The organism is Streptomyces sp. NPDC058576 (assembly GCF_042718715.1).
Lineage (GTDB): Bacteria > Actinomycetota > Actinomycetes > Streptomycetales > Streptomycetaceae > Streptomyces.
Genome location: NZ_JBHXPF010000047.1, coordinates 1 through 54,704 on the forward strand (window position 1 = coordinate 1; position 54,704 = coordinate 54,704).

Below are 54,704 nucleotides of genomic sequence, written 5' to 3' on the forward strand. Positions count from 1 at the left end.
CCCCCTGGGGGAGGCGTCGCACCGGCGGGCCGCGGCCTTGTGGGCGCTGCGGGCTGGGAGGTGGTCTTCACGGCTGTCAGCCTCGGGCCAGAATTCCGTCGATCTTGGACTGGGCGTCCTTCAGCAGGGCGTCGATGTCCGCGTCCTTCTTCGTCAGGACCGCCGAGACGGCGCCGTCGAGCACCGCGTAGATCTGCTGGCCGTGCTTGGGCTCCAGCTTCATGTCGAGCTGCTGGCCGCCGTCGATGAAGGCCTGGTAGTTCTCGACCGGGACGTTGGCGGAGGCCTTCTTCAGCTCCTGGTCCTTGGCGTCGGTGGCGCCGGTGAACAGCCGCGGCTCGGGCAGGCCGACCGGGGACTTGTCCGAGGCCGCACGGGCGTAGTTGTTCATGTAGCCCTGGCCCGGGGTGAGGAAGGTCCACTCCAGCCACTTGAGGCCGGCCTTGATCTGCTCGGGGGTGGCCTTATTGTTGAACATGTAGCCGTCGCCGCCCATGAGGGTGCCCTTGCCGCCGGGCATCGGGGCGAAGGCGAGGTCCTCGTACTTTCCGCCGGCCTCCTTGACGATGCGCGGGACGTTGTCGGGGGCGGCGAGGTACATGCCGAGCTTGCCGGAGCCCATCATCTGGAGCGTGTCGTTGATGATGAGGAGCTGCTTGGCGCCCATGGAGTTGTCGCGCCAGCGCATGTCCTTGAGGTTCTGCAGGACGGCCTTGCCCTCGGGGGTGTCGACCGTGGCCTTCTTGCCGTCCTCGCTGACGACCGCGCCGCCCTGGGAGTAGATCGAGGCGGTGAAGTGCCAGCCGCCCTGGTTCTGGGCGCTGTACTCGGCGAAGCCGACGGTGCCGTCGCCGAGCGCGGCGATCTTCTTGGCCGCCGTCTGGACCTCGGCCCAGGTGGCCGGCGGCTTGTTCGGGTCGAGCCCGGCCTTGGTGAAGAGCGGCTTGCTGTAGAGCAGGCCCATGGAGTAGTTGGTGCGCGGGATGCCGTAGATCTTGCCGTCGACGGTGTAGGCGTCGCGCAGGGGCTGGGCTATGTCCTTGTACGCCTTGAGGTCCTTGACGTACGCGGTGATGTCCGCGGCCTGGTTGATGGAGACGACGCGCTCGGTGTCGGTGAAGTACGTGTAGAAGACGTCCTCCATCTGACCGCCGGCAAGCTTCGCGTCGAAGGTCTTGGGGTCCTGGCACGGGAAGGCGTCGTGCGCGGTGACGTCGATGCCGGGGTTCTGCTTCTCGAACGTCTTGACGTCCTCGTCGAACCGCTTGTGGTCGATCTTCGCACTCGGCTGGGGCCAGCAGTTGACCGTGATGCCCGTCTTGCCGTCCGCGGCGCTGTCGCCCTCGGAGTTGCAGGCGGCCAGGCCGGTGAGGGCCAGGGCGGTGGCGACGGCGGCGGTGCAGGTACGACGGAGAACAGAACTTCTCATCGGTGGACCCCTCTAGGGCAGGAGTGCGGGAAGCCCACAGCCCCGAGCTGTGCGGCGACCCACACTCAACCACCGCCGACGAATGTCCGCAAGATGTCGCGTTGGTTTCGTAAATCTTTGACAGAGCCTGCCCGTTGCCTGCTGTGGCGGCTGACGGAAGCGGTCGGATCGACGGCGCTCGCGGGGCGGTCGTGAGGCGATCACAGGGGCGCCCCCGGGGCGATCACGGGGGCGGCAGGCGCGGCAGCCGTCGGGGGTGGCGCGGCACGGGGGCGCACGCTGCCCGCAAGCGCGGTGGGAGCAGCGTCACGGGCTGATTTCCACGCCTCGGCGGCCGGCTGGGAGCGCTCTCCACGCGGCTGCGTGGACCGCTCACCGAAGCACGGCCGCCGGGCGATCGCCGCGGGTGGCCGGGGGGCCGCAGTGGCATCGGGTCCGTTGTCGGACGCCCGGCCTACCGCGGCCGCACCCACTTCCACCGGCGACGGCTCTTCAGCAAACCATCGCGTCGCGAACGCAAGAATATGGCAATAGTTGCAGGACGTTTATCGTCCCGTGATGGACATGGCCGCGCCGAGGCGGCCGCGACCGGGGTTGCGGCTCGCGGCTAGCGGACTGCGGCGCCCGTCCGTACGGCTCCGAAGTCGATGGCGCGGTCGGCCTCGCGCAGGACTTCCTCGGCCACCCGGCGCACTTCGGCGAGCACGTCGCCGTGCTCCTCCACGAGGCCGGCGTAGATCGGTGCTTCGATGCTGTCTGCGGAACTCATACGGTTCATTTCCCCGTCGGTCTGGTGCGGAAAGCCCCTGCCGGTCGGCGGAGGCGGGGGCGAGTGTACGTGGTGGGCGGCGGCGGTCGCGATTCCATTCCGGCGCGCGGACCCCGCCGCACCTGCTGGAACGGCTCCCCGAGCCGCCCCGGAGGCCGCGGCCGACGGCTCCGTCACCGGCTGCGGCGGCCCGTGCCGAGGTGTTCCACGGGAAAGCCCGCCCGGGCGGCGAGCGCGGTCAGCTCGTCGGCCCGGGCCGCCCGGGGACCCACCGCCGGGCAGCAGTCGGAGTCGATGTCGAGGACGGCCGGGGCTCTGCGCACCGGGTCGGCGCCCCGCGGGTCGGACATCGGGCTCCGCTCCAGCGGCCGGGCGGCCGTCTGGTGTCGGTCGTGGTTCGGCTGTGCGCGCGGCGGACGGCAGTTTGACGACAGGCCCTAGGGCCGCCGTCGCAGGGCCCCGGGCAGGGGACGGTGGCCCTCGGTCCATTCGTTGACCCAGCCGCAGCCCGAGCAGGCGTACCGCCCGTCGAGGCCAGCGATCAGGGTGCCGCACCGCGCGCAACCGATGTAGGTGATGTCCGGGTGCTCCGTGGCCGCTTCGCCATCGGCCGGGGGGCGCCGCTCCTGGCGGGATGAGGGCCTCACCGTCAGGCGTCCGTTCCCGCAGCGTCCAGAAGGATCCGCGCGAGCTCGCGGGGCTGCGAGAACATCGGCCAGTGACCGGTGTCCATCGTGACCAGCCGCCATCGCTCGCCTGTCAGCAGCTCGGCCACCTCGGGGCCCGGCTCGGGCCAGTCGAGCAGGCACTTGACGTACGTCGCGGGCAGCAGGCTCAGCGGTCGTGCCAGGACGGCGGGCTCCGTGAGGGTGGCGCCGGGGTGGGGCGTCGAGCCGCCGACGAACCGGGCGATCTGCTCCTCGGTGAGGCCCTGGCCCGCGCAGTCGGCGGCGGTCGGCGACGGCCAGAAGCCCCCGCTCGCGGCGATGGCGGCCTCCACGCCGGCCCGGCCGTCCGGCCAGCCGGAGACGAAGGACTCGCCGTCGGCCGGAACGCTGGAGTCCACGAACACGACGTGGGCGAGCCGGTCGCCGATCCGCTCGGCCGCCTGCCCGACCGGAATGCCGGAGTAGCTGTGCCCGACCAGCACCACATCGCGCAGACCCCGGCGCTCCACCTCGTCGACGACGTCCTGGACGTGGGTCTGCTGACCCGCTGCCACCCCTCGCTTGTCGGAGAGGCCCGACAGGGTCAGCGGGTGGACCCCGTGACCGGCCGCGCGCAGGTCGGGCTCCACGTCGCGCCACGCCCACGAACCGAGCCAGGCCCCTGCCACGAGTACGAATTGCGTCATGCCAGCAACGTAGCGCAGGGGCATCAGAGAGCCTCCGCGCACGACGCCCCGCCGACCCCGACCCGCCGGCCCCGACGCGCTCGCCGTCCCCCGGCTCGCGGGCCCCGGCGCGCCCGCGCCCCCGGGCCCGTCGGCCGTCGGCGCTTCGCTATCTTCGCAGGGCCGGAACGGGGTGGCGGGCGGAACGATCGCCGCCGCCCGGCCGCCGATCGAAGGAGAGCACCTGTGCGTTCCCCCGCCACCGACCGGACCGTGGGCGTCCTGCTGCCGCGCGATCTGCCCGCCGACCGGATCCTCCCGTACGCGCGGCGGGCCGAGGAGCTGGGGTTCGGCGCCGTCTGGGTGGTCGAGGACCTCGGCTTCCGCGGGGGGATCGCCCAGGCGGCCGCGGTGCTGGCGTCCACGGGCCGCATCCGGGTCGGCATCGGGCTGCTGCCCGCCGGGGCCCGCAACGTGGCGTTCGCGGCGCTGGAGATCGCGTCCCTGGCTCAGCTCTTCCCCGGCCGGGTCGACGTCGCCGTGGGGCACGGCATGCCGCACTGGATGCGCAGCGTCGGCCAGTGGCCCTCCAGCCCGCTCACCTTGCTCCGCGAGTACGTCGACGCCCTGCGGGCGCTGCTGCGCGGCGAGCTCACGCGGCGGCGCGGGCAGTACGTGCACCTCGACGGCGTACAGCTCGACCCCAGCGCGCTGCCCGAGGTCGTGCCCGACATCCTGGCGGGCGTCCGGGGTCCCAAGTCCCTGGCGCTCTCCGGCGAGGTGGCGGACGGGACGGTTCTGGCGGAGCCGGTCGCTCCCGAATACGCGCGGGCCGCGCTCGGGCACATCGCAGCCGACGGCCCCCACCGGCTCGTCGCGTACAACGTCGCGTCCGTCCACGCCGACCCGCTCACCGCGCTGGCCGCCGCCCGCCCTGGGCTGGAGTGGATCGGCGAGCCCGACTGGCACGCGCACATCGCCCCGCTCCCGTTCGCCGACGAACTGGTCGCGCTGCGGGCCGGGTGCGCGACCCGCGACGCGTTCGTCCGGCGCATGCCCGACGACTGGGTCGCCCGACTCGCCGTGGCCGGGACTCCGGCACAGGCCCGTGCGCGCCTCGACGGACTGCGGGCGGCGGGTGTCACCGACACCGTCCTCGCCCCGGTCGGTCCCGACCCGCTGGGGGCCCTGGAGTCACTGGCCTCGGTTCTCGACGCCTAGGACGCCACCGCGGTCACACCGAGCCCCACCACCACGGCAGGCACCGGCGAACCGCCGACCCCATCCACACCCCACGCACCACCGGCCCCCGGGACGTCACTGCGCGGACACACCGGCACCTTCCGATCCATGCCACTCGCCGATCGAACGGGATGCGTTGTCGGCCGTTTCTGACTGCTTTTCGCTATGAACGGAGGCAGTGGACCACGGCGAGGCAGGATGTCCCCGTGATGGGCAACCTCCCCGTCGTGACGACCAGTTTCGTCGGCCGCAACAGCGAACTGGTCAGCGTCGAACGGGCACTTCGAGATCATCGGCTGGTCACGCTCACCGGCAGCGGCGGGGTCGGCAAGAGCCGACTGGCCCTGCGCACCGCCGAGCGTGCCAAGAACCACTACACCGACGGCGTCTGGTGGGCCGACCTGTCCCATCTGCACGACGAGCAGCTGCTCGCCACCACCGTCTGCGACGGCGTGGGGCTCCTGGACCACAGCCCTCGTCGGCCGGTGGCCGCGCTCGGTGAATGGCTGTCCGGCAAGAGCCTGCTCCTCGTCCTCGACTGCTGCGAGCGGATCGTCGGCCCCTGCGGTCAGCTCGTCGCCGAAGTGCTCGCCGCGGCCCCGGGGCTGACGATCCTGGCCACCAGCCGGGAACCGCTGGGCGTGACGGGCGAGATGCGCGTCGAGGTGCCGCCGCTGTCCGCGGGCGACGACGGCGACGAGGCCGTCCGGCTCTTCCGCGAGCGCGCGGCCGCCGTCGCCCCGGACCTCTCGCTCGACGATCCCGGCAGCGCGGCCGCCGTCGCCGAGATCTGCCGCCGCCTCGACGGCATACCGCTCGCCGTCGAACTGGCCTGCGCCCAGCTCCGCGAGAGCAGCGCGCAGGAGATCACCGGGCGGCTGGCATCGCGGATGGACGACCTCACCGACGGCACCGCCTGGCCCCGCCGCCACCAGGCCCTGCGCACCACGATCGGCTGGAGCCACGAGCTCTGCGCACCGCTGGAGCGGCTGCTGTGGGCGCGGCTCTCCGTCTTCCGCGGTGTCATCACGACTGCGGACTCGGAGGCGGTGTGCGCGGGCGGGCCGCTGGACGCCGAGGCCGTCGCCCCCGCCCTGGAGCGCCTGGCCGACCAGTCCGTGCTCCGGCGGACCGGGGACGGCTACCGGATGCTGGACACGCTGCGCGAGTACGGGGCGATGTGGCTGGCCGAGCTGGCGGAGGACGCGCTCCTCGCCGACCGGCACGCCCGGCACTTCGCCCATGCCGCCGTCCAGGCGTACGCGGGCTGGCTCGGGCCCTCGCAGGTCCTCTGGTACCACCGGATCGCCGACACCCACGCGGACCTGTGCGCGGCCCTGGACCATCTGCTGGCGGAGGACCCGGAGATGGCGATGGAGATGGCCGGGTGCGCCGGTCTCTTCTGGAGCTGTTGCGGCCATCTGCACCAGGCCCGTACGTATCTGGAACGGGTGCTCGCCCTGCCGCTCTCCACCGGTCCGCACCGCACCCGGGCGCTCTGGGCCCTGGGGATCACCCTGACCCTCCAAGGGGACCACGAGGCGGCCCGCCGCACGGGCGAGGAGTGCGAGCAGGCGGCCCGCCGCGACCAGGAGCCGGAGGTGGCGCTCCTCGCGGCCCACTCCGTGAGCTTCACGTATCTGATGATGGGCGAGCCGCTCACCGCGTACTCCGTCAGCGACCGCGCGCTGCGCGAGCACCCGGGCGACCCCGCCGGCGCGCCCTCGCAGTTGCGCTGCCGGGTGATACGCCTGTTCGCCCTGTCCGCGCTCGGCCGGCTCGACGAGGCGTACGAGGAGGCCATGCGGCTCCAGCGGATCAGCCTGAGTTTCGGCGAGCACTGGGCGCGGGCGTACGCCGATCATCAACTCGCCCTCATCCACCTCCTCCAGGGCCGTCCCCGTCATGCCGAGAGCCACGCGCGCGCGATGCTCGCGAGCAAGCACGAGCTCCACGACAGCCTCGGCATAGCGCTCGGGCTCGATCTGCTCGCGGGAGCCATCGCCGCCCAGGGGAACGGGGTGGCGGCGGCCCGTGCCTCCGGTACGGGGCACACGTTCTGGCGCATGATCGGCCACCCGCACCGGGGTACCCCGGAGCTCGGGGCGATCCGCGAGCAGTGGGAGCTGAGGGCCCGGCAGGCCGCGGGCGACTCGGCGTACGAGCGGGCCTACCGGCGCGCCTCGGCCGACGACGCCGAACGCGGCCTGGCCCACGCGCTGGAACGCGGGAACCCCGGCTAGGGCCTGTCCGGCCCTTCCCCTCGTCGCCCGCGGGGCGGCCGCGCGGCATCACGTGCGTGCTCTCGGTGTGCCGGCCCCAGGCCCTCGTACCGGACGTACGTGGCTCCGGGGTCGGTGCGGCGCGCGTGCGGGCATGGCGTCGTGAGGCAGACGGGAAGGGCCGGACAGGCCCTGGGCCGCGCGAACCTCCGCCGGGGGCACGGGCTTAGCATCCTGGTATGACGTCCATCAGCCGGCTCCGTCCCGACCACGCCGAGGCCCTGCTCGCCTTCGAGCGGAAGAACCGGACCTATTTCGCCGCGTCCATCTCCGACCGGGGCGACGACTACTTCGCCGAGTTCGCCGAACGCCATCGCGTCCTGCTCGCCGAGCAGGACGCGGGCCTGCACCACCTGCACCTCATCGAGGACCCCGACGGGGGCGTCCTCGGCCGGATCAACCTCGTCGAGGTGCGGGACGGTTCGGCCGAGCTGGGCTACCGGATAGCGGAGGGGGCCTCGGGTCAGGGGCTGGCCACCTGGGCGGTCCAGCGGATCTGCGTGCTGGCGGTCAAGGACTACGGGCTCACCGCTCTGCGCGCGGAGACGACGCTCGACAACACGGGCTCCCGCGCGGTGCTGGCACGTACGGGGTTCGAGCCGCTGGAGGACGTCATGTTCGGCGACCGCCCCGGGCGGCGGTACGTCCTGGATCTGAGCGGGGGCACTCCCTTGGCCCACTGACCGGCGCCGCCGGGGGAACCGGCGGGTGTGGAGGGGCGGGCGCGGTCCGGCGCCGACGGTGTGGCGGTGATCGCCCGGATGGTCCACCTCGGGGGCAGGCACCGTCCGGCCGCCCGATGCTGGGGCTCGTGGGAGCGGAGCCAACCGCTCCGCCCGCCCCTTCGCCCACCGCCTTCAGGAGGCCCCCGTGCCCGCACGTTCCCATCCGGACGCCCCGCTCCCCCGCCCTCGGCCCCGGCGGCGCGGACCCGTGGTCGCCGCCCTTGCCGTCGCATCGCTCGCCGGGCTGATGAGCGGCCCGGCGCACGCGGGAGACGACAGGGGCGGGGACGGCGGCCCGCACGAGCCGGTCGACCGCCGGCTGCAGCGCGGTCTCCAGGCATTGGTGGACACTCCGGGAGGACCGCCCGGCGCCATCGCCGTCCTCACGGCCGACGGCCGGAACGAGGTGTACCGGGCGGGTACGTCGCAGCTCGGCACCGGGCGTCCGCCCAGGACCACCGACCACATGCGGATCGCCAGCACGGCGAAGGCCTTCAGCGGCTCGGTCGCCCTGCAGTTGGCCGAGCGGGGCGCGCTCGGCCTGGACGACACGATCGGGCGGCGGCTGCCCCGGCTGCCCGCCGCCTGGCACCGGGTGACGCTCCGCCAGCTCCTGAACCACACCAGCGGGCTCCCCGACTACACCGAGGACCCGACGTTCATCGCCGAGCTGACGGCCGATCCCCGCAGGCACTTCGACTCCCGCCGGCTGCTGGACTACGTCGCCGGGGACCCGCTGCGGTTCCGGCCCGGGTCCGCGTACCGCTACTCCAACTCCGACAACATCGCCGTGGCGCTGATGGCCGAGGCGGCGACGGGCCGGCGGTACGAGAAGCTCCTCGCCGAGCTGGTCTACCGGCCGCTCGGCCTGCGCGACACCAGCCTCCCGCAGGGCTACCGGCTGCCCGAGCCCTATCTGCACGGCTACGCGGTGGACCCGCCCGAGGCGCCGGAGGACGTCAGCACGGCGCTCAGCGCCTCGGGCGTGTGGGCGTCCGGCGGCATCGTCTCCACGCCCCGGGACCTGGGGGCCTTCATCCGCGGCTACGCCGGCGGGCTGGGTCTCGGCCCGGCGGTCCGCCGGCAGCAGCTGTCCTTCGTGGCGGGCAGCTCCGAGCCCGCCGGTCCCGGACGCAACAGGGCCGGTCTCGCGGTCTTCTCGTACGCGACGCGCTGCGGCACCGTGTACGGCCACACCGGCAACTTCCCCGGCTACACGCAGTTGGCCGCGGCGACCAAGGACGGCAAGCGGTCACTGACCGTCTCCCTCACCTCCCAGGTGAACAGCGCGACGAACCCCCGGCTGCTGGCCACGCTCCGCAAGCTCCAGGAGGACTTCGTCTGCCGGCTGCTCGACCGCCGGAAGCCGGGCGGCTCGCGCTAGAAGGCGGAAGGGGTACGCCGGGTGTCCGGCGTACCCCTTCGCGGGTCGGGCAGGGCGGCGGTCAGTCCTCGTCGGTCTCCTCGCGGAGGATGGTGTCGTTCTTGGCGTCCACGTCGAAGGTCGTCTTCTTCCAGTCGGAGCCGACCACGTCGACCTGCCAGATGACGGCGTTGCCGTCGTTGTCGTCGAGGCTGACGGAGGTGACGGTCCCCTTCTTCTTCTCGGTGGCGACCTTGGCCGCCTGCTGCGGGGTCTGGGTGGCCTGGGCGAGCCGGTCGGCCGTCTCCTTCTTGTCGTCCGCGTCCTGATCCGCGTCGACGCGGGCCTCGATCACCTTGCCGTCGACCGCGTTGATCCGGACGGTGTGGAGCGTGCCGTCCTTCTCCGCGACCTCCGCGACCCAGACCGGGCCGTCGGCGCCCGGGCTCGCGCTCGGGCTGGACGTGCCGGTTCCGGTCGGGCTCGGAGAGCCGGTCGGGCTGGGCGATCCCGTGGGGCTGCTGGTTCCGGTCGGGCTGGGGCTCTGGTCGTCGTCGTCCACACCCTCCAGGTCGAGGTCGACGAGCTTGCTCCCGGCGACCTCGCCGGTGGCGGTGGTGGCCGCGTCGTCGAAGGTGACCTTCGTGGCGTCGAGCACCTCCTTGCGCTCCTGCTGGTCCTCGGTCAGCTGGGCGGTGGCCGAAGGCGACGTCGTCTGCTGCTGCGGGACGACCTTCGCGGCAGCGGAGGTGGCCGCGCTCGTCGCGCTGCCCGAGCTCTGACCGCATCCGGTCATCAGAACGGCCGCGGCGGCGGCCATGCCGAGGGCGCCGACCGCCTGGAGAGTGCGGGATCGGGAGGAGGCACTGTTCATTCGTCGAGGCTCAAGTCTCATGCACGCATGCCTAGCCCCCCGGAACTCCGGTCATGTTGTCCTATCGGGCGGAGTCACCCGATCGACCGGGCGGGTCCGCCCGTTGGCCGTCGCTCCCCGGGCGGCGGACGCCGGGGTGCGAAACAATGGCGGCAGGGCCGTATTCTCCGCGCCCGGCCGGGAGGCCTTCATGGATCACATGGTGCACACCGAGCGTTACGAGTTGATCTTCCAGATGTCCGGCGCCGCGGACGACGTGGTCTCCGTACGGCTGACCGACCGGCTGGGGGCCGGCGGGTTCCCGGTGTACGAGGACGAGACGGGGATCGTCCGGGCCGAGATCAGCGACCGGGGCGAGGTCCGCATGCTCGCCAGCGGCGGCCACCAGGTCCCGGGGGCTCCCCTGCTGGCCCGCCCCCTGAGCGAGGACGCACCCGGCACACGGTGACCGGACCCGTCGGGCGGGGCGCACCGGTGCACGGTGCGCCCCGCCCGCTCGTGTGCGCCCGCCTCCGGCAGAGAGACCTGCGGGAACCCGCCCCGTCCGTTCATGCCCACACGTCGCCCGAATGTGTTTACATTCCCGCACCCCGGACGTAACCTGGGCGCGAAACCACAGACCCGGGCATGAAACGGAAACGAAACCACATGTACGCACCGGAGCGTCAGCAGGAGATCCTCCGCCTCGCCCAGGAGAGCGGCCGGGTCGATGTGCTGTCCCTGGCCGAGGAGTTCCAGGTGACGGCCGAGACCGTCCGGCGGGACCTCAAGGCCCTGGACCGGGCGGGGCTGCTGCGCCGGGTGCACGGCGGGGCGATCCCGGTGGGGCGGCTCGACTTCGAGCCCGACCTCGCCGAGCGCGACGCCCTCTCCGCCGACGAGAAGGACCGCATCGCGCAGGCCGCCCTCGCCGAGCTGCCCGCCGACGGCAATGTGATCGTCGACGCCGGGACCACGACCGCTCGGCTGGCCGCCGCCGTACCCGTCGACGCGACGCTGACCGTCGTGACGCACGCGCTGCCGGTGGCCGCCCGTCTCGCCGACCACCCCGGCATCGCGCTGCATCTGGTGGGCGGCCGGGTCCGGCACCGTACGCGCGCCGCGGTCGACGCCTGGGCGCTGGGTTCGTACGCGGAGATCAACGCCGACGTGGTCTTCCTCGCCACCAACGGCTTCGCCCCCGACAGCGGTCTGACCACGCCCGACCTCGCCGAGGCCGCGGTGAAGCGGGCCGTCATCAAGGCGGCCCGCCGGGTCGTCCTGCTCGCCGACTCCGGCAAGTTCGGGCAGGAGCAGTTCGCCCGCTTCGGCGATCTCACCGACGTGGACCTGCTCATCACCGACACGGGCCTCAGCCCCGACGACGCCCGCTCCATCGAGAGCCGGGGCACGGAAGTAGTACGCGCATGATCCTCACCGTCACCCCCAACCCCAGCCTGGACCGGACCTACGAGCTGCCCGGCCTGACCCGCGGCACCGTGCTGCGCGCCACGGCGGACCGCGTCGACCCGGGCGGCAAGGGCGTCAACGTCTCCCGCGCGGTCGCGGCGGCCGGGCACCGCACCGTCGCCGTCGCGCCGGTGGGCGGACCGGAGGGCGCCCTGCTCACCCGGCTGCTCGGCGAACTGGGCATCGAGTCCGCCGGTGTGCCGATCGCCGGGAACACCCGGATCAACGTCACGCTCGTCGAACCCGACGGCACCCTGACCAAGGTCAACGCGGCGGGTCCCGAACTGAGTCCGGCCGAGGCGGAGGACGTCCTCGAAGCGGTGCGGGTCCATTCGGCCGCCGCGGACTGGATCGCCTGCTGCGGGAGCCTCCCGCGCGGTCTGCCGCCGCAGTGGTACGCGGAGCTGGTCGAGCGGAGCCACCGGGCCGGGGCCCGGATCGCGCTGGACACCTCCGGAGCGGCGCTGACCGCCGCCCTGGACCGGGGACCCGACGTGATCAAGCCCAACGCCCAGGAGCTCGCCGAGGCCGTCGGCAGGCCGCTCGCCACGGTCGGCGACGCGCTGAAGGCCGCCGAGGAGCTGCGCGAGCGCGGCGCCCGGTCGGTGCTGGCGAGTCTGGGCGCCGACGGGCAGCTGCTGGTCGAGGCGTCGGGCGCGTATTTCGCCACCGCCCCGGTGGCCGCCGTGCGCAGCAATGTCGGCGCCGGGGACGCCTCCCTGGCCGGCTTTTTGGCGGCGGGCGGGCAGGGCCCCAAAGCGCTCACCTCGGCCGTCGCCCACGGGGCCGCGGCCGTGCAGCTGGCCGGAAGCCTCATGCCCACCCCGGCCGACCTCGATCTCGCGTCGGTCGTGACCACCTCCGACGTACCGCTGGACCGCGCGCTGAACGAGCCCGCCCCATGACCCCCGTCACCACGAGCACCCCGCCGTCCCCGCACCTCCCGTACGGACCCCACCCGTACGCGAGCTCCGCCCCGTCCCCCCGAGCCGCCGCACGGCGGTCCCCGAGCAAGGAGCACCGCGATGAGTGAGCTGATCACCGCGGAACTGGTCGACCTCGATCTGTCCGCCGCAACGAAGGACGCCGCCGCGAGGTCGCTCGCCGAGCGGATGGTGGCCGCGCACCGCGTCACCGATCTCGACGGCTTCCTGGCCGACGTCGCCGCCCGCGAGGCGCAGATGCCGACCGGCCTCGACGGCGGCATCGGCATCCCGCACTGCCGCAGCGAGCACGTGAGCGCCCCGACGCTGGCCTTCGGGCGCAGCGCGGCGGGCATCGACTTCGGCGCGGCCGACGGCCCGGCCGACCTGATCTTCCTCATCGCCGCCCCGGCCGGCGCGGACGACGATCACCTCACCATCCTCTCGGGGCTGGCCCGCAGGCTGATGGACCCGGAGTTCACCGCCGCGCTGCGCGCCGGAACGGATCCGGCGGCGGTGGCCGCGCTGATCCGGGGCGAGGAGCCGACGGCGCAGGCGGAGGCACCAGCGACCGAGGCGGAAGCCGAGGCCGGGGCCTCCGAAGCGGCCGGGAGCGCCCCTTTCCGGATCGTCGCCGTCACCTCCTGCCCCACCGGCATCGCCCACACCTACATGGCAGCCGAGTCGCTGGCCGCGGCGGGCCGCGCCGAGGGTGTGGAGGTGACGGTGGAGACCCAGGGCTCGGCCGGCTTCAAGAAGCTGGACCCGAGCGTCGTCGCGGCGGCGGACGCCGTGATCTGGGCGCATGACGTAGAGGTCCGGGAGAAGGCCCGCTTCCGCGGCAAGCCGCTGGTCGACGTCGGGGTGAAGGCGGGCATCAACCGTCCCGCCGAGCTGATCGCCGAGGCCCGCCGCAAGGCGGAGCGCGGGGAGATCGCCGCCGTGTCCGAGGCCGACGGCAGCACGGACTCCGGCGACGGGGACGGATCCGGTGCGGACCACGCGCACTTCGGCGTCCGACTCCGTACGTATCTGATGTCCGGCGTGAGCTACATGGTGCCGTTCGTCGCGGCGGGCGGTCTGCTGATCGCCCTGTCGTTCGCCATCGGCGGCTACGAGATAGCGAGCGCCAAGTCGGTGGCCGACCACTTCGTCTGGGGCGAGGCGGACAGCTGGGCCGCGCTGCTCAACCAGATCGGCTCGGCGGCCTTCGCGTTCCTGGTGCCGGTGCTGGCCGGGTACATCGCGTACGGGATGGCCGACCGGCCGGCGCTGGTGCCCGGATTCGTCGGCGGGGCCATCGCGCTCACGGTGAACGCCGGGTTCCTCGGCGGTCTGGTCGCCGGTCTGCTGGCCGGTGCGGTGGTGATGGCGATCCAGCGGGTCCCGGTCCACGCCACGCTGCGCGGGATCATGCCGGTCCTGGTGATCCCCTTGATCGCGTCGGCGGTCGTGGGCTTCCTGATGTTCATCGTGGTCGGCAAGCCCATCGCCTCGTTGCAGAGCGCGCTCACGGACTGGTTGAACGGCCTGTCGGGCTCCAACGCGGTGATCCTCGGCGTCGTCCTCGGCCTGATGATGTGCTTCGACATGGGCGGCCCGCTGAACAAGGTGGCGTACGCCTTCGCGGTCGGCGGTCTCGCCGACCCGACCGACGGCAGCCTCAAGGTGATGGCCGCGGTCATGGCGGCCGGGATGGTGCCGCCGCTGGCGCTGGCGCTCGCCACCACCGTGCGCAAGAAGCTGTTCACGAAGACGGAGCGGGAGAACGGCCGGGCGGCCTGGGTGCTGGGCGCCTCGTTCATCACCGAGGGCGCGATCCCGTTCGCCGCAGCCGATCCGCTGCGGGTCATCCCGTCGGTGATGGCGGGCGGCGCGGTCACCGGCGCACTGTCGATGGCCTTCGGCGCGACCCTGCGTGCTCCGCACGGCGGCGTCTTCGTCGTCCCGCTGATCGGCGAGCCGTTCCTCTACCTGCTCGCCATCGCCGCCGGAACGCTGGTGGCGACCGCACTCGTCGTCCTGCTCAAGGGCGCACGCCGGGCGGCACCGGACGGGGCCGGGGAGGCCGGGGCCACGGGCTCCGACGACTCCCGGGTCACGGTCGCCGCCTGAACACCCGAACACCCCGCACACGCATCCGCAGTCCCTCACCGAGGAGTGATCCATGCACCAGCAGACCGTCGCCATAGCCTCCCGCAGCGGGCTGCACGCCCGTCCGGCGTCGCTGTTCGTCAAGGCCGCCGCCCGCCAGCCGGTCAAGGTGACCATCGCCCGCGAGGGCCGCGACCCGGTCGACGCCCGCAGCATGCTCGCGGTGCTGGCCCTGGCCGCGCCGTACGGGGAGAGCGTGGTCCTCAGCGCCGAGGGCGACGGGGCGCGGGCGGCGGTCGAGGAGCTGGCGGAGCTGCTCGCGCAGGATCTCGACGCCGCCGCCTGACCCGCCGGGCTCTGCCCGAAAGTGCTCCGCCCGCGCCTGCCGGATCACTAGGTTGGGCACGTGATCGAACACTGGAACGCCTCCGACCCGGCCGTTCTGACGCTGCCGTCCGGACGGCTGGTGCGGGGCCGGGGCCTGCGCAAGCCGCTGCCCCCGGGCCCCGCACCGGACTTCGCCGTGTACCTGCTGGGCCGGACCCCGCCCCCGGTCTCCTGGGAGTCGCGGTGGCTGCGGTGGCCGGACTTCCGGCTCCCGGCGGACCGGGAGGCGGCACGGGTCCTCCTGAAGGAGGTGTGGGACCGGGCGGCCGGCGAGCGGGTCGAGGTGGCCTGCGGCGGCGGAATGGGCCGCACCGGGACGGCGCTGGCCTGCCTGGCCGTCCTGGACGGGGTCCCCGCCGAGGAGGCGGTGGCGTTCGTGCGGGCCGGCTACCACCCGCGGGCGGTGGAAACGCCCTGGCAGCGCCGGTACGTCAAGAACTTCGCGCCTCGCTGAGCGTCAGCGCCCGGCGGGCACGTTATTGAACGTCTCGGGCACCGGCAGGGTGGCCCAGCGGTCGATCGGCCAGGCGACGACGACGGCCCGGCCGACGACCTCGTCGACCGGGACCATCCCCTCGTTGGGGTCGTCCTGGTGGTAGCGGGAGTCGGCGGATTCCTGGCGGTGGTCCCCCATCACCCAGACCTTGCCGTCGGGCACGGTGACCTTGAACCGGCCGCCGCGCTCGTCGTTGCTGCACGGGGTGTTGCCGGGGAAGACGTACGGCTCGTCCAGGGCGGTGCCGTTGACCTTCACCGGCCCGTCGCCCGCGCACTCCACGGTGTCTCCGCCGACGCCGATGACCCGCTTGATGAGGTCCTTCTCCTCGGCGGAGGGCATCACGCCGATGAAGCTCAGTACCTTCTGCACGGTGTTGGGCTCGTCCACGGGCACTCCGGCGAGCCAGTCGGCCGGGTCGTGGAAGACGATCACTTCGCCGCGTTCCGGCTCCGACCCGAACCAGGGGGTCAACTTGTCGACCAGGACCCGGTCGCCCTGCTGGAGGGTGTTCTGCATGGAGTCGGAGGGGATGGAGAAGGCCTGCACCAGGAACGTCTTGATGAGCAGGGCCAGCACCAGGGCCATGCCGATCAGGAGCGGCAGCTCCACCCAGAACGGCCGGTTCTTCCGCGTCCTCGACCGCCGCGCTCCCGCACGCCCCATGGCACCGCTCCTCGCCCCGTGAACCGCCTGTGCCCGTCCCTCGGGGGACGGGTCCGGTGATCCACTCTATGGGGCGTGGAGCGCGGGGGCGGACGCTACGCGGGTTCCGCACCGACGGGCGGGACTCTCGCTCCCTCTCCGGCGCGCACGGCTTCGACGACGCTCTGGTGGAAGGTACGGCTCTCCTGCTCGGAGGGGCACGGCACGGGGCTGCCCACGAGAGTGAACCAGTCGGTGGAGCCGCTGTACTGCACGGCCACCGACGCCTGTCCGTCGAACCACGTCGTATGCACCGTGAGGTCGCCGCTCAGGATGCCCGCTTCTTCGGTGCGCACTCCGCCGGTGCCCGCGAAGACACCGCTGGTCGTCCAGGATGCCCAGCCCATGACGGTCACCTTTCGGACGATGGCAAGCCTTGTCCGGCCGATTTCTTCCGAGTATGGCACCGCGGGTGGGACTGTGCACGGGTGTGAGCCGGCCCGCCCCCGCGCCCCGGCCTCAGGCCCGTCCGAGCACCCCGCGGACGTAGGCGGCCTGGCCCGCGTGCTGGAGATCCTCGGCGACGACGCTGATCAGCCGGACGCCCAGGGTCACCGGGGGCGACCAGCCCGCGTCGACGATCCGGTCAAGGGCGTGGCCCTCCAGTCCCGCGACGAAGTCGAGCGTCCGCTCCTGCACGGCGTCGAAGTAGCCGAGGAGGGGTTCGGCGGAGTCGACGCGGACAGCGGCGACCTCGTCGCCGCCGTGCCCGTAGCCGGTGTCCGTCTCGTCGAACGGGAGCCCGAAGCGGTCGGCCCAGCCCTCGGCGAGCCAGATCTGTCCCGTTCCGGCGGCGTCGGCGATGTGGTCGTCCTGGACGCGGGTGAGATGCCAGACGAGCCAGGAGATGGAGTTGGCTCCCTCGTCGATCCGGGCGTTGAGGTCGTCGGGCGGGAGCCCCTCGACGGCCGCGTGGACGGCCTCCCCGACCCGGTCGAACGCTTCGGCCAGCATGGCTGCGGTGTTCATCGGCCCACTGTCGCTCACCGGGGACGGGGTCCCCGGGGTGCGACACTCCGCCGGGCAGGCCGGATGCGCCGTACGATCGGCTCATGGTCCGAAGCAGCGCGCAGAATGTCGATGAATATCTCGCCGAGGCCCCGGAGGCCCGCCGGGAGGCGCTCGCGGCGCTGCGCGCGCTGTGCCGGGAGGAACTGACCGGGTTCCGCGAGGTGATGGCGTACGGCATGCCCTCCTACGAGCGGGAGGGGAAGGGCGAGATCGCCTTCGCGGACCAAAAGCAGTACATCTCGTTCTACCTGATGCGCACGGATGTCCGCGACGCGTTCACGGACCGGCTGGCCGCGCACGACATGGGCAAGGGCTGCCTGCGTTTCCGCGATCCGCGGACGATCGACCTCACGCTCGTACGTGACCTTCTGCGGGCGACGGCGGCGACCCCCGGCACTCCCTGCTGACGCGGACGCGCCGCGGACCGGGCGTCTTCAGCGCGGCCCGCGCAGTCCGTGCAGCCAGTCGGTCAGCAGCCGGTTGACCTCGTCGGGGCGTTCCTGCTGGATCCAGTGGCCGCAGCCTTCGAGGATGTGGGCGGCGGACAGGCCCGGCAGGGTCTTCGGGTAGGCGTCGATGGCGTCGGACATCCAGGTGGTGGAGGCGTCCAGGGCGCCCCCGATGAAGATCGAGGGCTGGCTGATCGGTGTGCCGTCCCAGGCGGCGAGATCCTCCCAGTCCCGGTCGACGTTGCGGTAGCGGTTGAGCGCGCCGGTCAGGCCCGTGCGTTCGAACTCCTCGCTGTAGAAGTCGAGATCACGCTCGTCGAGCCAGCCGGGCAGCTGGTCCGTGGGGAACGTGTCGGCCATGCGCGCGCCCGGCGGTACGAAGAAGAGGGCCCCGTGGCCGGCGGGGTCGAGGGTGTCTCCGGAGAGGGCGGCGTAGAAGCCGGCGAGCCAGCCGCGTACGTCCGGTTCGATCTCCGCCTCGGCGCGGCCGGGGCTCTGGAAGTAGCTGACGTAGAACTCCTTCTCGCCGCCGATCGCGGCGAAGCCGTCGGTGGGGCGGGGGCCGCCGCGGGGCGCGTAGGGAACGCTCAGCAGGGCGACCGCGGTGAAGACGTCCGGCCGGAGCAGGGCACTGTTCGCGGCGATGGGTGAGCCCCAGTCGTGCCCGACGACCGTGGCGGTCTCCTCGCCGAGTGCGCGCACGACGGCGGTGTTGTCGGCGACGTGGGCGAGCATGCGGTAGGCGTCGGTGGCGGCGGGCGTGGAGGAACGCCCGTAGCCGCGCACGTCGATGGCGACGGCCCGGTATCCGGCGGCGGCCAGGGCGGGGAGCTGGTGGCGCCAGGAGTACCAGGACTCGGGGAAGCCGTGGACGAGCAGGACGAGGGGGCCCGTGCCCTGTTCGACGCAGTGGATCCGGCCGCCGGGGACGTCGACCGTCCGGTGCGTAGCGCCGGGCAGGACGGTGGAGGGACGGGCCGCGCGGTCTGCGGGCGGGGGCGGTACGGGGGTGGACTCCGGCATGGCTGCTCCTCGGGCGCCCCGTGCGAGGGGGCGGTCGTGACGCTTCGGCGGGCGGCCGGGCCCAGGAGCCCGGCCGTCCGGTCACGATCATTCGGCCGGTGGGGCCGCCCGGACAAGGAAATTTGCCGATCCGGCAAAGCACCGGGGTGGAGAGGTTCAGACGAGCAGGCTCAGCAGGTGGGCGCAGGCGGCGGCCTCGTCCGGGTGGCGGGTGATGACTTCGTACGTTCCGCGCTCGAACGCCCCGGTCTCCCAGCCGCCGTCGGGGGCCCGCCGGACGAAAAGGAAGTCCGGCGGCGTGGGAGCGGGCTCGTGGACGCCCTCGATCCGGTAGTAGCCGCCGGGGATCCGTGCTGCGACCAGTGCGGCGTGCAGGGCCCGGCGGTCCATGCGGGGTTACGCGCCGGCGGGCGTCAGGTAGGCGTGGTCCAGCAGCCACTTCACATTCAGCCGCCGGCCCTCGCCCGGGTCCAGGAACGCGGCGTCGAGCTTGATCTGCTGTCCTTGGCCGGGCTGCTCGAACCACGGGGCGATGGAGCCCTGCCAGACCCAGAAGGGCTTGGCTACCTTGTAGACGCGGTAGTCGCACGGGGTGTCCGCGTCACGGGTGTTGAGGTTCTGCGGAGGCAGGGCGCGCTCGGCGTAGGCGTCGCCCGCGGGGGCCAGATAGCCGCCGTACTCCGAGCCGAAGCGGTCCAGGCGCTGGCCGGTGCGGAGCTTGACGGGCTCCTTGTCGATTTCGCCGTTCACCTCGGCGAAGCCGTCGTTGGGCGGGTACTTCCAACTGCCGGTGTCCGCGGGCCCCTCCCAGTACTTCTTCAGGAAGTCCTGCGGGGTGAGGTCGCCGGTGCGCCGGTAGCCGTTCAGGAGCGGGCCGACCGGGGCGAGCCGCTTGCCCGGCAGCCATCTGGGGCCGAGGCGCGCGTCGCCGCCAAACTCCCCGGTGCAGGGTTCGTGGCGTTCGGCGGCGGGGGCGGGCCGGTCGGGCCCCGGTGCGGCGCTCGCGGTCGGAGCGGTGATCAGACCGGCGGTGATGCCGAGCGCGGCGAGTGCGGTACGCATTCGGTTCATTCAGGAGTCCCCTTGAGCACGGATGATCCATCAGGACAGCTGACGTAGGGTAACCGCTCGGCTACCCGGAGACTCCGCGCCATGCCGCCTTCCGGCCACCGGGGAACAGCACCGCGCCCCGGCCGCGACGATGCGCGACCGGGGCGTGGCGGCCGGCCGGGTGTGCACCCCCGGCCCGCGTTGGCGCTAGCTGACGTTGACGTCGATGCAGGCGTAGAAGGCGTTCGAGGTGTCCGCGATGTTCCAGACGGCCAGGACCTTCTGCTTGCCGGTCTTGTTGCCGAAGTCGACCTGGTGGGTCACGGTCGCGCCGGGCTGCGCGCCGCCGTCGTCGAACTCGGCGATCTTCTCGCCGCCCACGAAGTACTGCCAGGTGCTGGTCGAGTGGCGTGCGGTGATCTTCCACTCGAACGGCTGGGAACGGTTCACCGGAGTGACCGACCAGCCCTTGGAGTCGTCGTCCAGCTCGGCGAAGCCGCTGTTGCCGCCGCTGCAACTGGTGAGCCCCTTGGGGCCCTCGACGCTCTGGGGTTCGTACTTGATGGCGCCGCAGCTGACCGTTCCGGCGGCACACTGCGCCTGCCTGCTGGGCGGGTTGGAGATGTAGCCGTGGGCACTGGCGGAGGTCGCCGGAAGGCTCAGGGCGAGAACCGGGGCGAGCACGGCGCCGACGGCGAGTGCGGTCTTCCTTTTCGCGTGCATGCTTCTCCTTCACATGAGACCGCACCGCGCGGTGGCGGGCCGTGGGGGGCCCGGCTTCGACGGCGAGGCCTCGCGAGTGTGGGGCCAAGAGGCGCGAAGGGCTGCAAGTCCCTTGCCGGACACGCCTGATGGCAGGTGTCCGGAAAGGCCTTGCACTTGGACTAGACCATACCCACCGACGCGTGCACGTCAAGGGTGGCGGGCGACGGGCGGGCTCCCCCGGGAACCGCGCGGGCGGCCGCGCGGAGTCCGCACGGCCGCCCGGGTGACGCGATCATTCCTGGTCGTCGCCGTACCGCACCGTGACCCGCTCGAAGCCGAGGGAGCCGAGCAGACCCTTCAGCATGTCGGCGGTGTTCTTCTCGGCCCGGGCGGTCAGTTCGCTCTCCTTCGCCGCCTCAGCGATGTGCTGGACGGCGACCTTGTTGACGGCCTGCTCGCTGCCGGGGTTGTCGGAGAAGAAGTCGCCCAGCCGATCGAAGAGACCCCGCTGCTTCGACACCGCGTAGGAGCGGTCGGGATCGAGGGCCGGCTTGGCCAACGCGGCTCGGGGCAGCCGGAGTTCGGCCGCAGTGCGGTCCTCGTTGACCACGACGCCGCCCTCGGTGACCTTGCCCAGGTCGACGGAGGCGGCGACCGTGCCCGCCCCCACGAACAGCGTGCGGGTGCCGCGCAGGGCGTCGGGGACGAACTTCGTGTCCTTCTCCAGGTCGACGACGACCTGGAAGTTGCCCGAGGCCGCCTCGTACGAGCTCATGTCCTGGATCGACTTGAGCACGGCGGGGCCCGACCTGTCGTGGGTCTCCTCGCCGAAGAAGTCGCCGAGTCCCGGCAGCAGGCTGAGCCGGCTGCCGGCGAACAGCAGGACGAGTACGGCCGCGCCGATGCCGAGGACTTTCAGCCATCCCCGCGAGGGGCGGGCGGTGCGCTTTCCGTCGCCGTGGGGCGCGGACTCTGGGGTTACGTCGCTGGACGTCATGTTCTGCGTGTGACCCGTCTCCGGTACTTTCAGTCCGCCTCCCGGCATCTCGCGGACAAAATCCCGCACAAAATAGGCCTGTTCCGATACGGGCGGCAGACGCGACGGCGCTCCTGGCGGCCGGGCCGGGGCCGTCAGCGCGGCGAGGCCGCCACCCGTACCCGGTCGCCGCCGCCGTCGGAGAGGAACGAGGCCAACTCGCTCCCCTGGTCGGCCACGGCGGCCCGATCGGCCCGGGAGAGGGTGCGCAGGGGCTCCACCGTGACCACGTCATCGACGACGGTCCAGGTGGCGGCCACGCGGCCGTCGACCAGGACGACACGCTCTCCGGCCACCGAGAGGCCCCGGTGGGCGTCGTCGATGATCCGGCTCCGGTCCTGATAGCCGAGGATCGCGTTGTCGAAGGCCGGCAGGAAGCGCACCGGGGCGGGGGTGTCCGGATCCGGTAGCGGCGCGTCGGGCAGGTCGAGCAGCTCCCGTCCCCGCTCGTCGCGGAAGGAGACCAGTTCGTCGCGTACGGCTGCCACCGCGCCGGGCAGCCCGGCCAGGCCGGACCAGGCGCGCAGGTCGGCCGTGGCGGCGGGCCCGTGGGCGGCCAGATAGCGCCGGACCAGCATCCGGCCGACCGGGTCGGCGCCGTCGGGGGCGGGTGGATCGACCGGGCGGCCCAGCCAGGAGGAGAGCGCGACGTTGCGCACCCCGCCCTTCGTCCGCCACAGCCCCCGGGGCGGCGCCTGTGCCATCGGGACCAGGGCGGCCACCACCATCTCGCCCAGGGGCCGGGGCCCGAGACCCGGCCGGCCCGGTGCGAGCTCCCGCACGATCTCGGCCGCGGTGCGGGGTTCCCCGTCGGACATCAGGTCCCTCGCGTCCGCGGCGAGTTCTTCGAGGTCGACCCCTTTCAGCTCGTCGCGGTAGACCCCGAGCACCTTCTGACGCAGCATCGCGTCGTGGCGGGAGCGCCAGGCGAGAACGTCGTCGGCGGTGACGAGGTGGACCGTGCGGCGCATCAGGTGGGTGCGCACCACGCTGCGCCGGGTCAGCAGATCCGAGAGAACCGCCGGATCGAAGGCGGTCAGCCGGGACCAGAGCCCGACGAAGGGCTCCTGCGGTTCCTGCGCCTGGAGGCCGCAGAGGTGGGCCACGGCGTCCACGACCGGCGGACCGGTCCGCTCCAGCAGCAACTGGCGCGCCAGCATGGCGCGGTTGAGCGCCCGGTCGTCGAGGACGGTCACCGTGTCGTCTCCGCCTTCCGGTCGCCCGCCGGCCATCGCTCGCCGTCGGTTCCTCGGTCTCTCCCGCGGATCACGTCGCCTGCCGCCCGTCGAGCGACTCGCGCAGGATGTCCGCGTGCCCGGCGTGCTGGGCGGTCTCGGCGACGACATGGGTCAGCACCCGCCGTACGCTCCACTCGGCGCCGGGTTCGTTCCAGGGCGCCTCGGGAAGAGGGTGCGCCGCCGAGAGGTCCGGGACGGCGAGGATGATCTTCTCGGTGCGGGCGGCGATCTGCTCGTAGGCGTGGAGGATGCCGGTCAGCGTCTCGCCGGGCAGCATCCGGAACTCCTTCTCGCGGTCGATCGCCCACTTCGGGTACTCGCGTGCGGTGCCGGCCATGAAGTCCTCCCAGGTGACCCCTTCGGGCAGGGAGAAGTCCATCGCCGAGGGACCCTCGGTCGCGAAGTTCAGCCAGCCCTCCTCCATGGCCATGACGTGCTTGACCAGGCCGCCCAGACACAGCGCGCTGACTGTCGGGGTCTCACCGGCCTGCTGGTCGTCGAGGCCGTGCACCGAGGAGGTCAGGGCGGCGCGCGCGGCGGCGAGGGAGGCGAGCAGGTCGGTGCGCTCGGCGTCGGGGGCCGTGGAGGGTGTGGTCATGGTGATCGAGTCCTTCCGGTGTTCCGTCGTGCGGTGTGGATCGACCTTCTCAGGAGAAGCGGCCAGGGTGTGGCCTCCACTCCGCTCATACTGGTGTCATGCCGAAGACTTCAGCCCGACTGCTGGCATTGCTCTCCCTGCTCCAGGCGCGCCGCGACTGGCCGGGTCAGCTGCTGGCGGAGCGGCTGGACGTCAGCCCGCGTACGGTGCGGCGTGACGTCGACCGGCTGCGGGAGCTGGGCTATCCCATCGCGGCCTTCAAGGGGCCCGACGGCGGGTACCGGCTGGACGCGGGCGCCCGGTTGCCGCCGTTGCTGTTCGACGACGATCAGGCCGTCGCCCTCGCCGTCGCCCTGCGGACCGCCACCGCGACCGGCGCCGGCATCGGGGAGGCCGCGGCCCGCGCGCTCACCACCGTCCGGCAGGTCATGCCCGCCCGGCTGCGCCATCGCGTCGACGCCCTGAACGTGACCGCCGTCGAGCGCACGGGGGGCCCACCGCAGCCGCAGGCCGACCCGCGCGTCCTTCTCGCGCTGAGCGACGCGGTGCGCGCCCACGAGGTGCTGCGGTTCGACCACTCCCCGGCGTACGCGCCGCCGGGCGCCGCCGCACCGCCCGCGGTGCGACGGGTGGAGCCGCACCGGCTGGTCACCTGGGGCGGGCGCTGGTATCTCGTCGCCTGGGACCTGGAGCGTGCGGACTGGCGGACCTTCCGCGCGGACCGGATATCCCCGCGCACGCCCACGGGCCCCCGGTTCACGCCGCGCGAGGTGCCCGGAGGCGATGTGGCCGCCTTCGTCGCCGCCCGGTTCCAGGGCTCCGGGGCCCTCGGCGAGTGGCCCTGCCGAGGCGAGGTGATCCTCGACGCGCCGGCCTCCGAGGTGGCCGGCCACCTCCGCAACGGGATCGTCGAGGAGTGCGGCCCGGACCGCTGCCGGGTGGTCGTGGGCGCGTGGTCGTGGCCCGCTCTGGCCGCCGGACTCGGCCGGTTCGACGTGGACATCGAGGTGGTCGGGCCCGAGGAGCTCAGGGACGCCTTCGCCCTCCTGGCCCGCCGCTACGCCGCCGCGGCGGGCCAGGGGCACCGTGGCTCCACGGGGTCCCGCGCCCCTTAGCGGCCGACGAGGCGGGTGTCGGTCGTGTCGTCGGTCGTCGAGGCGGTCACGGACGAGGTGATGTGCCCGGCGAGGCCGAGCACCAGGAACAGCACCACGAGCCACTTCGCGGCGCTGCTCAGGACCAGCGGGCGGGTGGCCGAGCGTGAGTGCTCCGGAGCGACGGCCAGGTCGTCGTCGCCGAACAGGCCCTTGGGATAGGCGGGGGTGAGCATCATGACGTACGCGGAGAAGCGCATCCGGTAGCGCAGGGTGGCCGCCGTCGCCTCGAACAGCGGGCGGGGCATCCGGCCGAGACAGAGCGTGATCAGCCACCAGACGAAGGCCAGCGCCCACCATCCGTACACGGCGAGGCTCTGCACGATCGCCGCCGGGATCATCAGGAAGACGCGGAACAGCACCGCGAGCCGGTTGAGCGGGGTGGGCCGCACCTCGATCTGCACCGGGTAGTCGGCCGGCGGGGTCAGGGCGAACGGCGGGTAGCGGTCGATGAGCAGCATGTCGCTCGCCGAGACGCGCATGTCGTAGCCGAGGACATCGGTCAGGAACCGGAAGACGGGGTCGGGCAGCCGCCCCAGGACCAGGGCCGCGAACCATCCCACGATGACGGTGAAGAACGCCGCGATGTGCAGGACGAACAGCACGATGAAGTGCGGGATCAGCAGCAGGAGTCGCAGGAGTACGGTCAGCCGCCGCTGGCGTGCCGGTCCGGCGATGTCCAGGACGGGCCTGAACTCGTCCGCGTCCGTATCCTTGCGGCCCGGGCTCCACTGGCCTTCGGCCATGTCGGTCCTCCTCGGCAGGAGATCCTTGACGCATCCGCGCGCAGGACGTGTCCCCACCGTGCGTCCGGTCCGGGCCGCCCGCAAACGGCCCGGACCGAACGGGTGCCGGGTCCGCAGGGCTGCCGGACCGGACGGCTGCCCGGCTCAGCGCCTGCGGACGCGGTCCAGCAGGGAGCGGACGCCGCCGGAGCCGGTGGCGGGCCGGCCGGCGCTGTCCGTACCGGCGGTCTTCCGGGTGCGGGAGCCGCGCTTCGTCGCCGTGGCCGTGGCCGAGGGCTTCGTCAGCGCCCCTTGTCCGGCCTTGGTGCGGGCGGCCTTCCTCCGGGTGTCTGTCGTGCGCGCGGCCGCCTTGCCGGTGGCCTTCCTCGGGGCGGGCTTCGGCTCGGCCGCGGGCTCTTCCGGCCGGTCGGCGGTACGCGGAGCGTCGGCGTAGACGTAGTAGCGGTGGCTGATCCGGCGGCCCAGCAGGAAGTACCCGAGCAGCGCGCCCGACGTGTTGAGGATGACGTCGTCGATGTCGAAGGCGCGTCCCTGGACCAGGGCCCCCTGGATCAGTTCGACGATCGCCATGGCGACGGCCGCCAGCAGCGTCGTCCGGATCATCCGCAGGCGACGGGGTACGAAGAACGGCAGCAGGAGTCCGAACGGCACACCGAGCAGCAGGTTTCCGCCCGCCTGCTTGCACGCGGCGAGGAAGGTGTAGTCCTCGGCGTACTGGCGCAGCGAGCGCCCGGGGCGGAGGTTCGAGGTGACGAGGTCCTCGGAGGCCGGTGAAGGGGTGAGCGTCACCTTGGCCAGCAGGACGGAGAACGCCACCAGTCCCGCCAGCGCCGCCGCCAGCACCAGCCCGCGTACCAGCACCCGTACCCATGTCCCCTGGCGTACAGGGGGATTCGCCTCTGCTGTCATGGCCGACAGATGCCCCCGCCCGGCCGGAACACACGCCTGGGCGGGCCATGGAGCGAAAACTCGTCCGGCCGTCCGCGCCCGCCTGCGACGATGTGCGCATGAGCGCAGACAAGAAGAGGGACCTGCTGAAGGAGACCGACCGGTTGCGTGAGGAGGGCCGGCCCGAAGAGGCGCGCAGCCGGCTGCTCGCCCTGACCGCCGAGTATCCGGGCGACGCCGAGGTGGCCTACCGGACGGCGTGGATCCACGATGTGCTGGGTCTGGAGTCGGAAGCGGTGCCGTACTACGAGCGCGCTCTGGCCGGTCCGGAACTCGCCGCGGAGGACCGGCGCGGGGCGTTGCTGGGGCTGGGCAGTACGTACCGGGTCCTCGGCCGGTTCGGGCAGGCGGTGGAGACGTTGCGCCGGGGCGTCGAGGAGTTCCCGGACGACGGCGCGCTGCGGACGTTCCTGGCGATGGCCCTGTTCAACACCGCCGAGCACCACGAGGCGATGCGGCTGTTGCTGGAGCTGACGGCCACGACCAGCCAGGACCCGTCCGTCCAGCGGTACCGGCGGGCGATCGAGCACTACGCGAAGGACCTCGACGAGACGATGTGATCGGCGCGGGGCCGGGGCATCGTCCGCGGCGCGCCGCGGCACGGACGACGCGCCGGTCCGGGAGCGGCGGATGCCGAGAATGCTCGGGTGTCCACCGCTCCCCCGGCGCCTCCGCCGTCTCCGCCTTCCTCGTCCCCCTCATGGCCGTCCGGGGCCGGTGCTGTGCCCTGGCGCGGCGAGGGGGCGCTGCTTCTCCTGTCCGCGGCTTCCGGGGCGGCGGACGCGTTCGTCTTCCTGTGCGTGGGGCAGGTCTTCGCCGGCGTGATGACCGGGAATCTCGTGCTGCTCGGGGCTTCGGCCGCCGGCGCGGGCGAGGACGGCGTGGCGCTGAAGGTGGCCGTGGCTCTGGGGGCCTACTTCTGCGGGGTGGCGGCGGGCGCGCTGATGGCCGGACGGCGGGACCCCGGGGTCCCGCTGCTGCTGGGGGCGGAGGTCGTCCTGCTGGGTGCGGCGGCCGTGCTGTGGGGGCTGGAGCTGGTCACGTCGTACGGGGACCGACTCGGGCTGCTGGCCCTGGTGGCGGTGGCGATGGGCGTCCAGGGGCGCGTACGGGTGACGCCGACGAACTACTTCACCGGGACGCTGACCTCGCTCGCGGGTCGCGTGGCGTTGCGGGAGCTGCGCGGCGGGGACGGGTGGGTACTGGGTCGGCTGGCCGCTGTGGTGGCGGGGGCGGCGGTCGCGGCGCTGGCCGAGCGGTGGTGGAGCCCCGGAGCCGCGCTGGGGGCGGTCGTGATGGCGGCCGGCGCACTGGCCCTGGAGACGTTTCCGGGCCGGGGCGGCCCGTTCCGGCCGGGCAAGGGGAAGCCCCGGCCGGATCGGGGGAATCCAGCCGGGGCGGCTTGAGTGCGGGCGTGAAGGGCGGTCGCCTCTCGGCGGAGGGCTCCACGGGGCTTCGGCAGTGCGATCCTCCCCATGGGCTACAGGTGAGGCCCGGGGACACTGTCCCCCTCACACCCACGTATAGATGAACGATAAACCATCCTTGGGCGTTCCCGGGAATCCGCCCCCCTGGATGTGATCCACGGCACGGATTCCCCGACTCCCTCCCCGGTCAGGTCAGGTCACGTCCGGTCAGCCACCGGCCGTCTCGCCGGTGCCGTAGCGGCGCCGGAACTGCTCGACGCGGCCCGCCGTGTCGAGCACCTGACGGCCGCCGGTGTAGAACGGGTGGCTCGCCGACGAGGTCTCGACGTCGATGACGGGGTAGGTGTTGCCGTCCTCCCACTCCACGCGCTCGCCGGAGTCGGCGGTCGAGCGGGTCAGGAAGGCGACGTCGGCCGTGCGGTCGCGGAAGACCACGGGACGGGACACGGGGTGGATACGGGACTTCATCGATGCGTTCCTTCCTCACCGCGGACAGCGGTGGCGTACAGGGTGACGGACCTCTTCCGGGCGGTCAGCGGACCTCACGGAACAGGACGTGCCGTCCGGCGGCGGAGTCGAACTTGCGGAGCTCCAGCCGGTCAGGGTTGTTGCGGCGGTTCTTGCGTGTCGCGTAACTGCGGCCCGTTCCGGCGGTGGACCGGAGGGTGACGACGGGCCTGGTCTCGCTGCGTGCCATGGGCGCCTCCCGATGCCTCTGCCGACCCCATCCCCAATCGGGAATGAGATTCGTTTTCGTTCTGGTGAGGTAACGCGGGGCCGCCTCTCCGCATTCCCGCCCCTCGAACGCCCGGAGTCGCGCCGCCAACCCGCCCCAGACGCAAGCCTGTTCGGATTGCGGCCGCCCCGGAGAGCCGCTGGCATATGCCAGACGCAACAACGCATCGAGTGTTGCCAAATCCCTTACGGCCCGCCATGGCCTGTGCGACAGTCGGTAGCGGTTCACCCCTCAGAACCGGCTCGGCCGCGCCTGTATCGGAGTACGAGATGCCGTCCCCCCTCTTCGCGGACCGCCCCGCACCACAGCCTCCCGCGCATGACGCCGTCGACGACCTGATCCACCGGACGCGACGGCTGCGCGGTGACGTGGACGCCGTGCGGCGGGACGCCGTCGTGTTCGACGACGACGACCCGCAGCTGCGCTGGCAGCGTGCCCTGTGCGAGCTGGCCGTGCACCACCTGGACGACCTCGACGAACACCTGGGCCAGCTCAGGGCGGGCCTGCCGGGCCCGCGTGCCGAGGACTCCGCCCCCCGGGGCGGCGAGGCGCAGGACGGGCCGAGGTCCGGCTCCCTGCTGAACCGGGTCGGCAGCGCCGAGTGGAACCTCCTGACCGACGAGTGCAGCTGGTCCGATGAGCTGTACGAGATCTTCGGCAGGCCGCCCGGCTCCACGCCCCTCTCCCTGGACGACCTGCCGTCCGTGCTGCTGCCCGAGGACCAGCCGGGGCTGACCGCCATGGTGACGGGCTGCCTCGTCGACGGCCGTCCGATGGACGGCGAGTTCCGCATCACGCGCCCCGACGGCGGCACGCGCACGCTGCACATGACGGGCGAGCCGGTCCTCGACGCCGAGGGCTGCACCGCCTCCATGTGGGCCGTCCTGCGGGACGTCAGCGAGCTGCGCCGCAGCGAGCAGGCCGTGAGCAGGAGCCGCGCGTCGGTACGGCGCGAGGAGCACATCGAGCGCACCGAGCACCGCATGGCCGTGGAGCTCCAGGAGACCGTTCTGCCGCCGTGGCGCGGATCGCTGCGCCTCCCGCCGCAGGGCCCGGGCGCCCTGGACATCGCCGCGCACTACCTCCCCTCCGCGTCGAGCGGGCTCATCGGCGGCGACTGGTACGACGCGATGGAGCTGCCGGACGGGCGCACCCTGCTCACCGTCGGCGACCTCACCGGGCACGGCATCCCCGCCACCTCGGCGATGGCGATGATGCTGGGCGCACTGCGCGGGCTGGCCGTCGCCGGCATCGAGCCGGGCGCGCTGATGGGACACCTCAACCAACTGCTGGAAACGTCGATACAGCCCGCGCTGGGCAGCGCCCTGTGCTGCCGCTTCGACCCCGAGACCTCCCTTCTCTCCTGGGCGCAGGCCGGGCACCCCGCGCCGCTGCTCTGCCGCGGCGGTTCGGGACGGCTCCTGCCGCCGCCGGACGGGATGCTGCTGGGCGCCGCGCCCCGGACCGTCTTCGAGCAGGACGAGGTACGGCTGCTCCCCGGCGACGTGCTAGTTCTGCACACCGACGGCCTGACACGACGCGGCGACCGGGGTGCGGGCCCGGAGACGCTGCTCGCCCTCGCCCCTCGGTTCGCAGAGGCACGTACGGCACAGGAGTGCGTCCGGAGCGTCGTCGAGGAGTTCGGCGGGACCGAGCGCCTGGACGACGCGTGCGTGCTGGTCGCCCGTATCGGGGCGTGAGGGAGCGCGGACTCATCAGGGCGTGAAGGAGCGCGGAGCGGCGCGGCGGGGCCGGGTCAGATCTGGGTGCCCCTGGCCTTCTTCTGGCTCGGCATCGACAGCTCGATCTCCTCGCGCAGATCCTGGATCCCGGCGTATCCGGCGAACTGACCGGTGAGCCGGTACATCTCGCGCAGTCGGTCCCAGGTGCGGTGCGAGGAGGTCTCCCCCATCGACACCAGTGCGAGCCGGGCGTAACGGTCGGCCTGCTCGGGGTCGTTGGCGATGAAGCAGGCCGAGGCGAGGGAGATGTAGTCGAAGATCTTCGACCGCTGGCGTCCGTTGATCCGCAGCTCCAGCGCCTGCTTGGCATGACGCTGCGCGATGATCGCCGCTCCGGGGTCGTGCTCGGCCAGCGTGCGGAAGGCGAGCGCCTGCATGCCGTGCATGTCGGCGTCGTCGAACATCTGCATCCAACTGGGCGGGGGGACATCGCCCTTGTCCGAGACGAAGAGCTCCTCGGCCTCGCCGAGGGTGCGCCGCATGGCCTGGCCGCGGCCCATCGACGCCTGTGCCCAGGCCTCGATGGTGCGCAGCATCGCCTGCGTACGGGGCAGGGTCTCGTCGCCGGAGCCGGATTTGGCGAGCTTCATCAGGTCGAGTGCGTCGTCGGGGCGGCCCAGGTGCACCATCTGGCGTGCCGCCCGGGAGAGCGCCTCTCCGGCGCGCGGCCGGTCGCCGCCCTCGCGGGCCGCGTGGGCGGCGATGACGAAGTACTTCTGGGCGGTGGGTTCGAGGCCGACGTCGTGGGACATCCAGCCCGCCAGGACGGCGAGGTTGGCGGCGACGCCCCACAGCCGGCGCTGGAGATGGTCGGGGTGGCGGTAGGCGAGCATGCCGCCCACCTCGTTGAGCTGTCCCACGACCGCCTTGCGCTGGAGGCCGCCGCCCCGGGACGCGTCCCAGGCGCGGAAGACCTCGACCGAGTGCTCCAGTGCCTCGATCTCCTCGGAGCCGACCGGCGCGGCCTCGTACCGGTCGAGACCGGCGGGATCGGCGTGCAGGGGATCGTTGGTACGTGGAGCGTCGGCCGCCAGAGCGGGGTCGCTGTGCAGCCAGTCGTTCATGGGGCCGGCGATGGTTGAGCCGGCGGCGAGCGCGGCGCCCGCACCCACCAAGCCGCGTCGGTTGAGCATGAGGTCCATTCCCGTGAATTCGGTGAGGACCGCTGCCGTCCGTTCGGGCGCCCACGGCAATTGATCGGGATTGTGTTCCGTCCCGGAGTCACGCCGTTTCCCCACACGCCCGCGTCGGCCGAACCCGAGGTCCTCGATGGTCACGACACGGCCGAGCCGCTCGGTGAACAGAGCTGCCAGCACTTCGGGCACAGGATCACGGGGGGACTCCCCCATGTCGATCCAGCGCCTGACACGCGAGGTGTCGGTGGCCAGCTGCGGGTGGCCCATGGCCGCCGCCTGCCGGTTCACCATTCTCGCGAGTTCGCCCTTGGACCAGCCGGCCAGGCCGAACAGGTCGTTGAGGCGGGTGTTGGGTTCTCCGGTCACTTCAAGCCCCCAGGTTCTCGGCTGACTTGACACTAACCCCCTGTCAGATGCGCTGTGACTATTCGCCAGGGTTCGCCAGGGTCCGCCAGATGGTCTGCCACCCGCGACCCGTTGTCAGGTAGGAGTGCGCCACCCCGCCCGGCAGCCCTAGGTACTCCCCAGGGTGCCGAACGGCCGTCGGCCGGGTTGGCGCACGTACCTTGTCGGCGCACGAAGGGATCTGTCTCGCCCATGTACACAGCATCGTCCTCCGTGTCCGCCCCGCCCCGTCCGCTCCGCCCGATGGGCGCGGGCGGCGGGCCCTATCTCGCTCCTCACGCCGGCGCGCCGGCGCAGGGTCCGGGCCGGGCCCGACGGGCCCAGGGACCGGGCGCCGGACCGCTCAGCGGAAGGATCGACCTGTCCGGGCCCCAGGGCGCGCAGGTGCGGATGGCCATCGCCTCCGTGCAGCGCATCTGCCCCGAGTTCAACCCGGTCCAGGTGCTGCGCCGCAGCGGCCGTTCGGTCCTGATCGTCGGAACGACCGGGCGGGCGACCGCCGTCGCGAAGTGTTTACTGGACCACTCGCCGGCGTGGACCGAGCGGTTCCGGCACGAAATAGCGGCGTACCGCGCGTTCGTCCGGCACCGCCCCCCGGTTCGGGTGCCCCGGCTGATCGCGGCGGATCCGGAGAACTGCACGCTGGTGATCGAGCGGATGCCCGGCCGGGTCGCCGCCCTCACCCGGCACCCGGCGGAGGCGCCACCGCGGGCCGACATCCGCGCGGCGCTGGGCGCGATCGCCCGGGTGAACGCCTGGCGGCCGCCGCCCGGACTCTTCGAGGCACCGCTCGACTACGCCTCGCGGATCTCCCGCTACCACGAGCTCGGGCTGTTCACCGACCGTGATCTCGGTGACCTCCAGAAGCTGCTGCACGGTCTGGCCCATGCGGGCGGCCGGCAGGGCATGGGGCAGTTCTGCCACGGGGACGCGCTGCTCTCCAACATCCTGCTGTCGCCGACCGGGCCGGTGCTCGTCGACTGGGAGCACGCCGGCTGGTATCTCCCGGGGTACGACCTGGCGACGCTGTGGGCGGTGCTGGGCGACGCCCCGGTGGCGCGACGCCAGATCAGCCAGCTGGCGCAGGCCAGGGGCCCGGCCGCGCGGGACGCGTTCCTGGTGAACCTGATGCTGGTGCTGACGCGCGAGATCCGCAATTACGAGACGGCGGTCCAGCGCACCATGCGGGAGGCGCCCTCGGTGGGTGCGGGGCAGGACCGTCCCGGCGCGCTCTCCTCGGGCGAGGAGCAGCGGCTGCTGCTGCGGAGGCTGCACGACGACTGCGCGATGGCGCGGCGGGCGGTGCGGGCGGCGGTCGGCACCCGCTGAGGCGGGACGACGCCCGGACCGGACAACAGGGCAGGCGCGGCGCCTGCCCATCGAAGACCACAGTGACCAGACCACTGTGAAGAAGCGCGCTGCGGGACCCGGTGCCGACACACCGGATCCCGCGGCGCGCTGTCGTGCGTTCGGTGACCCGACGCTGACCCTGTGTCGTTCCGGGGTCCTTCGCGGGTGAGGCCCGCCACGAGACCCACGTCACCTACGGCCTCCGGTAGTAGGCGTGAGACCTCCCGCCCGGCGTAACGAACCGCCCATATGGCTCATAAATTGGCATCTCACGATGAAGAGTAGTAAAGGCGGTCATTGCTTCCTATGTCGGTGCCCGCTAACCATGGATCCCGGCAAGCACCGAGTTCGAGCCAGCGTCGATCGCCCATCGGCGACCGCGGCCCGGACAACCCGGTTCCTGCCGACGCGGCGCGAAGGCCGCGAAGCCCGTCCCCCATAGGAAGAGCTCACGCATGCCCCGCATCTCCACCCTGCGCATCACCCGCTCGCACAAGATCGCCACCGCCGTGCTCGTCGCGGCCGGTTCCGTCACCGCCATAACCGCCACCGGCGGCCCGAGCGAAGCGCAGACCACCGCGACCCGGTCCTCCGTCTCCGTGGAGCCGGTCGCCGCGGCGGGCGTCCCCACGGCGAAGGACGCGGCCGAGAAGGCCGCCAAGGAGAACGCCGCCAAGGAAGCCGCCGCGAAGAAGGCCGCCGACAAGGCCACCGCGGAGAAGGCCGCCGACAAGGCGCGCTCCGAGAAGCAGGCCGCCAACCGTTCCACCGAGCGCAAGGCCGTCACGCCCAAGAAGTTCGCGGACAACCTCGACGGCTGGATCCGTGAGTCGCTCGACATCATGGAGAAGAAGAACATCCCCGGCTCCTACGAGGGGCTGCACCGCAACATCATGCGCGAGTCCAGCGGCAACCCGAACGCCGTCAACGACTGGGACATCAACGCGCAGAACGGCATCCCCTCCAAGGGCCTCCTCCAGGTGATCCAGCCCACCTTCGACGCCTACCACGTCAAGGGCACCCCGAAGAAGCTCACCGACCCGGTCGCCAACATCACCGCCGCCGCCAACTACGCCGCGGACCGGTACGGCTCGATCGACAACGTCGACTCCGCCTACTGAGCGACCGACGACCGACCGGCCGACAGCTGAACGACCGGTTCCCGAACGACCGCCTTCCGAGCACGCACCAACGAAGCGATCATGTGACTAATCGCCGTTGTGCGTGCTCCGTATGGCCGAAGGGTAGTGCTGCGCGGACACCACCGGTCCGCGCGTTTCCCCGCGCGGAGGCTTCTGGAAAGGCCTGACGCACATGGCACAGCCCTTCTCACTGCCGGACTTCTATGTTCCGTATCCGGCGCGGCTCAACCCTCATGTGGAGGCGGCCCGTACCCACACCCGGGGGTGGGCCCGTTCCATGGGAATGCTGGAGGGTTCCGGCATCTGGGAGCAGAAGGACCTGGAGGCGCACGACTACGCCCTCCTGTGCGCCTACACCCATCCCGACTGCTCGGCCGAGGCGCTCAGCCTCGTCACCGACTGGTACGTGTGGGTCTTCTTCTTCGACGACCACTTCCTGGAGCTGTTCAAGCGCACGCCCGACCGGGAGGGCGGCAAGCGGTATCTTGACCGGCTGCCCGCCTTCATGCCGATGGAGCGGGGAGCCGCGACACCCGAGCCGGAGAATCCCGTCGAGGCGGGGCTCGCCGATCTGTGGGCCAGGACGGTCCCGGCGATGACGGACGCCTGGCGGGCCCGGTTCGCGGAGTCGACGGAGAACCTCCTCAACGAGTCCCTGTGGGAGCTCGCCAACATCCACGAGGGCCGCATCGCGAACCCCGTCGAGTACATCGAGATGCGCCGCAAGGTGGGCGGCGCGCCCTGGTCCGCGGGGCTGGTGGAGTACGCGGCCGGCGCCGAGGTGCCCGCCCCGGTCGCCGACGCCCGCCCGCTGCGGGTGCTGCGGGACGCGTTCTCCGACGCGGTGCACCTGCGCAACGACCTCTTCTCGTACCAGCGTGAGGTGGAGGACGAGGGGGAGAACAGCAACGGCGTGCTGGTGCTGGAGAAGTTCCTCGACTGCTCCACGCAGGAGGCCGCCGAGGCCGTCAACGACCTGCTGACCTCACGGCTCCAGCAGTTCGAGAACACCGCCCTGACCGAACTCGGCCCGCTCTGCGCCGAGAAGGGCCTGGACCCGACGCAGACCGCCGCTGTGCTGGCGTACGTCAAGGGGCTCCAGGACTGGCAGTCCGGCGGCCACGAATGGCACATGCGCTCCAGCCGCTACATGAACGGCGGCGGCGCGGGCGAGGCTGTGGCCGGCTTCGGCATGTCCGCCGCCTCCATCGCCTTCACCCTCCGCTCGGAGACCGCGCGGGCCCGCAGCCACAGCCATGTGCCGTACCAGCACGTGGGCCCCTCCCTGCTGCCGGACTTCGACCTGCCGTTCGGGACGACACTGAGCCCGCATCTGGGGGGAGCGCGCGTCCGGCTCGTCGACTGGGCGCGGCGGATGGGCATCCTGGAGGCCCAGCCGGGCGTGCCGGGTTCTCATATCTGGGACGAGAACCGGATCGTCGCGATCGACCTGCCGCTGTGCGCGGCGGGCATCCACCCGGACGCGACCCCCGACGAACTGGACCTGTCCTCGGGCTGGCTGGCCTGGGGGACGTACGGCGACGACTGGTTCCCGGTCGTGCACGGGCGGACCCGGGACCTGGCGGGGGCCCGGCTGGCGAACGAGCGGCTGTCGCTGTTCATGCCGCTGGCCGACGAGGGGACGCCGGAGCCGGTGAACGCCCTGGAGCGGAGCCTGGGCGACCTGTGGCACCGGACGGCCGCCCCGATGGACGCGGGCGCGCGGCGCACTTTCCGTACCGCGATCGAGACGATGACCGCGAGCTGGCTGTGGGAGCTGGCGAACCAGGCGCAGAACCGCGTCCCCGACCCGGTCGACTACGTCGAGATGCGGCGCGCGACGTTCGGCTCCGACCTGACGATGAGCCTGTGCCGGCTCGGGCACGGCAGGAAGGTTCCGGAGGAGGTCTACCGCAGCGGCCCGATGCGTTCCCTGGAGAACGCGGCGGCGGACTACGCGTGCCTGCTCAACGATCTGTTCTCGTACCAGAAGGAGATCGAGTACGAGGGCGAGGTGCACAACGGCGTCCTGGTCGTGCAGAACTTCTTCGGCGTGGACTATCCGACCGGCGTGGCGATCGTGCACGACCTGATGAACTCACGGCTACGGCAGTTCCTTCATGTCGCCGAGGTCGAACTCCCGCTGCTGTACGACGACTTCGACCTGGACGCCGAGGCGAGGGAGATCCTGGCGGGCTATGTCCGGGAGCTGAAGCACTGGATCGCGGGGATCCTGATCTGGCACCGGGGCTGCCGCCGCTACCGCGAGGAGGACCTGCGGCGCGGTCACGGCACGCCCTGGCACCTCAGCGGCCCCACGGGGCTCGGCACGTCGGCGGCGCGGGTGACCCGGCTGATGACCCAATCGGCGGGCAGCCTCGTGTAGTTCACGACAGCATGGCCCGCCGCGCCGAGGAGCCGCGCGGCGGGCCGCCGGCAGCTACGGCCCGCCTCCGCGAGCAGCCGTCCGGGGCGCACGACCCGGGCGGTCGACCGCCCGGGAGATCCGCCGGCCGCAGTGGGCCAGGGGCAGGGTGAAGGCGGCGGAGGCGGCTCCCGGCTGCCCAAGGTGCACGGGAGTGGCCGGATACCACCCCCGGACAACGAAAGCGGCCGCCCGGCATATGCGGGCGGCCTATGGAGATACGTTTCAGCCTTGCTGGAACAGCTCTGCGGGCAGGGGCTTGAGCAGGGTGTAGAGGTCGTCGGTGATCGGCCGGTCCCAGCTGGCGATGGTCACGAGGACGCCGTCGCTGCGGTCGAACTGGACGCAGGCGATACGGCTCTCGGAGAGCTTGACGCGGCGGACGATCAGCAGATTGTCGCCCTGCATGACGGGGACGTCCTCGGAGCTGACGACCTCGATCGGCTCGTCGTTCTCCAGGGCGAGGAGCAGCTGTGCCACCTCGAAGGGGACCTGGCCCTCCTCGGTCTCGCGGGCGGGCGAGCCTTCCGGGAGGTTGCCGATGATCATTGCCGGGCCCCGGCCGCCGTACAGGTCGTAGCGGAGGAAGACACCCTGGCAGCTGCCGTCGGGGGCGGGGAGCAGACCGGCGCCGAGGTTGCCGGGCCAGTCCCCGGGATCCATGGCCAGGACGTCGAAGTCCGGGCCCGCGGGTGTTGCGGCGCTACGGCGGCGGAGGAAGGACATGCCTGCCATGTTACGTGTCCCGGCTCACGTTGCGGAGCCGGGCCCGGCCCCCGTGGGACCGGGTCCATCGCGTTTCCTCAGCCGGGCGGGGGCTCCGCTCCCACGAGCCACATGGCGAAGAACTGGGACCCTCCGCCGTAGGCGTGGCCGAGCGCCCGGGCGGCCCCGTCGATCTGGTGCTCCCCGGCCCTCCCCCGCACCTGGAGGGCCGCCTCGGCGAAGCGGATCATGCCGGAGGCGCCGATGGGGTTGGTGGACAGCACGCCGCCCGAGGGGTTGACCGGGAGGTCGCCGTCGAGTTCGGTGACGCCGGCCTCGGTGAGTTTCCAGCCCTCGCCCTCGTCGGCGAAGCCGAGGTTCTCCAGCCACATCGGCTCGTACCAGGAGAACGGCACGTACATCTCGACGGCGTCGATCTCCCGGCGCGGGTCGGTGATCCCGGCCTGCCGGTAGACGTCGGCGGCGCAGTCCTTGCCGGCCTGCGGGGAGACGAAGTCCTTGCCCGCGAACAGGGTGGGTTCGCTGCGCATCGCACCGCCGTGCACCCAGGCGGGCGGATACGGGGAGCGGGCCGCGCCGTCGCGGTCGGTGAGGATCATCGCGCAGGCCCCGTCGGAGGACGGGCAGGTCTCGGAGTAGCGGACCGGGTCCCAGAGCATGGGCGAGGACCGGACCTTCTCCAGGGTGATGTCGTGGTCGTGGATGTGCGCGTAGGGGTTCTTGAGGGCGTTGCGGCGGTCCTTGTAGGCGACGAGCGAGCCGACGGCGTCGGGCGCTCCGGTGCGCCGCATGTACGCGCGCACGTGCGGGGCGAAGAAGCCGCCCGCGCCGGCCAGCAGCGGCTGCTGGAAGGGGACGGGCAGGGAGAGGCCCCACATGGCGTTGGACTCGGACTGCTTCTCGAAGGCGAGGGTGAGGACGGTGCGGTGCACCCGGGCGGCGACCAGGTTGGCGGCGACCAGGGCCGTCGATCCGCCGACCGAGCCCGCCGTGTGCACGCGGAGCATGGGTTTGCCGACCGCGCCGAGGGCGTCGGCGAGATAGAGCTCCGGCATCATGACGCCCTCGAAGAAGTCGGGCGCCTTGCCGATCACGACGGCGTCGATGTCGGCCCAGGTCAGCCCGGCGTCCTCCAGCGCCCGGACCGCCGCCTCGCGGACCAGTCCGGCGATGGACACGTCGTGCCGGGCGGCGACGTGTTTGGTCTGGCCGATGCCGACGACGGCGACGGGCTCCTTAGGCATGAGCGCTCTCCCCTTCCAGGACGGCGACAAGGTTCTGTTGCAGGCAGGGCCCGGAGGTGGCGTGGGCGAGCGCCCGGTCGGACTCGCCGCGGTGGATGCGGGCTGCTGCCTCGCCCAGCCGGATCAGTCCGGCGGCCATGATCGGGTTGGCGGCGAGCGCGCCCCCGGAGGGGTTGACGCGGACGTCGTCGCCGAGCCCGAGCGCCTTGCGCAGGACGACCTCCTGCGAGGTGAACGGGGCGTGCAGCTCGGCGGTGTCGACGGGCCGTTCGAAGGCCCCGGCGCGCTCGGCGGCGAGCCGCGCCGAGGGGCTGTCGGTCAGGTCGCGGACGCCCAGGCTGTGTGCCTCGATCCGGTGGTCGATGCCCCGGATCCAGGCGGGCCGCGCGCACAGGGCGCGGGCGGTGTCCCCGGCGGCGAGGACCACGGCGGCCGCGCCGTCCCCGATGGGCGGGCAGTCGCCGGTGCGCAGCGGGTGGACGAGGGGGTCGCCCGCCGGGACGTCGCCGGTGAGCTGGGCGTACGGGTTGTCGACGGCGGCGGTGCGGTTGCGGGCGGCGATCTCGGCGAGAGCCCCTTCGTCGGTGTCGCCGGCGTCGATGAGGGCCTGGGCCTGGAGGGCGGCGAGCGCGACGGAGTCCGGCCAGAGCGGGGCGAGGTAGTAGGGGTCGAGCTGGCGGGTGAGGACGTCGCGGACCCGGCCGGGGGACGACTTGCCGTAGGAGTAGACGAGCGCGGTGTCCGCCTCGCCGGTCAGGATCTTCACCCAGGCCTCGTACAGCGCCCAGGCCCCGTCCATCTCGACGTGGGACTCGGAGATGGGCGGGTGGGCGCCGACGCCGTCGAGGGCCATGGTGAAGGAGAAGGCGCGCCCGGCGAGGTAGTCGGCGGAGCCGGAGCAGGTGAACCCGATCTCGTTGGCCTTGAGGCCGGTCGCGCCGAGGACCTCGTGGAGGACGGGCATCAGGAGGTCGACCTCGGAGAGCTCGTCGGTGCGCCGGCGGTGCGCGCTCTGGGCGAAGGCGACGATGGCCACGTCCCGCATCTACACCAGCTCCTTGTACGTGTCGTAGTCGGCGTCGGGCTCGCCGGTGGGCCGGTAGTGGTCCGGGGGTCGGGCGCCCTGACCCGTTGCGGCCCAGACGGGCTCGACGCGCAGCCCCATGCGCACCTGGTCGTACGGGATGCCGGCGATGCGGCCGTGCAGGGCGAGGTCGGCCCCGTCGAGCGCGATGTGGGCGTAGACGTACGGGACGTCGATGTCCAGGTTCTTCGCCTTGATGTTGACGATGCAGAAGGTGGTGACGGTCCCGCGCGGCCCGACCTCGACCTGTTCGGCCGTGGCGACTCCGCAGGTGGGGCACGCTCCGCGCGGCGGTACGTAGACCTTGCGGCAGGAGGGGCAGCGCTCGCCGACGGTGCGGCGGCCTTCGAGAGCGGCGAGGTAGGCGCTCTGGGCGCGGCCCGGGGTGTGGACGTAGTCGAGGCGGGCCGGGGCGACGATGCCGAGCACCGGATCGGTGAACTCACCACTGTGCACGGCGGGTTCGTCCGGGCCGGGCTCCCCCTCGTACGGTTCGAAGCAGGCGATGTCGGTGATGGCGCCGGTGCGCTCGGCGGCCCAGCGGATGCGGACGCGCATTCCGGTGCGCACGGCGGTGGGGCCGGGCGCGTCGAGGGCGTGCAGGAGCGCGGTGCCGGCCCCGTCGAGGCGGACGAGGACCCAGGCGAAGGGGGTGGCGAGCGGCTGGCCGCGGCGGGGCGCCGGGTTCCAGGCCCAGGTGGTGACGGTGCCGGTGGGGGCGACCTCGACGAGGTCGCGGATCTCGTTCGCGGTGACGGGGTCGTACTCGACGGGCGGTACGAGGACCGTGCCGTCCTGGGTGCGGACGCCGAGGACGGTGCGTTCGCGCAGGCCGGTGAGAAAGGCGCTCTGGACGGGACCCAGGGATCGGGTGAAGGGGAATTCGACCACCAGCGGGGCGCTGAGGACGTCGGTCATGGCTCTCTCCTGGGATCGGGTGCACCGGGTGCTGGGATCAGGCGCGCCGGTAGACGGGCGGGCGCTTCTCGGCGAAGGCGCGGGCGCCCTCCTTGGCGTCCTCGGTGGCGAACACGGGCCAGCCGCGCTTGAGTTCAGCGGCCAGCGCCTCGCTCTCGGTCAGCTCGGCGCCCTCGTAGACGGAGGCCTTGACGGCCTCGACGGCGAGGGGTCCGCAGGCGTTGATCCGCTCGGCGACGGTGAGGGCCTCCGCCAGGGCGGTGCCGTCGGGCACGACGCGGCCGATGAGCCCGATGGCGGCGGCCTCCTCGGCGCTGTACGGGCGGCCGGTGAGGAGCATTTCGAGGGCGTGGGTGCGGGGGATCTGGCGGGGCAGCCGGACGGTGGAGCCGCCGATCGGGAAGAGACCGCGACGGACCTCGAAGAGCCCGAAGGTGGCGCCCGCCCCGGCGATACGGATATCCGTTCCCTGGAGGATCTCGGTGCCGCCCGCGACACAGGGGCCCTCCACGGCGGCGATCACCGGTTTGCGCGGGCGGTGGTGGCGCAGCATCGCCTTCCAGTGGAGGTCCGGGTCGGCCGTCATCCGCTCCCGGTACTCCTCCCCCTCCATTCCGCCGCCCGCCAGGGCCTTGAGGTCCATACCGGCGCAGAACGCGCCGCCCGCTCCGGTGAGGACGACGGAGCGGACCGTGTCGTCCGCGTCGGCCGCGAGCCAGCCGTCGTACAGGCCGACGAGCATCGGCAGCGAGAGCGCGTTCCTGGCCTGTGGTCTGTTCAAGGTGAGCACCAGCGTGGCGCCTTCGCGCCGCACGGTGAGGTGTTCCGTACCGCCCATGACCGACTCCTGTTCTCCAGACCTGGAACAGGTTGCAGGAGGAGGGGACGCAGTTCAATAGATTTCTGACAGCTCGTCAGATTGTTTCGACGCCACCCCTTCCCACTTGTGCCGCCCGGCGCTCTAATGACGGCCGAGTCGCCAGTCACCCGGGGTCAGGAGGAACGGTGGAGTACAACCTTGCCGACCTGTTCGAGTCGGTCGTCGACGCGGTGCCCGACCGTGAGGCGCTCCTGTACGTCGACCATCCCGGTACGGGCGCGGAGCGACGGCTCACCTACGCGGAGCTGGACGCCGCCGCCAACCGGATCGCCCACCACCTGATCGACGCGGGCATCCGCCCGGGCGAGCACCTGGGGCTGCATCTCTACAACGGGGTGGAGTACCTCCAGACGGTGCTGGGGGCACTCAAGGCACGGATCGTGCCGGTGAACGTCAACTACCGTTACGTCGAGGAGGAGTTGGTCTACCTCTACCGGGACGCGGACCTGGCGGCGCTGGTCTTCGACGGCGAGTTCGACGAGCGGGTGGCGGCGGCCGCCCCGCAGGCTCCGGGCCTGCGTCATCTGGTCCGGGTGGGGCTCGCTGCCGCGACGCCCCGGGCCGTGACGGTCGTGCCGTTCATCGAGGCGGAGGAGTCGGGCGGGGCCGGGCGCGGGTTCGCGCCGCGCTCCGCCGACGACCAGTTCATCATCTACACGGGCGGCACGACCGGCATGCCGAAGGGGGTGATGTGGCGTCAGGAGGACCTGTTCTTCTCGGGACTCGGCGGCGGAGCGCCGACCGGCGAGCCGGTGAAGACCCCGCAGGAACTGGCGGAGCGTGTGGCCGCCGGCGGGGACGGGATCACGTTCTTCCCCACGCCGCCGCTGATGCACGGGACGTCCACGCTGACCGCGTTCATCGGCTTCAACTTCGGTCAACGCGTGGTCGTGCACCGTAAGTTCGTGCCGGAAGAGGTACTGCGGACGATCGAGAAGGAGAAGGTCACCAGTGTGTCGCTGGTCGGCGACGCGATGCTGCGTCCTCTGATCGACTGTCTGAAGGGACCGCTGCGCGGGACGGACTGCTCGTCGCTCTTCTCCGTCTCCAGCTCCGGGGCGATCATGTCGGACTCGGTGCGGGCGGAGTTTCAGGCGCTGGTGCCGACGGTGATGCTGCTGAACAACTTCGGCTCCTCCGAGTCCGGGTTCAACGGCACGGCCACCGCCGACTCGGGCCCCGAGAAGGGCTTCCGGGTCCAGGTCAACGCCCGTACGGCGGTGGTGGATCCGGTGACGTACGAGCCGGTGGCCCCGGGCGAGCCGGGCCGCATCGCGCAGCGCGGGCATGTCCCGCTCGGCTACTACAACGACCCGGCCAAGACCGCCGACACCTTCTTCCGCCGGGGCGATGAGCGATGGGTCCTGCTGGGCGACATGGCGACCGTGGACGCGGACGGCATCGTCACCGTGCTCGGCCGGGGCTCGCAGTGCATCAACACCGGGGGCGAGAAGGTGTATCCGGAGGAGGTCGAGCAGGCGCTCAAGTCCCACCCGGACGTGTACGACGCGCTCGTCGCGGGCGTCCCCGACGAGCGCTGGGGCAACCGGGTCGCCGCCGTCGTCCAACTACGGCAGGGAGCTGAGGCGTTGACGCTGGACGCGGTGCAGGCGCACTGCCGGACCCGGCTCGCCGGCTACAAGATCCCCCGCGCACTGGTGCTGGCCGACCGGATCCAGCGCTCGCCGAGCGGCAAGGCGGACTACCGCTGGGCGAAGGCGGTGGCGGCGGGAGCCGGCCGGGGCTGAGGGACGGGCGCCGGGACGGGCCCCGCGGCCCGTACGCGGTCCCGGCTCCCGTTCGCGGTCCCGGCTCACACTCCCGCCTCCCGTACGCGGTCCCGGCTCACGCTCCCGCCTCCAGGGACGGGAGCGCGGGTTCACGCGCCTCGCCGTCGAGGTCGTCCCCGTACAGGTCGCGTACCCACCTCGCCTGGTACACCGTGTCCAGGTAGCGCTCGCCGAGGTCGGGGGCGATGGCCACGGCGGTCAGGCCCGGGTGTCCGTGCCGTTCCAGCCAGCCCACGGCCCCGCTGACCACCGTGCCGGTCGAGCCGCCGAACAGGAAGCCGCGTGCGGCCAGGCGGTGGCAGGCGCGGATGGTGTCGGCCTCCTCCACGACGAGGGCCTCGTCCACGAGAGCCTCGTCCAGCAGCGGCGGCCGTACGCTCATGCCCAGTCCGGGGATCATCCGGCGTCCCGGAGCTCCGCCGAAGGAGACCGAGCCGGCGCTGTCCACGGCGACGATCCGCACCGGACGGTGCCACCGTCGGAAGTAGCGCGCGCAGCCCATCAGGGTTCCCGTGGTGCCCGCACCGACGAACAGGACGTCCAGGTCGGGGAAGTACCGGGCGATCGCGGGGGCCGTGGTGCGGTAGTGGGCCCGCCAGTTGCCCGGATTGGTGTACTGGCTGAGCCAGACGCAGCGGTCGTCGGTGGCGCACAGATCGCGCACGTAGTCGAGCCGGGCGCCGAGGAATCCTCCGTTGGCCCCGGTCCCGGCGACCGTGTGCACCTGGCTGCCCAGAGCCTCCATCATCAGCCGGGTCGCCAGGTTGCAGCGGGAGTCGGTCACGCACAGGAAGCGGTAGCCCTTGCTCGCCGCGATCATGCTGAGCGCCACGCCGAGGTTGCCCGATGACGACTCGACGAGGATCGACCGGTGGGTCAGGACCCCCTCGCGTTCGGCCGCCGCCACCATCTCGGCCGCGGCCTTCAGCTTGATCGACCCGGCGAAGTTGAAGCCCTCGCACTTGAGGAACAGGGCGGGTCCGAGGATCGCCCGGAGATCGACGTACAGGTCCTCCTCGTTGAAGGCCTGGGGAACAGAGATGACAGGCACCGTGTCCTCCTCCGGTGTGAGCGGGGCGAGTGGCGTGGGCGGGGCAGGGGGGACGTGGGAGCGACGCCGCTCACCCGTACCTGCGCAGTTCGTGGAAGAAGCCGTCCACGGTCCGCAGTTCCCCCGAGCGCGCCACTTCGTCGTAGACGTACTTGCCGACCGCGAGGTCCAGCAGGCCGAGGCCGAACGGCGAGAACACCGCCGTGCGGTCCGCGGGGACGCTCACCCGGCGGGACATCACGTCGTCCAGCGTCCCGGTCAGGAAGTCCCGGTTGCCGGTGAGCTGCTCCGTGAGGTGCGGTGAGGTGGCCGCCCGCAGACAGTGCCCGACGTCGTCGACGATGTTGGTCGCGGTCAGCAGGATCTGCGGCGCCAGGTCGCGGAGCGACACGTGCAGCACCAGCGGATGGTGTCCGAACCACGCCGGTTCCCGGACGTGCGGGGCTCCCGCGACGGTGGCGAAGACCACCAGGTCGCTCTGGCGAATCAGCTCCTGAGCCGTGTCGTGCACGGTGACACGGCCGGTGGCTCCCGCCTGTTCGAGGTAGAGACGGAAGCCGGCGGAGCTGCTCGCCGACAGGTCGTGGACGCCGATCTCGTCGAAGGACCAGCCGGTCCCCTCCAGGAAGGTGTGGATGTAGCGGGCGATCAGCCCCGCCCCGAAGAACCCGACCCGGACCGGGCGCGGCCGGTCGCGGCTGAGCCAGTCGGCGGCCGCGGCCGCGGAGGCGGCCGTCCTGGTCGCGCTGATGATGGAACTCTCCAGACAGGCGAAGGGGTAGCCGGTGGTGTGGTCGTTGAGGATCAGCACGGCGGAGGCACGGGGAATGCCGGACGCCACGTTCTCCGGGAAGCTGGAGATCCACTTCACCCCGTCCACCCGGACGTCGCCGCCGAGCGAGGCGGGCAGCGCGATGATCCGGGAGACCGGGCGGTCGGGGAACCGGAGGAAGGAGGACGGCGGGTTGACGGACGCGCCGGAGCCGTGCAGCCGGTACGCGTTCTCGATCACCGACACGATGTCCTTCTCGCGTCCGCGCAGGGCGTCCTGGACCTGCGCACCGGTGATGACCGCGAAGGGCGGCACGGCGGGCTGCCCTCCGAACGGGCCGGACGCCGTCGGGGAGGTCGTGGTCGCGTGGGCGGTGGTCATGATGCGCTCATCTCGATACGGGTGGGGCCGTCGGCCGGTTTCACCGGATCCGCCGGTGCGACGACGACCTCGCGGGATCCCTCGTACGCCTCGCGGCTGTGGGCCGTGCGGAGGTTGTCGACGATCAGCAGATCCCCGGTCTCCCACGGGCTGCGTTCGGTGTGCGCCTCGTACACCTCGTTGATCAGCCGGACGACGTCCTCGGTGAGCGGTTCGCCGTTGCCGTAGCGGGTGTTGAACGGCAGACCGTCGGCCCCGTACTCCTCGGTCAGGTAGGCGCGGATCTCGGGGTCGAGCGTCCACTCGTTGAGGAAGGCGATCTGGTTGAACCAGCAGCGCCGTCCGTCGGCCGGGTGGCGCAGCACCGCGGCGCGGTGCTGCTCGGTGCGCAGCCCGCCGTCCGGACGCCAGGTGGCCCGGATCGCGTTGGCCCGGCAGTACGCCTCGATCGCGGTGCGGTCCTCGGAGCCGAAGGCCTCGGCCGGACCGGCGCCGATCTCACCGTTGAAGCTGCGGGTGAGCAGCCAGCCCTCGCGTTCGAAGCGCGCGGTCAGCGCGTCCGGCAGGGCGGCCAGTACGGCGGCGGCGTCGGCGACACCGGTGGCTCCGCCCCGTTCGGGCGCCCGGAGGCAGGCGAACAGCATCAGCCCGGGGCACTCCAGGGCGTAGCTCAGCTCGTGATGCATGCACATCGGCTGGTTCGACGGCCACGGGGTGGCGGAGAGGACTCCGTCGCCGTACGTGTCCCGGGCGGCGAAGGTCTCGCGTTCCGCCACGGGGAGTACGCCGAGCGCGTCACGGACGGCGGCCGTGCCGGACGCGTCGCGCAGGTCCAGCCCCCGGACCAGGACGGCGCCGTGCTCGGTGACCGCGGCACGCAGGGCGTGGCGGTGGCCGGCGATCCAGCCCGGTGCGTCGCCGCCGGGGTCCGCCGGCAGCAGCGGTGGACGGCCGGGCTCCGTCTCCGGCTCGGGCAGCGGAGCGGTGCGGGTGGACAACATGGTGTGCTCCTTTCGGACGGCTCAGGCGGGGGTGGGACGCTCGGCGGGGCGCGGTGCGGCCCGCGGGGCCCGTTGTGCCGTGCCGGTGTCACGGCTGTCGATGAGCGCTGCCAGATCGGCGAGGACCGGGCAGCGGTTGACGTCCCCGGGCGTGAAGGCCCGGTCCAGGGTGATCGCGACGCGTACGGCCGTGAGGGATGTGCCGCCCCGGTCGAAGAAGTGGTCGCGCCGGCCGATCCGGTCACGCGGAACGCCGAGGGCGGTGGACCAGGCCGTCGCGAGCCGTTGCTCGGTCGCGGTGGCGGGTGCCTCCCGCCGGTCCACGGCAGCGGTGTCGGCCGTGGCCGCCGCGGCGCGGTCCCGCAGGGCGTTGCGGTCGGTCTTGCCGTTCGCCGTGAGGGGCAGGCGCGGCCGCCAGTGGAAGAACGGCGGGACCATGTAGGGCGGCAGCGTAGCGCTCAGCCCGTCGTGCAGCAGGCGGTCCGGGAGGGGGTGCGGTCCGGCGCAGAAGGCGGCGAGGGCGGGGGCCCCGCCGGGCGGGCGGACGACGACCACGGCGGCGTCCTGGACACCGGGGATCCGCAGGAGCGTGTTCTCGATCTCGCCGGTCTCGATGCGGAATCCCCGGATCTTGACCTGACTGTCGCGGCGGCCGAGGAACTCCATGGTGCCGTCCGGCAGCCAGCGGCCGAAGTCTCCGCTGCGGTAGAGCCGTTCGCCCGGGTGGTGGGGGTCGGGCAGGAACACCGCCCGGGTACGGGCGGGGTCGCCCGCGTACCCTCGGCCGACGCAGACCCCGGAGAGGGCGATCTCGCCGGGGGCGCCGAGCGGGACCGGGGAGAGCTGTTCGTCCACGAGGTAGGCGCGGACGTTCTGGACGGGCCGGCCGAGGGTGACGCGGCCGGTGTCCGGGGGCCGGTCCAGCACCGCGTGGTGGGTGTCGTCGGAGGTCTCGGTCAGCCCGTAGGCGTTGACCAGCGGGACGGTGGGCCGGGCGGCGAACCAGCGCCCGACGAGGTCCGGTTTCAGGGCCTCGCCGGTGACCGAGACGCACCGCAGGGCGGGCAGTTCCCGGGGGTGGCGCTCCAGCAGGGTCAGGACGGCGTCCAGATAGGACGGCACCACCTGCAGCACGGTGACGCCGCCCTCGGCGACCGTGTCGAGGAAGCGCCCGGCGTCCAGGACCGTTTCCTGGCCGATCAGCAGGGTGCGTCCACCGGCCAGCGGACCGGCCAGGAGCTGCCACAGGGAGATGTCGAAACACGGCGGCGCGATCTGGGCGACGACGTCCCCCGCGCCGATTCCCAGGTCGTGGATCTTGGCGTGGAGGTGGTTGAGCATGCCCGCGTGTTCGCACATGGCGCCCTTGGGTTCGCCGGTGGACCCGGAGGTGAAGAAGACATAGGCGAGGTCGTCGGGAGCGACCGACCGACGGGGGCTCTCGTCGCCGCGCCGCTCCGCCCATGCCTCCTGGACGGACAGCGAGCGGGTCCCGGGGCAGGTGGCCAGGGCCGCGTCGAGGGTGGCGGTGGACCCGGTGGCGGTCAGCGCCAGCCGGCAGGAGGCGCGGGTGAGCATGGTGGCCACCCGGTCGGCCGGGAAGTGGGGTTCGACCGGCAGGTAGGCGCACCCGGCCTTGAGGACCGCGAGGACGGCGGCCATCCAGGACAGGCTCCGCTCGCTCACCACGGCGACGACGTCCTCGCGGCGCAGGCCGCGTGCGAGCAGGGCGTGGGCGATGCGGTTGGCCCGGACGTCGAGTTCGCGGTAGGTCCACCGCCGGCCGTCCTCCTCGGCGGCGACGGCGTCCGGACACGCGTGTACCCGGTCCTCGAACAGTTCGTGGACCCGCCGGTCCGGCAGAGCGCGGCACGGCCCGGCGAGACCGTCGGTCTGCAGGCGGCGCTCCGCGTCCGACAGCAGGCTCGCGCGGTGGTGCGGCGCGTCGGGGTCGGAGGCGATCAGTGCGAGCGCGGTGAGGTGGTAGCCGGCGATGCGCGCGGCGCTCTCCGCGTCCAGCACGTCTCTGCGGTAGCGCAGGCACAGCTCACCGCCCCGGTGGGCCGGGGTGATCCGCAGGAGGGCGCCGGCATCGGGGCCGCCCGCGCCCGTCGGGTCGAGCACGGTCTCCGGCCGCGCCGCTCCTCCCCCGCTGGTGGGGGTCGGCCGGTGGTCCTCCGGCAGCGGGGCGGTTGCCCGGTGCGCCGCCCGGATCAGGGTCCACCAGCTGCCCGGCCCCGTCGGCAGCCGGCGGACGGCGGGCCGTGCGCCGGGGGCGGTGACGTAGCCGGTGACGATCTCGTCCCGGCCCGTCAGTGCTGCGAGCACCTTGGCGTGCGCGGCCAGCAGTACGGATTCCGGCGTCACGTCCGCCTGTTCGCCGAGGGCGCGCAGCCCGGCCAGCACCTCGCCGGGGACGGCCGCGCGGTGTTCGGCGGTGCCGGGCAGCGGATTCCGGGTCCAGCGGGGCACGGTCGGGAAGCGATCAGCGGCCGGGGAGAGGCGGTCGGCGCCGGCGGTGTGCGCTGCGGATCCGTCAGGCCTTCGCATGGCGCACGCCTCCTTCCGCGGTGACGCCCGGCGTCATCGGCCGGGCCGGGTTTCCGCCCCAGCGGGCGTTGTCCGGCACCACCTCCCCCTTCATCAGGAAGGAGTCGGGGGCGAGTCGGGCGCCGTCGCCGATGGTGACGCCGTAGTGCACGAAGGCGCCGACCCCGAGGGTGCAGCCCGCGCCGATGGCGGAGCGGTCGGACTTGAAGGCGCCGTCCTCCTGCGAGTGGCACTGCACGACGGTGCCGTTGTTGAGCGTTGAGCGGTCGCCGATGGCGGCCATCGCCCGCTCGGTGAGGAAGCAGCCGTCGTCGAAGACCCGGCGTCCGATCCGCACGCCGAGCAGCCGCCAGATCACGTTCTTGAACGGAGTGCCGTTGAAGATCCGCAGGTACGTCTCCGAAGGCGCTTTCCAGTACCGCTCATGGCGCCAGAAGCGGACGTCGTAGATCGAGCAGAACAGCGGGACCAGCGGGGTGCGCGCGGTGAAGGCGCGCTCGACCAGGACGAAGTACCCGGCGGTGAACAGCAGGACGCACACGTTGGCCACGGCGAGGGCGAGGACCCCGTACGGGCCGTGGAGTTCGGCGGCGACCGCGACCAGCAGGGTGATCAGGAAGAAGTGCAACCATCGCACCAGCAGGTACCAGCCCATGGTGACGACGTTGTGCCGGTTCTTCCTGGGGAGCAGCCGGCGCAGCTCCTCGTCGGCCTTGAGGCGGTCGAAGGAACTGTCCCGCAGCACGGATCGCGGGATCTCGAAACTCGGTGAGCCCAGGAGCCCCACGCCTTCACGGACAGGCCCGTCGACGGGGACCATCACCTTGGTGGCGAGCAGGCAGTTGTCGCCGGTGCGGCCCTGGGGCGGGTAGGCGATCCGGTTGCCGAGGAAGTTCCGGGGCCCGATCGCCGTCCGGGAGACGCGGAACGACGTGCTGGAGTACTCGGTGGTGAGGATGGACAGCCCGTCGGCCACCATCGTGCCCGTGCCGACCGCGCTGAGCGTCGGGATCTCGTGCTTGACCTCGGTGCCGAAGTTCGACCCGGTCTGCTGGACGCGGGAAAGGTCGTATCCGAGGTGGCGCAGGTAGTGGACGATGCCCGAGCTGTCACCGAACAGGCGGTTGAGGAACTTCCGGTTGGAGATCAGCTCGATCGTCCGGTGCACGCCGTGGTGGAACCCGAACAGCGGGTAGGTCCGGCCCGGTGTGAGGGCCCGTCCGAGCAGGCGCGGAACGGTGGTCACCAGCAGCAGCCCGAGCGGGATGGCCCCGAAGAACAGCACCACGGAGGCGGCGAACGCCTCGGCGTAGAACAGCCAGGTGGTGAGCACGGTGGGGCCCGGCCGGGCGAAGGAGGCGAGCTGCGGGGCCTGGGCGAGCAGCATGCCGAGGCCGCCGACGGCCAGCGGCACGTACAGCAGCAGTACGGTCAGCAGTTGCAGGACGCTGTGCAGGGGCCTCCGGAGGGGGCCGAAGGGGACGGGGTCCACGCTCGGGCAGTCCCCGTCGGCGGGGACGGCCGGCGAGCCGTGCCAGTACTCACCGGCGGGCACCGACTGTCCCCGGTGCAGCGAGGAGGCGTGGGCCAGTCGGCCGCCGTCGCCCAGGGAGGTGTCGATGTCGAGCACGGTGGCCGCGCCGACGGTCGTGTGCTGCCCCAGCGTGACCGGGCCCGTCTGGATGAGGCCGTCGTGGGCGCGGTAGCAGGAGAGGAGGGCGTCCTTACGCACGACGGACCCGGCTCCGATGGTGAGCAGGTCGGTGCAGACGGGCGCCGAGCGGGCGAACACCGTGGCCCCGGGGCCGATCCTCGCTCCGAGCAGGCGCAGGTAGCCGGTGTAGAGCGGGGAGCCGGCGAACAGGACCAGCGGGTCGGCCCGGACCAGGGATTTCACCAGCCAGAAGCGGACGTAGCCGAGGCTCCAGACCCGGATCTCGACCGGCTTCCAGCGGCCGATCAGGGTCCACTTCACGATGATGGGCAGGCCGCACAGGCAGAGGAAGGCGGCGGCGCCGAACAGGACCGCGCGCAGGTAGGCGTCCAGCAGTCCCGATCCGGCGGCGATCCAGTCGTAGCCCAGGGTGGCGACGAGGGCGATGACGAGGGAGTAGCCGAGGAACGCCAGCAGTTGCAGGCCCGCGCACAGGACGTAGTGGGCGCGGCCACCGGTCGGCCGCCGGGTCGTCGCCGCGGGTGGTTCGGCCGGGGCGGAGGGCGAGGGCACGGCGACGGGCGGCGGGGCGGCCGTGGCGAGGGAGGCGGCGAGGGAGCCGATCGTCGGGTGGCGGTAGATGTCCTTCATGGAGACCGGCGGCACATCGGTGCGCTTGCGGATCCGCGCGCAGAACCTCGCCATCACCAGGGAGTCCGCTCCGAGGTCGTCGAAGAAGTTGCTGTCGGGCGGCACGCTCTCGACGTGGACGACGTCAGCGAGGACCTCGGCCAGGATCCGTCCGGCGGCGTCGGCTTCGCCGGCGGGCACGGCGGTCGCGACCCGGAGGTCCTCGTCGCGTACGGGCTGTGTGCGGTGCGGGGCCAGGGTTTCGGCCTGCTCTGCCATCATGCGGGCTCCCTCGGCGAGGTCCGGCCGCGAGGTTTCGGTGCGCCGGAGCGGAGCCGAGGGGCGGCTTCGGGGCCGTACCCGTTGCTCTCGGTGCTCGGCGCGAGCTGCGGTCGGACGTCATGACCGTGATTCGGCGCCGGTCGGGACCGAGATTGCCACTTTGTTCACTTATCTCTCATGTCAGACTTTCCATCCCGGGGAGTAAGACGGTCACCTCCGTTCCCCTCGGTGCCGACGCCCGTTTCAGCGGAGCCCGAACGCCCTGATCGCCGTGAGGAACTCCGCCGGCCGGTCCGTGTGAATCAGGTGCCCGGCGTCGACGGTGACCAGCTCCGCGTCCGGTATCGCGCGCGCCATCCGGGCGAGGTGGCCCTGGTCGATGTGGCTGGTGGGGCCGCCGCCGATGACGAGGGTGGGCGCGGTGATCTCCGGGAACCGCCCGGGGACGTCCGGATCGGGGTCGCTCAGCTGGGCGTCGGTGTCGGGGACGACCGGCCAGTCGAAGTCGAGGGCGCCCTCGGGGCGGACGGAGGGCGGCCGGGGCGTGTCGAGCGGGAACAGGGGCGGCGCGTCCTCGATGATCAGCCGCCCGATCAGGCCCGGTTCCCGTTGGGCCAGGAGGTAGGCGGCCACCCCGCCCATGGAGTGCCCGACGACGGTCGCGCCGGCCAGGTTGCGGGCCTCCAGGAAGGCGTGCAGGTCGTCGCGGAACGTCTCGAAGGAGTAGCGGCCGGGCCAGTCGCTCAGCCCGTGGCCCCGGAAGTCGGGGGCGTACACATGGTGATCGGCGGCCAGGTCCTCCGCGATCCGGGTCCAGGTCGCGGAGGATCCCGCGCGGCCGTGCAGGAGGACGACGGGCGGGGCCCCCTCCTCGCCCCGTTCCCGGTAGGCCAGCCGGACCCCGCCCGCCTGGACCGTGCGCACGTCCGGGTCGAGGAAGGCCGCCACCGTACGGGCGAAGGCCCCCGGGTCGTCCAGCCACGGGAAGTGCCCCGCGCCGCGCTGGACGGCGAACTCGGCGTACGGGAAGAGCGCGGCTAGCTCCGTGGCCCGGTCCGGGCTCGGGTGACCGTCGTACTCCCCGGCGAGCACGAGGACGGGGACGGCCAGTTCGCGCAGGGCGGCGGCGGTCGCGGCGGGGTCGAAGGCCCCTTCCTCGGCATAGTGTCCGCGGGCTTCCGCGTTGGTCTGTCCGGCGGAGGCCTCGGCGTGGGCGCGGGCCGTCGCGTCCCAGCGACCGTAGGTGAGGGGCCGGACGGCGGGCCACAGCTCGGCGAACGGCCCGCCGGCGAGCAGCGCCTCTTGGGCGGCCCGGGCCTCGGGGTACCAGGGCTCGTCGCGCCGCAGCTCGGCGGCCTCGCGCAGGTCCTGGTCGCTCACCTCGATGCCCACGGCCCGGGTGCTGGGCGTGACGAGGGTCAGGGTGCGCAGCCGCTCCGGGTGACGGGCCGCGTACAGCAGGGCCAGGTCCGCGCTCGCGGAGTGGGCCAGCATGTCGATCCGGTCGAGGCCCAGGTGTTCGCGCAGGGCTTCCACATCGCCGACGAGGCGGTCGCAGCGGTAGGTCGAGGGGTCCTCGGGCACGCAGGATTCGCCGGTGCCGCGCAGGTCCAGCAGGACGAGCTGCCGGTGGGCGGCGAGCCCTCCGAGGTCCCCGAGATACGCGCTCGCCCGCATCGGCCCGCCGGGCAGGCACATCAGCGGCTCCCCCTCCCCCACCAGGCGGTAGGCGAGCGGGGTCGTGTCGTACGCGGAGAAGATCGGCATACGCCCCATCCAAACAGCAACCGGCGAGCGGGCGCACCGGGCTTCGCCGCGGGCTGATCGGCCGCGAAGTCCGCGCGCCTCTTGCCAGCACCCCCGGCCGCCTGAATTACTGCTCCCAGGAAGATCGACCGAATGATCGGTCGCCCGCTCCGGGAGAGGAAGGGTCCTGATGACGGCCATGCTGGACGCGGCGGAACGGCTCGACCGGGGCGAACTGGAGGCCCTGCAACTGGAGCGGCTGAGTTCCACGCTGCGGCACGCGTACGACAACGTCCCCTTCTACCGGGCCGCCTTCGACCGCGCGGGGCTGCGGCCCGAGGACTGCCGGACGCTCGCGGATCTGGCCCGGTTCCCGTTCACCGTGAAGGCGGATCTGCGGGACAACTACCCCTTCGGGATGTTCGCCGTACCGGAGCACGAGGTGCGCAGGATCCACGCCTCCAGCGGCACGACGGGGCGTCCGACGGTCGTCGGGTACACCGAACGGGACCTGGACACCTGGGCGGACGTGGTGGCCCGGTCGATCCGGGCGGCGGGCGGACGGCCCGGACACAAGGTCCATGTGGCGTACGGATACGGGCTGTTCACCGGGGGCCTCGGGGCGCACTACGGAGCGGAGCGGCTCGGCTGCACGGTGATCCCGGCCTCGGGGGGCATGACCGCGCGGCAGGTGCGACTGATCCAGGACTTCCGGCCCGAGATCATCATGATCACGCCGTCGTACCTGCTGACGCTGCTGGACGAGTTCGAGCGGCAGGGCGTCGACCCGCGGTCGACGTCCCTGAAGGTCGGGATCTTCGGCGCGGAGCCGTGGACCGAGGAGATGCGCCGGGAGATCGAGGACCGGTTCGCCATCGACGCGGTCGACATATACGGGCTCTCCGAGGTGATGGGCCCGGGGGTGGCGCAGGAGTGCGTCGAGACGAAGGACGGGCTGCACATCTGGGAGGACCACTTCTATCCGGAGGTCGTGGACCCGTTCACCGGTGAGGTGCTTCCCGACGGCGAGGAGGGGGAGCTGGTCTTCACCTCGCTGACCAAGGAGGCGATGCCCGTGATCCGTTACCGCACACGGGATCTGACGCGGCTGCTGCCGGGGACGGCGCGGGCGTTCCGCCGGATGGAGAAGGTCACCGGCCGCAGCGACGACATGGTGATCCTGCGGGGGGTCAATCTCTTTCCCACCCAGATCGAGGAGATCGTGCTGCGCACGCCCGCCGTCGCCCCGCACTTCCAGCTGCGGCTGACCCGGCAGGGGCGGCTCGACGCGCTCACCGTCCGGGCGGAGGCGCGGGCGGACGCCACGGCGGCCGAACGGGAGAAGGCGGCGCTGGCCATCGCGGCCGCGGTGAAGGACGGGGTCGGGGTGTCGGTCGGGGTCGAGATCGTGGACCCGGAGTCGCTGGAACGCTCGGTGGGCAAGATCCGGCGGATCGTGGATCTGAGGGAGTCCGGCACGGAGTGAACAGCGGCGGTGACCGGCGTGTTCACACCCCCGCAACGCTCGTTCCCACCATGCGGACAGCCGGGCGAAAATCTCGACACAGGGGGCCGCGCCCTGCCAGTCTCCCGCTATGCATCT

At 72.4% G+C, this 54,704-nt stretch carries 52 protein-coding genes (1 of these 52 running past the window's edge); 21 read left to right on the forward strand and 31 right to left on the reverse strand.

The window, feature by feature from the left end:
• Positions 1-76 precede the first annotated feature (76 nt).
• The 4 genes from ACFWRV_RS27055 to ACFWRV_RS27070 all read right to left on the reverse strand — a co-directional run bounded on the left by ACFWRV_RS27055 (position 77) and on the right by ACFWRV_RS27070 (position 3,552).
• Positions 77-1,429 carry an ABC transporter substrate-binding protein gene (locus ACFWRV_RS27055; RefSeq protein WP_384338338.1) on the reverse strand — a complete coding sequence of 451 codons (1,353 nt, stop codon included), beginning with the start codon at positions 1,427-1,429 and terminating at the stop codon, positions 77-79.
• Positions 1,430-2,036: 607 nt separating this feature from the next.
• A complete protein-coding gene (locus ACFWRV_RS27060; RefSeq protein ID WP_384338339.1) occupies positions 2,037-2,198 on the reverse strand; it encodes a hypothetical protein in 162 nt (53 codons plus the stop codon).
• 173 nt (positions 2,199-2,371) lie between these two features.
• Positions 2,372-2,548 carry a hypothetical protein gene (locus ACFWRV_RS27065; protein ID WP_384338340.1) on the reverse strand — a complete coding sequence of 59 codons (177 nt, stop codon included), beginning with the start codon at positions 2,546-2,548 and terminating at the stop codon, positions 2,372-2,374.
• Positions 2,549-2,847: 299 nt separating this feature from the next.
• Positions 2,848-3,552: an alpha/beta fold hydrolase gene (locus ACFWRV_RS27070; RefSeq protein WP_384338341.1), complete on the reverse strand. Its 705-nt coding sequence runs from the start codon at positions 3,550-3,552 to the stop codon at positions 2,848-2,850.
• Positions 3,553-3,777: 225 nt separating this feature from the next.
• Between ACFWRV_RS27070 and ACFWRV_RS27075 the strand changes: the two genes are divergently transcribed.
• From ACFWRV_RS27075 to ACFWRV_RS27090, 4 genes are all read left to right on the forward strand, one after another.
• A complete protein-coding gene (locus tag ACFWRV_RS27075; RefSeq protein WP_384338342.1) occupies positions 3,778-4,752 on the forward strand; it encodes an LLM class flavin-dependent oxidoreductase in 975 nt (324 codons plus the stop codon).
• A 230-nt stretch (positions 4,753-4,982) separates the two neighbouring features.
• Positions 4,983-7,016, forward strand: a complete 2,034-nt coding sequence (locus tag ACFWRV_RS27080; protein ID WP_384338388.1) for an ATP-binding protein — start codon at positions 4,983-4,985, stop codon at positions 7,014-7,016.
• 218 nt (positions 7,017-7,234) lie between these two features.
• Positions 7,235-7,738, forward strand: a complete 504-nt coding sequence (locus tag ACFWRV_RS27085; RefSeq protein WP_384338343.1) for a GNAT family N-acetyltransferase — start codon at positions 7,235-7,237, stop codon at positions 7,736-7,738.
• A gap of 289 nt (positions 7,739-8,027) precedes the next feature.
• Positions 8,028-9,164, forward strand: a complete 1,137-nt coding sequence (locus ACFWRV_RS27090) for a serine hydrolase domain-containing protein (protein ID WP_384338389.1) — start codon at positions 8,028-8,030, stop codon at positions 9,162-9,164.
• Between the two features lie 61 nt (positions 9,165-9,225).
• Here ACFWRV_RS27090 and ACFWRV_RS27095 read toward each other — a convergent pair whose 3' ends face one another.
• Positions 9,226-10,017 (reverse strand): PepSY domain-containing protein, encoded by a 792-nt coding sequence (locus ACFWRV_RS27095; RefSeq protein WP_384338344.1) that lies wholly within the window; start codon positions 10,015-10,017, stop codon positions 9,226-9,228.
• 199 nt (positions 10,018-10,216) lie between these two features.
• Here ACFWRV_RS27095 and ACFWRV_RS27100 point away from each other — a divergent pair, with 199 nt between their 5' ends.
• The 6 genes from ACFWRV_RS27100 to ACFWRV_RS27125 all read left to right on the forward strand — a co-directional run bounded on the left by ACFWRV_RS27100 (position 10,217) and on the right by ACFWRV_RS27125 (position 15,324).
• Positions 10,217-10,465 carry a DUF6296 family protein gene (locus tag ACFWRV_RS27100; RefSeq protein ID WP_030809386.1) on the forward strand — a complete coding sequence of 83 codons (249 nt, stop codon included), beginning with the start codon at positions 10,217-10,219 and terminating at the stop codon, positions 10,463-10,465.
• Positions 10,466-10,665: 200 nt separating this feature from the next.
• On the forward strand, positions 10,666-11,427 hold the full coding sequence (locus tag ACFWRV_RS27105; protein ID WP_384338390.1) for a DeoR/GlpR family DNA-binding transcription regulator: 762 nt from the start codon (positions 10,666-10,668) through the stop codon (positions 11,425-11,427).
• Positions 11,424-12,371 carry a 1-phosphofructokinase gene (gene pfkB, locus ACFWRV_RS27110; RefSeq protein WP_384338345.1) on the forward strand — a complete coding sequence of 316 codons (948 nt, stop codon included), beginning with the start codon at positions 11,424-11,426 and terminating at the stop codon, positions 12,369-12,371. Before ACFWRV_RS27105 ends, pfkB begins: the two co-directional genes overlap by 4 nt.
• 120 nt (positions 12,372-12,491) lie before the next feature.
• Entirely contained in the window at positions 12,492-14,504 is a 2,013-nt protein-coding gene (locus tag ACFWRV_RS27115) for a fructose-specific PTS transporter subunit EIIC (RefSeq protein ID WP_384338346.1), read from the forward strand.
• Between the two features lie 52 nt (positions 14,505-14,556).
• Positions 14,557-14,829 carry an HPr family phosphocarrier protein gene (locus ACFWRV_RS27120; RefSeq protein ID WP_384338347.1) on the forward strand — a complete coding sequence of 91 codons (273 nt, stop codon included), beginning with the start codon at positions 14,557-14,559 and terminating at the stop codon, positions 14,827-14,829.
• Positions 14,830-14,889: 60 nt separating this feature from the next.
• Entirely contained in the window at positions 14,890-15,324 is a 435-nt protein-coding gene (locus ACFWRV_RS27125) for a protein-tyrosine phosphatase family protein (RefSeq protein ID WP_384338348.1), read from the forward strand.
• A 3-nt stretch (positions 15,325-15,327) separates the two neighbouring features.
• Here ACFWRV_RS27125 and lepB read toward each other — a convergent pair whose 3' ends face one another.
• The 3 genes from lepB to ACFWRV_RS27140 all read right to left on the reverse strand — a co-directional run bounded on the left by lepB (position 15,328) and on the right by ACFWRV_RS27140 (position 17,040).
• On the reverse strand, positions 15,328-16,032 hold the full coding sequence (gene lepB, locus ACFWRV_RS27130; RefSeq protein ID WP_384338349.1) for a signal peptidase I: 705 nt from the start codon (positions 16,030-16,032) through the stop codon (positions 15,328-15,330).
• Between the two features lie 95 nt (positions 16,033-16,127).
• A complete protein-coding gene (locus ACFWRV_RS27135; protein WP_384338350.1) occupies positions 16,128-16,418 on the reverse strand; it encodes a hypothetical protein in 291 nt (96 codons plus the stop codon).
• A gap of 112 nt (positions 16,419-16,530) precedes the next feature.
• Positions 16,531-17,040, reverse strand: a complete 510-nt coding sequence (locus ACFWRV_RS27140) for a DinB family protein (RefSeq protein ID WP_384338351.1) — start codon at positions 17,038-17,040, stop codon at positions 16,531-16,533.
• An 83-nt stretch (positions 17,041-17,123) separates the two neighbouring features.
• Between ACFWRV_RS27140 and ACFWRV_RS27145 the strand changes: the two genes are divergently transcribed.
• Positions 17,124-17,489 carry an iron chaperone gene (locus ACFWRV_RS27145; protein WP_384338352.1) on the forward strand — a complete coding sequence of 122 codons (366 nt, stop codon included), beginning with the start codon at positions 17,124-17,126 and terminating at the stop codon, positions 17,487-17,489.
• A 27-nt stretch (positions 17,490-17,516) separates the two neighbouring features.
• On the opposite strand, the gene ACFWRV_RS27150 is transcribed toward ACFWRV_RS27145, so the two are convergent.
• The 7 genes from ACFWRV_RS27150 to ACFWRV_RS27180 all read right to left on the reverse strand — a co-directional run bounded on the left by ACFWRV_RS27150 (position 17,517) and on the right by ACFWRV_RS27180 (position 23,181).
• On the reverse strand, positions 17,517-18,554 hold the full coding sequence (locus ACFWRV_RS27150) for an alpha/beta fold hydrolase (RefSeq protein WP_384338353.1): 1,038 nt from the start codon (positions 18,552-18,554) through the stop codon (positions 17,517-17,519).
• Positions 18,555-18,710: 156 nt separating this feature from the next.
• Positions 18,711-18,944 carry a hypothetical protein gene (locus ACFWRV_RS27155; RefSeq protein ID WP_384338354.1) on the reverse strand — a complete coding sequence of 78 codons (234 nt, stop codon included), beginning with the start codon at positions 18,942-18,944 and terminating at the stop codon, positions 18,711-18,713.
• Positions 18,945-18,950: 6 nt separating this feature from the next.
• Positions 18,951-19,625 carry a TNT domain-containing protein gene (locus ACFWRV_RS27160; RefSeq protein ID WP_384338355.1) on the reverse strand — a complete coding sequence of 225 codons (675 nt, stop codon included), beginning with the start codon at positions 19,623-19,625 and terminating at the stop codon, positions 18,951-18,953.
• Positions 19,626-19,811: 186 nt separating this feature from the next.
• A complete protein-coding gene (locus ACFWRV_RS27165; RefSeq protein WP_384338356.1) occupies positions 19,812-20,327 on the reverse strand; it encodes a lytic polysaccharide monooxygenase auxiliary activity family 9 protein in 516 nt (171 codons plus the stop codon).
• A gap of 274 nt (positions 20,328-20,601) precedes the next feature.
• A complete protein-coding gene (locus ACFWRV_RS27170; protein ID WP_384338357.1) occupies positions 20,602-21,306 on the reverse strand; it encodes a DUF4230 domain-containing protein in 705 nt (234 codons plus the stop codon).
• Between the two features lie 134 nt (positions 21,307-21,440).
• The gene (locus tag ACFWRV_RS27175) at positions 21,441-22,541 is read right to left on the reverse strand and encodes a winged helix DNA-binding domain-containing protein (protein WP_384338358.1); all 1,101 of its coding nucleotides are present in this window, start codon (positions 22,539-22,541) and stop codon (positions 21,441-21,443) included.
• 70 nt (positions 22,542-22,611) lie between these two features.
• Positions 22,612-23,181, reverse strand: coding sequence for a DinB family protein (locus ACFWRV_RS27180; RefSeq protein WP_384338359.1), 570 nt, complete (start codon positions 23,179-23,181; stop codon positions 22,612-22,614).
• Positions 23,182-23,279: 98 nt separating this feature from the next.
• Here ACFWRV_RS27180 and ACFWRV_RS27185 point away from each other — a divergent pair, with 98 nt between their 5' ends.
• Entirely contained in the window at positions 23,280-24,296 is a 1,017-nt protein-coding gene (locus ACFWRV_RS27185) for a helix-turn-helix transcriptional regulator (RefSeq protein WP_384338360.1), read from the forward strand.
• Here the strand turns inward: ACFWRV_RS27185 and ACFWRV_RS27190 are convergent.
• Positions 24,293-25,081, reverse strand: coding sequence for a DUF4389 domain-containing protein (locus ACFWRV_RS27190; protein ID WP_384338361.1), 789 nt, complete (start codon positions 25,079-25,081; stop codon positions 24,293-24,295). The genes ACFWRV_RS27185 and ACFWRV_RS27190 overlap by 4 nt on opposite strands.
• 144 nt (positions 25,082-25,225) lie before the next feature.
• Entirely contained in the window at positions 25,226-25,990 is a 765-nt protein-coding gene (locus ACFWRV_RS27195; protein ID WP_384338362.1) for a VanZ family protein, read from the reverse strand.
• A gap of 98 nt (positions 25,991-26,088) precedes the next feature.
• Here ACFWRV_RS27195 and ACFWRV_RS27200 point away from each other — a divergent pair, with 98 nt between their 5' ends.
• Positions 26,089-26,589: a tetratricopeptide repeat protein gene (locus tag ACFWRV_RS27200; protein WP_384338363.1), complete on the forward strand. Its 501-nt coding sequence runs from the start codon at positions 26,089-26,091 to the stop codon at positions 26,587-26,589.
• Positions 26,590-26,751: 162 nt separating this feature from the next.
• Positions 26,752-27,435, forward strand: coding sequence for a YoaK family protein (locus ACFWRV_RS27205; RefSeq protein ID WP_384338364.1), 684 nt, complete (start codon positions 26,752-26,754; stop codon positions 27,433-27,435).
• Between the two features lie 228 nt (positions 27,436-27,663).
• Here the strand turns inward: ACFWRV_RS27205 and ACFWRV_RS27210 are convergent, their stop codons facing one another.
• Positions 27,664-27,924, reverse strand: coding sequence for a type B 50S ribosomal protein L31 (locus ACFWRV_RS27210; protein WP_384338365.1), 261 nt, complete (start codon positions 27,922-27,924; stop codon positions 27,664-27,666).
• Positions 27,925-27,988: 64 nt separating this feature from the next.
• Complete coding sequence (rpmG, locus tag ACFWRV_RS27215) at positions 27,989-28,153, reverse strand: 50S ribosomal protein L33 (protein WP_356569724.1); 165 nt, start codon at positions 28,151-28,153, stop codon at positions 27,989-27,991.
• Between the two features lie 308 nt (positions 28,154-28,461).
• Here rpmG and ACFWRV_RS27220 point away from each other — a divergent pair, with 308 nt between their 5' ends.
• Positions 28,462-29,892: a PP2C family protein-serine/threonine phosphatase gene (locus ACFWRV_RS27220; protein ID WP_384338366.1), complete on the forward strand. Its 1,431-nt coding sequence runs from the start codon at positions 28,462-28,464 to the stop codon at positions 29,890-29,892.
• A 56-nt stretch (positions 29,893-29,948) separates the two neighbouring features.
• Here the strand turns inward: ACFWRV_RS27220 and ACFWRV_RS27225 are convergent, their stop codons facing one another.
• Entirely contained in the window at positions 29,949-31,436 is a 1,488-nt protein-coding gene (locus ACFWRV_RS27225) for a hypothetical protein (RefSeq protein WP_384338367.1), read from the reverse strand.
• A 231-nt stretch (positions 31,437-31,667) separates the two neighbouring features.
• On the opposite strand from ACFWRV_RS27225, the gene ACFWRV_RS27230 reads away from it, so the two are divergent.
• From ACFWRV_RS27230 to ACFWRV_RS27240, 3 genes are all read left to right on the forward strand, one after another.
• Positions 31,668-32,804 (forward strand): aminoglycoside phosphotransferase family protein, encoded by a 1,137-nt coding sequence (locus tag ACFWRV_RS27230; RefSeq protein WP_384338368.1) that lies wholly within the window; start codon positions 31,668-31,670, stop codon positions 32,802-32,804.
• A gap of 476 nt (positions 32,805-33,280) precedes the next feature.
• Complete coding sequence (locus tag ACFWRV_RS27235; protein ID WP_384338369.1) at positions 33,281-33,946, forward strand: transglycosylase SLT domain-containing protein; 666 nt, start codon at positions 33,281-33,283, stop codon at positions 33,944-33,946.
• Positions 33,947-34,139: 193 nt separating this feature from the next.
• Positions 34,140-36,353 carry a germacradienol/geosmin synthase gene (locus ACFWRV_RS27240; RefSeq protein WP_384338370.1) on the forward strand — a complete coding sequence of 738 codons (2,214 nt, stop codon included), beginning with the start codon at positions 34,140-34,142 and terminating at the stop codon, positions 36,351-36,353.
• Positions 36,354-36,617: 264 nt separating this feature from the next.
• On the opposite strand, the gene ACFWRV_RS27245 is transcribed toward ACFWRV_RS27240, so the two are convergent.
• The 5 genes from ACFWRV_RS27245 to ACFWRV_RS27265 form a co-directional block, all read right to left on the reverse strand.
• On the reverse strand, positions 36,618-37,118 hold the full coding sequence (locus ACFWRV_RS27245) for a hypothetical protein (protein WP_003971159.1): 501 nt from the start codon (positions 37,116-37,118) through the stop codon (positions 36,618-36,620).
• Positions 37,119-37,195: 77 nt separating this feature from the next.
• Positions 37,196-38,362, reverse strand: coding sequence for a thiolase domain-containing protein (locus tag ACFWRV_RS27250; RefSeq protein ID WP_384338371.1), 1,167 nt, complete (start codon positions 38,360-38,362; stop codon positions 37,196-37,198).
• On the reverse strand, positions 38,355-39,407 hold the full coding sequence (locus tag ACFWRV_RS27255) for a thiolase domain-containing protein (protein ID WP_384338372.1): 1,053 nt from the start codon (positions 39,405-39,407) through the stop codon (positions 38,355-38,357). The genes ACFWRV_RS27250 and ACFWRV_RS27255 overlap by 8 nt, the downstream gene beginning before the upstream one ends.
• Positions 39,408-40,364 carry a Zn-ribbon domain-containing OB-fold protein gene (locus tag ACFWRV_RS27260; protein ID WP_384338373.1) on the reverse strand — a complete coding sequence of 319 codons (957 nt, stop codon included), beginning with the start codon at positions 40,362-40,364 and terminating at the stop codon, positions 39,408-39,410.
• A 37-nt stretch (positions 40,365-40,401) separates the two neighbouring features.
• On the reverse strand, positions 40,402-41,202 hold the full coding sequence (locus tag ACFWRV_RS27265; protein ID WP_384338374.1) for a crotonase/enoyl-CoA hydratase family protein: 801 nt from the start codon (positions 41,200-41,202) through the stop codon (positions 40,402-40,404).
• A gap of 167 nt (positions 41,203-41,369) precedes the next feature.
• Between ACFWRV_RS27265 and ACFWRV_RS27270 the strand changes: the two genes are divergently transcribed.
• On the forward strand, positions 41,370-42,992 hold the full coding sequence (locus ACFWRV_RS27270) for an acyl-CoA synthetase (RefSeq protein ID WP_384338375.1): 1,623 nt from the start codon (positions 41,370-41,372) through the stop codon (positions 42,990-42,992).
• A 97-nt stretch (positions 42,993-43,089) separates the two neighbouring features.
• On the opposite strand, the gene sbnA is transcribed toward ACFWRV_RS27270, so the two are convergent.
• The 6 genes from sbnA to ACFWRV_RS27300 all read right to left on the reverse strand — a co-directional run bounded on the left by sbnA (position 43,090) and on the right by ACFWRV_RS27300 (position 53,122).
• Positions 43,090-44,085, reverse strand: a complete 996-nt coding sequence (gene sbnA, locus ACFWRV_RS27275) for a 2,3-diaminopropionate biosynthesis protein SbnA (RefSeq protein WP_384338376.1) — start codon at positions 44,083-44,085, stop codon at positions 43,090-43,092.
• Positions 44,086-44,155: 70 nt separating this feature from the next.
• Positions 44,156-45,238, reverse strand: coding sequence for a 2,3-diaminopropionate biosynthesis protein SbnB (gene sbnB / locus ACFWRV_RS27280; RefSeq protein WP_384338377.1), 1,083 nt, complete (start codon positions 45,236-45,238; stop codon positions 44,156-44,158).
• The gene (locus tag ACFWRV_RS27285; protein ID WP_384338378.1) at positions 45,235-46,239 is read right to left on the reverse strand and encodes a TauD/TfdA family dioxygenase; all 1,005 of its coding nucleotides are present in this window, start codon (positions 46,237-46,239) and stop codon (positions 45,235-45,237) included. Before ACFWRV_RS27285 ends, sbnB begins: the two co-directional genes overlap by 4 nt.
• Positions 46,240-46,260: 21 nt before the next feature.
• A complete protein-coding gene (locus ACFWRV_RS27290) occupies positions 46,261-48,789 on the reverse strand; it encodes an amino acid adenylation domain-containing protein (RefSeq protein ID WP_384338379.1) in 2,529 nt (842 codons plus the stop codon).
• Positions 48,776-51,355 (reverse strand): Pls/PosA family non-ribosomal peptide synthetase, encoded by a 2,580-nt coding sequence (locus ACFWRV_RS27295; protein WP_384338380.1) that lies wholly within the window; start codon positions 51,353-51,355, stop codon positions 48,776-48,778. The genes ACFWRV_RS27290 and ACFWRV_RS27295 overlap by 14 nt, the downstream gene beginning before the upstream one ends.
• Before the next feature lie 243 nt (positions 51,356-51,598).
• Complete coding sequence (locus ACFWRV_RS27300; RefSeq protein ID WP_384338381.1) at positions 51,599-53,122, reverse strand: alpha/beta fold hydrolase; 1,524 nt, start codon at positions 53,120-53,122, stop codon at positions 51,599-51,601.
• Positions 53,123-53,291: 169 nt separating this feature from the next.
• On the opposite strand from ACFWRV_RS27300, the gene paaK reads away from it, so the two are divergent.
• Positions 53,292-54,587, forward strand: a complete 1,296-nt coding sequence (gene paaK, locus ACFWRV_RS27305; protein ID WP_384338382.1) for a phenylacetate--CoA ligase PaaK — start codon at positions 53,292-53,294, stop codon at positions 54,585-54,587.
• Between the two features lie 109 nt (positions 54,588-54,696).
• On the forward strand, positions 54,697-54,704 hold the 5' end (the start) of the coding sequence (locus ACFWRV_RS27310) for an ABC transporter substrate-binding protein (RefSeq protein ID WP_384338383.1). It continues 871 nt past the right edge of the window; 8 of the gene's 879 nt are visible here — the first part of the coding sequence; its start codon is at positions 54,697-54,699; its stop codon lies beyond the right edge, outside the window.

What these genes read in the sequence shown, in the direction of transcription:
- ACFWRV_RS27140 (WP_384338351.1), bottom strand. Translation starts at nt 17,040, where the DNA reads ATGAACACCGCAGCCATGCTGGCCGAAGCGTTCGACCGGGTCGGGGAG.
- ACFWRV_RS27220 (WP_384338366.1), top strand. Translation starts at nt 28,462, where the DNA reads ATGCCGTCCCCCCTCTTCGCGGACCGCCCCGCACCACAGCCTCCCGCG.
- ACFWRV_RS27250 (WP_384338371.1), bottom strand. Translation starts at nt 38,362, where the DNA reads ATGCCTAAGGAGCCCGTCGCCGTCGTCGGCATCGGCCAGACCAAACAC.
- ACFWRV_RS27085 (WP_384338343.1), top strand. Translation starts at nt 7,235, where the DNA reads ATGACGTCCATCAGCCGGCTCCGTCCCGACCACGCCGAGGCCCTGCTC.
- ACFWRV_RS27265 (WP_384338374.1), bottom strand. Translation starts at nt 41,202, where the DNA reads ATGGGCGGTACGGAACACCTCACCGTGCGGCGCGAAGGCGCCACGCTG.
- ACFWRV_RS27240 (WP_384338370.1), top strand. Translation starts at nt 34,140, where the DNA reads ATGGCACAGCCCTTCTCACTGCCGGACTTCTATGTTCCGTATCCGGCG.
- ACFWRV_RS27080 (WP_384338388.1), top strand. Translation starts at nt 4,983, where the DNA reads ATGGGCAACCTCCCCGTCGTGACGACCAGTTTCGTCGGCCGCAACAGC.
- pfkB (WP_384338345.1), top strand. Translation starts at nt 11,424, where the DNA reads ATGATCCTCACCGTCACCCCCAACCCCAGCCTGGACCGGACCTACGAG.
- rpmG (WP_356569724.1), bottom strand. Translation starts at nt 28,153, where the DNA reads ATGGCACGCAGCGAGACCAGGCCCGTCGTCACCCTCCGGTCCACCGCC.
- ACFWRV_RS27200 (WP_384338363.1), top strand. Translation starts at nt 26,089, where the DNA reads ATGAGCGCAGACAAGAAGAGGGACCTGCTGAAGGAGACCGACCGGTTG.
- ACFWRV_RS27195 (WP_384338362.1), bottom strand. Translation starts at nt 25,990, where the DNA reads ATGACAGCAGAGGCGAATCCCCCTGTACGCCAGGGGACATGGGTACGG.
- ACFWRV_RS27145 (WP_384338352.1), top strand. Translation starts at nt 17,124, where the DNA reads ATGGTCCGAAGCAGCGCGCAGAATGTCGATGAATATCTCGCCGAGGCC.
- ACFWRV_RS27260 (WP_384338373.1), bottom strand. Translation starts at nt 40,364, where the DNA reads ATGACCGACGTCCTCAGCGCCCCGCTGGTGGTCGAATTCCCCTTCACC.
- ACFWRV_RS27105 (WP_384338390.1), top strand. Translation starts at nt 10,666, where the DNA reads ATGTACGCACCGGAGCGTCAGCAGGAGATCCTCCGCCTCGCCCAGGAG.
- ACFWRV_RS27245 (WP_003971159.1), bottom strand. Translation starts at nt 37,118, where the DNA reads ATGTCCTTCCTCCGCCGCCGTAGCGCCGCAACACCCGCGGGCCCGGAC.
- ACFWRV_RS27165 (WP_384338356.1), bottom strand. Translation starts at nt 20,327, where the DNA reads ATGCACGCGAAAAGGAAGACCGCACTCGCCGTCGGCGCCGTGCTCGCC.
- ACFWRV_RS27115 (WP_384338346.1), top strand. Translation starts at nt 12,492, where the DNA reads ATGAGTGAGCTGATCACCGCGGAACTGGTCGACCTCGATCTGTCCGCC.
- ACFWRV_RS27185 (WP_384338360.1), top strand. Translation starts at nt 23,280, where the DNA reads ATGCCGAAGACTTCAGCCCGACTGCTGGCATTGCTCTCCCTGCTCCAG.
- sbnB (WP_384338377.1), bottom strand. Translation starts at nt 45,238, where the DNA reads ATGACCACCGCCCACGCGACCACGACCTCCCCGACGGCGTCCGGCCCG.
- ACFWRV_RS27290 (WP_384338379.1), bottom strand. Translation starts at nt 48,789, where the DNA reads ATGCGAAGGCCTGACGGATCCGCAGCGCACACCGCCGGCGCCGACCGC.
- ACFWRV_RS27135 (WP_384338350.1), bottom strand. Translation starts at nt 16,418, where the DNA reads ATGGGCTGGGCATCCTGGACGACCAGCGGTGTCTTCGCGGGCACCGGC.
- ACFWRV_RS27230 (WP_384338368.1), top strand. Translation starts at nt 31,668, where the DNA reads ATGTACACAGCATCGTCCTCCGTGTCCGCCCCGCCCCGTCCGCTCCGC.
- ACFWRV_RS27060 (WP_384338339.1), bottom strand. Translation starts at nt 2,198, where the DNA reads ATGAGTTCCGCAGACAGCATCGAAGCACCGATCTACGCCGGCCTCGTG.
- ACFWRV_RS27055 (WP_384338338.1), bottom strand. Translation starts at nt 1,429, where the DNA reads ATGAGAAGTTCTGTTCTCCGTCGTACCTGCACCGCCGCCGTCGCCACC.
- ACFWRV_RS27150 (WP_384338353.1), bottom strand. Translation starts at nt 18,554, where the DNA reads ATGCCGGAGTCCACCCCCGTACCGCCCCCGCCCGCAGACCGCGCGGCC.
- ACFWRV_RS27120 (WP_384338347.1), top strand. Translation starts at nt 14,557, where the DNA reads ATGCACCAGCAGACCGTCGCCATAGCCTCCCGCAGCGGGCTGCACGCC.
- ACFWRV_RS27285 (WP_384338378.1), bottom strand. Translation starts at nt 46,239, where the DNA reads ATGTTGTCCACCCGCACCGCTCCGCTGCCCGAGCCGGAGACGGAGCCC.
- ACFWRV_RS27065 (WP_384338340.1), bottom strand. Translation starts at nt 2,548, where the DNA reads ATGTCCGACCCGCGGGGCGCCGACCCGGTGCGCAGAGCCCCGGCCGTC.
- ACFWRV_RS27100 (WP_030809386.1), top strand. Translation starts at nt 10,217, where the DNA reads ATGGTGCACACCGAGCGTTACGAGTTGATCTTCCAGATGTCCGGCGCC.
- ACFWRV_RS27180 (WP_384338359.1), bottom strand. Translation starts at nt 23,181, where the DNA reads ATGACCACACCCTCCACGGCCCCCGACGCCGAGCGCACCGACCTGCTC.
- ACFWRV_RS27155 (WP_384338354.1), bottom strand. Translation starts at nt 18,944, where the DNA reads ATGGACCGCCGGGCCCTGCACGCCGCACTGGTCGCAGCACGGATCCCC.
- ACFWRV_RS27170 (WP_384338357.1), bottom strand. Translation starts at nt 21,306, where the DNA reads ATGACGTCCAGCGACGTAACCCCAGAGTCCGCGCCCCACGGCGACGGA.
- ACFWRV_RS27095 (WP_384338344.1), bottom strand. Translation starts at nt 10,017, where the DNA reads ATGAACAGTGCCTCCTCCCGATCCCGCACTCTCCAGGCGGTCGGCGCC.
- ACFWRV_RS27160 (WP_384338355.1), bottom strand. Translation starts at nt 19,625, where the DNA reads ATGAACCGAATGCGTACCGCACTCGCCGCGCTCGGCATCACCGCCGGT.
- ACFWRV_RS27210 (WP_384338365.1), bottom strand. Translation starts at nt 27,924, where the DNA reads ATGAAGTCCCGTATCCACCCCGTGTCCCGTCCCGTGGTCTTCCGCGAC.
- ACFWRV_RS27190 (WP_384338361.1), bottom strand. Translation starts at nt 25,081, where the DNA reads ATGGCCGAAGGCCAGTGGAGCCCGGGCCGCAAGGATACGGACGCGGAC.
- paaK (WP_384338382.1), top strand. Translation starts at nt 53,292, where the DNA reads ATGACGGCCATGCTGGACGCGGCGGAACGGCTCGACCGGGGCGAACTG.
- lepB (WP_384338349.1), bottom strand. Translation starts at nt 16,032, where the DNA reads ATGGGGCGTGCGGGAGCGCGGCGGTCGAGGACGCGGAAGAACCGGCCG.
- ACFWRV_RS27295 (WP_384338380.1), bottom strand. Translation starts at nt 51,355, where the DNA reads ATGATGGCAGAGCAGGCCGAAACCCTGGCCCCGCACCGCACACAGCCC.
- ACFWRV_RS27255 (WP_384338372.1), bottom strand. Translation starts at nt 39,407, where the DNA reads ATGCGGGACGTGGCCATCGTCGCCTTCGCCCAGAGCGCGCACCGCCGG.
- ACFWRV_RS27235 (WP_384338369.1), top strand. Translation starts at nt 33,281, where the DNA reads ATGCCCCGCATCTCCACCCTGCGCATCACCCGCTCGCACAAGATCGCC.
- ACFWRV_RS27090 (WP_384338389.1), top strand. Translation starts at nt 8,028, where the DNA reads ATGAGCGGCCCGGCGCACGCGGGAGACGACAGGGGCGGGGACGGCGGC.
- ACFWRV_RS27300 (WP_384338381.1), bottom strand. Translation starts at nt 53,122, where the DNA reads ATGCCGATCTTCTCCGCGTACGACACGACCCCGCTCGCCTACCGCCTG.
- ACFWRV_RS27070 (WP_384338341.1), bottom strand. Translation starts at nt 3,552, where the DNA reads ATGACGCAATTCGTACTCGTGGCAGGGGCCTGGCTCGGTTCGTGGGCG.